Genomic DNA, 57,671 nt, shown 5'->3' with positions numbered 1-57,671 from the left:
CTTGCATTCAATTGTGGATTGGCAGCCCTCAAACAATCTGGTGAGCATCATGACCTCAGTTGCTCGTGTTCCGAAAGGAACATGGATATGGGACAGCAACATCCTGAAACAGGATCAAGATAAAATTATAAGCTTTGCAAGAATAAAAGGGTTAACGGATATTTACCTTCAGGTTGATAGAGATATAGATCCAGCAATATATGAGGGCTTTATTCGAAAAGCGAAGAGCGAAGGAATTCAAGTGGAGGCACTTGAGGGTCGTCCCGAATGGGCCTATAGGTCTAAGCAGGAGGATATTCAAAAATTTATAGCGTGGGTTAAAGCCTATAACGCCGCTGTTGGCCCGGAAGCAAGCTTTTCGGGTTTGCATTTCGATATTGAACCTTATGCGCTAAGTGAATGGACAAAGGACAATAAGACGATTCTTGAAAGCTGGATGGATAATTTAAGACTGATCGAGAAAGAGACCAAAGGGAGCGGATTGAACATTGCGATCGACGTTCCGTTTTGGCTAAATACGATTAATGTACCGGGGAAGGATTACAGTATGAGCGCATGGATGCTGGAGAAGTTCGATTGCCTAGTCATCATGAATTATCGGAATCATGCGTTAGGCAGCAATGGAATTGTGAAGAATGCACAGGCCATACTGAGAGAAGCCTCCACGTTGAAGAAGAAAGTTGTTGTTGCTGTAGAAACGCTCGAAAGCAAAGAGGGGCCGCGGGTCTCATTCTATTCCATGAGCAGCGAAGTGATGGAAAAAGAGTTGCAGTCCGCCCATAATCAATTGGCGCACTACGCAAGCTATGCCGGCTTCGCCATTCACGATTTCAAAAGCTGGAAGGACATGAAATAAGAAGCTGCTTTTTTGCCTCTGGACAGATTATCGGTCCCATCGTCGGAGGCGTGGTGGTCGAACGGTACGGTTTGCAACTCGGCGTGGCATCCAGCGCAATCTTTATGGCGATTGCTGCTGGTTTGTATGGACTACAGAAACGAAAGCTTGAGATCCGTGATTAGCCTATCAGAGGTTGAAATAACATTCAATGACAAGCTAGAGAAATAGAGTTCATTTAGCTAACTGGATACGGTAGTTGAACCATGATAAAGAGGCGGCTGATCAAACGATCAGCTGCCTCTCGTTTTTGGAAAATAATGAACAGCCCCTTATAACCGCAATAGGAAGGATGGGCAACCTTTCATTGACTTAACGAGTCACAGGGACAGAACTTCTCCTACTTCTCAACACGCCAATCTACCTTTTTCAAGATCAATACGATGGAAGTCAGCAAGAAAAGCAAGAGTACAAGCGTGTATGATTCATAATTGGCTGATAATTCCATTATGTATGCAATTTTAGACATTCAAAATTGAAGTGTCCAAAATATTAGACATCGTCCATCCAAGCTAATTTCACAGTTTCAGCCGTTTGAGCTTATTGTAGAGCGTAGCCCGAGAAATGCCGAGCTGCTTAGCCAGCGTGTACTTGTTCCCGTTGACCGCTTCAAGCGCCTCACGCATTAGGTTCCGCTCGTATTCGTCAAGCCTAGCCTGGTAAGTAGCACCGTTGATGGGTCCGGTACTTGGACCAACATCCTCTCCCGGCTGCGGACTCTTATCGCCGGAATAAATATGGTCTGGCAAATATTCGCGCCGAATCTCTCCTTCGGTAGAGAAGATGACGAGGCGCTCAATGGTGTTGCGCAGCTCGCGGATGTTGCCAGGCCAATCGTAATGAAGCAAATCCTCGAATACCTCCGGCGTAAACGAATGAATATGGCGGCCATAAACGAGCGAGAATTCGTGAAGAAAGGACTGTGTCAGCTCGTAAATATCTTCTTTGCGGTCGCGTAAGGGGGGAACCTCCAACGTTACGACGTTTAGCCGGTAATATAGGTCCTCGCGAAAGCTGCCGTCATCAATCATCCGCTTCAAATCACGGTTTGTGGCCGCGATAATCCGGCAGTCGGCCTGCAGCAACTTCGTGCCGCCGACCGGGAAGTAACTCCGCTCTTGGAGCACGCGCAGCAGCTTGACCTGAAGATCAAGAGGCATTTCCCCGATCTCGTCAAGGAATAGGGTGCCGCCGCGGGCCAGTTCGATCTTTCCTTTCTTCCCTTTCGGGTCTGCACCTGAGAAAGCGCCCCGTTCGTAGCCAAATAATTCGCTCTCGAACAGTGCGGCTGGTATGGCTCCGCAATTGATTGCAATGAAGGGGGCGTTCATCGACTCGCGGGACTCGTGGATCGCCTTCGCGAATAATTCTTTTCCGGTACCGCTCTCACCCAGGATAAGCACCGTCGCTTTCGTCGAACTGATCTTCTTGATTGTTTCGATACTGTGTTTAATCGCGCGGCTCGTTCCCTTGATATGCTGAAATGGGTCTGCCGCAGGGTTCAGCAGGGCCACTTCTTTCTGAAGATGATGGACCTTGCTTGTCATCTGCAGCAGCTCTTGATGCAGCCGCATTTGGGTGGTCAGGTCTGATTCCGCCGCAACGGCGCCAATAATCCGATCCTCGAGAGTAACCGGATTCGAATTAATTAGGACGAACAGGTCGTGCCGCGGCCGATGCTGCATTTTATGGGCGGGCTGGCCGGTTTCGAGCGTGCGAAGAGACTGCAGACGATCGACGGGAAAGAAATCCGAAGCAGGCTTGCCGATGATATCGTCTTTCGGAATGGAGAATATATGCTCCGCACCTGATGTCCAGACGGCTACACATCCTTCCTCGTCAATCAGCGTAATGGCAACGTCCGGGTCCAAGGTATCCAGCGTTGTTGCAAAATAAGCCTCCAGCACCCGGTGAGCCTGCACCACCGCATCCATAACATCCTGTGCGGAAAGGTAACCGAGAGCCTTGCCGTCGTTAAGAACGATCGCCAATGAACAAGAGTTGAAGGCAGCAGAGACTTTCGTTAACGGATCATCTGTGTTTACCGTCTTGACGTTGATCAAGATATCTTGAACATTCAGAATGGTTTCGGCGGCCGATACAGGCAGCAGTGCATATTGACCGGACTCATCCCTGACAAAAACAGGGGTAAACTCGGCAGCCATCCGCGCACCCCGGATGGCTACAAGGTCGGTCAGATCTACAATTATGCAGTCCGTGCGGATGAAATGCTCCACGACCGGCAATTGATGCTTCATTCGATTGCCCCCTATTTTATGGGAAATGTAAATGCTTACAATCTTGTATTAGGGCCATTATACCGGGCCTGTTTTCCAGTGTAAATCATTTGAACATATTTTTGACGACCATCCATAGATTAGCAGGCTTTTCTGCCAGCCGTCGGGTGTAGTACGGGTACCACATGCTGCCGTAAGGCATATAGCAGCGGATTCGGTAGCCTTCCTTCGCCAATTGCGCCTGGTCGTTCATTCGCAGGCCGTACAACATCTGGAATTCGTAGGCATCGTTCGGGATGCCGTTCTTAAGAGCATATCCCTTGACCCAATCGATGATGCGATCATCATGCGAGGCAATGGCGGTATACACGCCTTGGTCAAGGTGCATTTGAATGAGGGCTTTGAAGTTATCGATGACTTCGCTCATTTGCTGATAGGCAACGGATGCCGGCTCCTTGTACGCTCCTTTTACGAGACGGAGGTTTACACCAGCTTCAATCAATCGCTTCACATCTTCTCGTGAACGCAGCAAGTAGGCTTGAATCACAGTCCCGACATTGGTTAATCCCTCCCCGTGAAGGCGAAGAACGATATCGATTGTCGCTTGTGTAAAGGGGGAATCCTCCATATCAATCCGTACGAAATTGTTATCTTGTTCAGCCTGGATGACGATGTCCCGAATGTTGCTATAGCATGCTTCCGGATCAATGGCCAAGCCCATCTGCGTTGGCTTCAGCGATACGTTGGAGTTCACCTTCCGCATGGCGATCCCATAAATTAAGCGTATATATTCCTCTCTGTAGCCTGCAGCTTCCGATAACTGTGTGATTCCCTCCCCCAGATGATCCAATGTGACGATGATCCCTTTCTCGTTCAACCTCTCAATTTCATCCAACGCTTCCTCCAAGCTGTTACCTGCAATGAATTTAGCTGCTAATTTACGGCCGTACCGAAGGGCAAGATTCTCGACCAGTTTATTGCCGGAAACTGATAATAATACTTTTCGATAGAGTTCAGTACTATCCACGGTTGATTTCTCCTTTCAGGCTGTCATTGCTCGTGCAATGAATCTTTACCAGGTTAAACTGCAAGCAAAAATCGTTCCAGACGAAAGAAACAAGCACAGTTGGCACGATAATTGCTTATTATCCAAGAGGACCGGTGGAATAGGGTTTGACGCTTCCAGCCAAATCACACGAAAAAGGGTGGGTAATAATTATGAGAACTGAATTCAGGAACGAGTCGTTTGTTAACTTTAAGGATGAGCGTAACAATGCGGAATATGACCGCGTACTTGAGCAGACGGAAGCAGGACTTGGCAAAGAGTATGCGTTAATCATCGGAGGTGAGCGCATCATGACTGAGCACAAAGCCGTCTCCATTAACCCTGCGAATAAAGCTCAGGTGGTCGGTATCGTATCTCAGGCGAATGTACAATATGCGGAGCAGGCAATGCAGGCGGCTGCAGCTGCCTTTGAGACTTGGAAGCGGACTGATCCGAATGAGCGTGCACGTTATTTATTCCGGGCAGCAGCTATTTTGCGCCGGCGCAGACATGAATTTTCCGCCTTGATGACATTTGAGGCAGGGAAGACCCGGGTAGAAGCGGATGTTGAAACGGCGGAGGCGATCGATTTCCTGGAGTTCTATGGACGCGAGATACAGCGGCTTAGCCAGCCGCAGCCATTAACGGTTAGCCAGGAAGAAGAGAATGAGCTGTATTATCTGCCTTTAGGCGTCGGTGTCATCATTCCGCCATGGAACTTTCCATTGGCCATTATGGCAGGCATGACGATGGCTGCCGTTGTATCCGGGAATACCGTCGTCCTTAAACCGGCCAGTCCAACACCTGTCATCGCTGCCAAATTTATGGCACTGCTCGAAGAGGTGGGGTTGCCGTCAGGCGTCGTCAACTTCGTTCCTGGACCGGGTGGAGAGGTCGGCGATTACCTTGTTGACCACCCACTGACCCGTTTCGTCAGCTTTACAGGCTCCCGCGATGTTGGACTCCGCATCAATGAACGGGCGGCCAAGACGCAACCTGGGCAAAAATGGATCAAACGTGTCATTGCGGAAATGGGCGGCAAAGATGCGATCATCGTTGATCAGGATGCAGACCTCGATCTGGCGGTGGACGCCATAACGCTGTCCGCCTTCGGTTTCTCCGGGCAGAAGTGTTCGGCTTGTTCCAGGGCTATCGTCCATGAGAAAGTCTACGACATCGTGCTGCAACGTGTAGTGGAGCAGGCAAGTCAGCTGGTAATGGGTGTCCCGGCAGCCGCCGCAACCGATGTAGGTCCTGTTATTGATGAAAAGGCATACCACAAAATTCAGGAGTATATCGAAATCGGAAAACAGGAAGGACGCTTGGTCCTTGGTGGCGGCACAGGAGATCCGAACGGATTCTTCATCGAACCGACGATTTTCGCGGATGTAGACCCGAATGCCCGGATTTCGCGGGAAGAAATATTCGGTCCGGTAGTTACATTCACGAAGGCGCAAACCTTTGATGAGGCGGTGGCGTATGCCAACAATACGGATTATGGCTTGACCGGTGCCGTCATTTCTCGTAGCGGGCCGAATCTGGAGAAGGCAAGACGCGAACTTTTCGTTGGCAATCTGTATTTCAATCGCAAATGCACTGGCGCCTTGGTCGGAACGCATCCTTTCGGCGGATTTAATATGTCAGGCACGGATTCAAAAGCCGGCGGTCGGGATTATTTGCTGTTGTTTACGCAGGCAAAGCTGGTAGCTGAGCGCTTCTAACAGGATGAACATCAGATCGCTCAACATATATAGTCTAAAATATTAGACACGAAATCATGATGTTCATTTCGAATGTTTTTGAGTATAGTCAAGAGGGAACAGTATATTCATTGAAGAGAGCCTGCGGGAGGAGGAGAATCTGTTGCTGGGCTATCAATTAGTGCAAGACCAAAGCACGAAGCTGGCAATAACTCCTGAACTGAAGCAATCGATTCATATATTAACCATGTCTGCCGAAGACCTGATCCGGTATTTACAGGAGCAGGAAGCTGAAAACCCGGTCCTTGAACTCGAATTCAGACGGGATTACGACGCTTATGGCTACAGGAGCAGGGCCACAATCAGCAATGGGTACGAGATGGATCCATTAGGGAACGCAAGGCAGTCGCAGGACACGTTGGAGTCAAGGCTTAGGAGCCAACTGCGTATGCTCCCCCTGCCAAGGGAGGTATACCGAATTGCGGCATTTATGGCGGGGAATCTAAGTGATGACGGATATCTGGATATCCCGATCACCGAAATCAGACGGAAGCTTGGCGTATCAGAAGAGCTTATTCGGACCGCGCATGAGGCATTGCAATCGTTAGAGCCTGCCGGTGTCGGCTGCAGAGATTTGCGGGAATGCCTGCTGTTGCAGATTATTAGAGATCCGGCGGCCGTTCCGTATGCCTATGAAGTCGCAGAACGGTATATGTCGGAGCTGGCATACGGGAAGCTGGAGAAGATCGCAATGGCTTTGAACATACCCATGGAGACGGCAAGGACGGCATCGGAATATATTCGCGGATTGAATCCTCGTCCGGGGCTGGCGTATGCCTCGTTAGAGCCAGAGTATATCGTTCCGGATGCGATCGTCGAAAACTATGAGGGTGGCTTCATAGTTTCGATCCATCCGGAAAATCTCCCCAAGCTCTCCATTAACAACTCCTCCCGAGAATGGGTTAAGTTGCGGGGATCAGCCGAAGCCACTTCGTATTTGAGCAGCTGCGTCCGATCTGCCCGTTGGCTGGTTCGGAGCTTGGAGAAGAGGAACCGGACAATGATGAGGGTTGTCAATGCCATTATGGAGGAGCAGCGACAGTTTCTGGTTGAAGGAATCAAGGGAATTGCACCGATGAAGATGAATACGATATCCACCAAACTGGATCTACATGAATCGACCGTTAGCCGGGCGGTGAACGGTAAATTCGTACTTACGCCGCATGGTGTGCTCCCTCTGAAATATTTTTTCTCCGCTAGACTATCGACGACGGGCGGTAGCGGTGTATCCTCCCGGAGTGTTAAAGCCCGAATCAAGGAGCTTATCGACGCCGAAAATAAAAACATTCCCTATTCGGACCAGCATATGGCGGATATGCTGCGAGCGGAGGGAATCCGGCTGTCTCGAAGAACGGTTGCGAAGTATCGGGAACAAATGCAGATTATGCCCTCCTCGTTCCGCAAGCGTAGATAGAAAAGGGTGTCTCGGATAGCTTTCCGAGACACCCTTTCTTGGGTGCGCCCAGCATGGGCGATAACTTGGAGATGAAAGTCCGCGTATAGCCGTATGCGCGATATTACAGCGTTCGATTACAAACGAAAAGCTCTTATAGGCAGGATACTATGACTTTCCTGCGCGGTACGAGCGCCTGCGTAAGTTGCACTTAAGCGATTGAACCGCCGTATACCGAACTTACGTACGGTGGTGTGGAAGGAAGGCTACTCAACTAATGGGTAGCCTTCCATTTGATTTTCAATCCTCCTGAGGGGTGCGTCATTTTCCTTCAGTCGGCTGTTGTATCGGCATCATTCTGCTCTCGTGTCAGCGAACTTGCAAACGATCCGATTCCCTTCATCATAATGTCAAGCGACTCCATTAAATGGTAGAGGATTACCGGAGGAACGGTGTCGTCATCAGGCATCCCGGCTTCCTCTGCGAGGTTGATGATATGGTCATATCCAATAACCTGCATACAGATCTGATGCAAAAATCCGGCCGATTCATAGTAAATGCGGTTCGGCGGATTCATATCCTGCTCACTCATAAAGGCGTTCCGAATATCGCAGCATAGCTTGAACAGATTAACAGCCAATGTTTTCAGAACCGATGAAAGGTCTGCATAGGCGCTTTTGCTGCCGGAAGTAGAATCTTGGTAGTGACTTGCTGCAAAATAATCAGTACGGGTAATCTGTCTTAAGTAAGAGACGGTTCTCTCCGTTAATTCGCAATATGAATGGGGCATGGCAGCATCCGGTGCGGAATCGATACGGATTCTCTTTAATCGGGAGGCGGCTTCCGTGAGCGGCGTCGCATCGAGCTGCAGCTGCTTCGCGGATTCCCTGAAAGAACGGATCAGTCGTGTCGACACCATCATAACAGAATCCGCGGAATCGGCCGGACGTTGTCCCTCGAGAAGTTCTTTTGCCATCCATAATCGATACTTTAATCCCTCGATGGCTGTGATTAACTTGTGCGAAAGTTGATGGGCGGCGACATTTAGCGTAGTCAAAATGATCCAATCGGCTGTATGAGGGCCGTTCACGTGAATGTCTGGATCAACCACCGCATAGTTTCCTTTATCCTCAAGCATCAGCTCCAGTGCCCGGTTGGCAAGCACCTCGTTCATATTCACATTCAGGATATTGCTTGAAGAACCATGGATATAATCTGTAATAAATTGCTCCGAATGCTTTCCATCCATGATTTCATCCGTCGCCTTCATAATGAGATTTCCGATTCGCTCCGGCACGATGCTTTGATCTATGCCTGCACGTACGGCTGCACTTTTGACGGAAGCCAAAGCCTTAATAAATTCGCTATGGACGCGAGCGTTCACAGTGGGATATTCTCCGGCAGCGCGCATCGTCTCCACGCCGTAGTATGCATGGGAGGGCACGTTGACCTCTCCGTTCTTATCCCGCTCAATTCTTAACATCATCATCTCATCCCTTTCGAAAATGTTGTGTCGTCATTTCCTTATGGGGATACACGCAATTTTCGTGCCATCAAGATGGGATTTTCCGAGATATGGGCTCTTTGGATGAACAATTCATTCATCAAGACGAGTCCTTCTCTGAAACGTTAATCTTTGGCTGAAGAAGTCAGAGACGTAGAATACCGTGACTAGTGGTGATTTTTCCATAGTTTAGGCGCTAAAGATATCGTTGCTCCCCTTGTAATGTTGGTCTCGATGTTTCCAGAAAGTTCTTATTGGAACTTAGAAAAGAAATTTGGAAGATTATTTACATACATTCTGTACGTATGTTAAAATCAATCTACTTATGAAGAAGAAGTGAGAGAGTAGGGAGTCATAATGAGTGTGTATATACCTTATAGCGACCGCTGCATGACTTATTTTCAAAATTGGATAAAGGACCCTAACTCACATGTTAGAAGATTAGTAAGTGAAGGAACGCGACCACGGCTACCATGGGCTAAAAAGATTCCTCCATTAAAAAATGATGTACAAAATAATTTGAGTTTGCTAGAAAAATTAATGTGTGATAGCTCTCGCTATGTTCAAAAGTCAGTAGCCAACCATATTAATGATTTAACAAAAGATAACCCCGAAGCAGTCCTCACATGGATACAGAAGCATATATCAGATAATCATGGTACTAACCCTAAAATCATTAAACATGGATTAAGAACTTTAATAAAATCAAAGGATGAACATGCATTGGAGTTATCCCGTCAAGTGGAGCAAGGAGTGTAGGCGGACTTTAGCAGGGACATCTGGATGCAATGGTTGGAGACAGAAATAATGATGCCCCTGACATTGTGTTAATGGCAAATGATTTAGAAGAGACCTTATACGGTGAAGTTAAGCCTTAAAGCGATACGTACAAAATGCGAGGGTCTGGAGGGCGCGGTAGAGTCGGTGTGAAAAAGGGACCCCATCCAACATCGGACGGGTCCCTGCTTCATTTCTTACGTCTTGGCGGTTCCGTTAATCTTCTCGAAGTACGGGGCCAGCTTGGAGGCAAGTTGCTCAAACTGCTGCTGTTCTTCTTGGGTCAGCATCTCCTCATGACTGACTCCTTTTTCATCGGTCATCTTCAGCTTTAATTGCACCACCTGCTTGGTCAGCTCCATACACTCCTTGAATTCGTCTTCCGTGAGCTTGCCTTTTGCGGCTTGCAGCATTCCCTCAATCTCTTGATACTCTTCAGGTGATACGCCGTGTTGTTCAATGTCTTCAACAGTTCCGAATATTTCATCGGCTAGATAGGAAGAAGAAAATACAGCAGACGGAATCAGGATTGCTACTGCGATAATACCTGCGAGCATGCGTTTTTTCATGTGAGATCCACCTCTCTTTTCGTTAACATAGTGTTGATAGGACTGCCTTACACGTCCATACAAATCGGGTGGGCAGTGCATCGAATTGGCCACCTGGCGAAGCTCTTCACGCAATTCCTTGTCAATGGACATACGCGTCTCCTCCCGTCATTTCGAATCGTTTCCGGAGTTCTTTCATTGCCAGATGATGCCTGGATTTCACTGTGCCAACGGGGATCTGCAGAATGTCTGCGATTTCTTCCAGAGTATAGTCGTGAAAATAGCGAAGGATGACGACCACACGTAGTTTGTACGACAACTGACGGACAAGGTTGAACAGCTCATGTTGCAATTCAGTTTGCAATGTCCGTCCAGTCAAACTGTTCGCAAATCATCTGGCGGTTACGTTCAAAGATGCGAAGTCGGCGCCAGGCCTTTCTTTTCCAATCCTGGACAAGACGGACCGTGATTCCGTGCAACCAAAACCGGAACGGCCGGTTCGGGTCGTACTTGTGAATCGACCGCTACATGCGCATATAAACTTCATTCACGATATCCTCAATGTCTTGTTTGTTATAGACGAGAAAAGCAACCGTTCGATAGACGTCTTGGTGTGTCGCCTGATAGACAAGCTGAAAGGCCGACTCGTCGCCAAGCGTCGCTTTTTCAAGCCAGGCAAGTAACTCTTTATCATTCATGGGGGCCCCTCCTGAACATGTTACAACCCTTAATTCGCTCCCTTCGCGCAAAAGGTTCAGTAAGCGAATAAACTTTTTTGACGATACCCGCCATTATAGGAACTTCTTCGGTGTATCAGCCATGTTTTATATCAGGATTAATTAACCTCCTAGAAGTGAAATTATAGGCAATTAAAATGAGATTAACAGGTATTCCGGCGAAGGAGGTCATGGACGAGCTTGGTTTCAGGAATGTAACTCAACTCAAAGTTTGATCTTATTTAAGGTAAAGGATGGTAGTTCATATAAAGCGTTATTAACATTAATTGGGACTTATGAATATTGACCTTTTGTGAAAAAATAACAAAGGGTTCCAGGGCTAAGCATGCTGTTAGATTTCATCGCTTCATCTGATCATTAACTTTCACTAATGTTAGATAGATAAAATGGAAAAGGTGATTCATATGGATAACAACATCAATCTGAAAGTGATGTCCTACAGCATACGGCACGGAAAAGGATTAGATGGGAAAGCAAGTTTGAGCCGCATAGCGGAAGTGATCACAAAAGCCCAACCGGATATTGTTGCATTGCAAGGGGTGGACCGTTTTATGCCCCGAAGCGGCTTTCGAGATCAGCTGAAAAGGCTGGCTAAACTGCTCGGGATGCAGGCTTGTTTCTCTCCTAGCGTTAATCTCATTATCTTTCAATATGGAAACGCTATTTTAAGCCGCTATCCGATAATTTCAAAAGAAATTCAGTATATTGGCGGGTCTAAAGAGAGAAGAAGCATCTTAATGGTAAAACTGCAAATTAATGAAGACGTGGTTACAGTAGTAAATACGCATTTGGGGGTACATATGAGGGAACGGATAAAACAGAATCCAATTCTTTGGAGTGTTTTAGAGAAACTGGAACAACCGACGATCCTGGCCGGGGACTTTAATATGGAGATGGACGATCCTTTCATGAAACGGTTGAACTCCCGATGGAAAAAAGTCACGCTTCAGAACAACCTGCCTACCATGGAAAATGGTAAGGAGATCGATCACATCTTTGTAAACATGCCGACAGAACTGGCCACAGCCAGGGTTATTCCTTACGACGCTTCGGATCATTATCCGGTCATTGCAGAACTTCGCTGGCAGTAACATATGATCTTTATGGAGAATATAAGGGGCGGTAATCGCCAGACGATTTTATAAATCCATGCAACAAAGAAATTGGGATGATCTGTCATAAAGACTTTGTGTTTTATCCACGAAGAAATGAACCTCATCCATGTATAGAAGGTTGTATCGGAAATAGAAAAGGGACTGCTTGGGGCTGGACAATGCAGGTAGCGAATCATAGGAAAAATGCTCGTTGGACGATGCCATCTAGTAATTAAAATTACTGAATAGACCGATGAAGTTCCCTGAACGGAATCTTAGTCGGTCTTATTTTCTGCAAGGGGACTTGATTTTCTGTAAATAAAGATATATGATTGACCCATCAATTATTGACGAGTCAATGAATTGAAGGAGGTATTTATCATCTCTACATGTCATACAGAAGACCTGCTGTACTTGCTAATGCATTTAAACAAGCATATAGCGACCCGGTTTGAACGATGTGCTGGAGTTAGTCCCAATCGGCTCGAACTCCTATGCAAACTGACGGGTGGCGAAATTAGCCAATCGGATCTGCAGAAGGCAGTGTCTATTGATCCTGCTGCGGTGACCCGTCATGTTCAGCAGTTGGAAGCGGAAGGAATACTTCTGCGAACTAGATGTGAGAGCGATAACCGGATTACGTTAGTTCAGCTAACCGAAGAAGGCAAGAGAAAAGTAGCGATGTTTAAAGCGGAGAAAGATCGATTTATGGAGGAACTGCAGGCAGAGCTCACGGAATCAGAACGACTTGCGTTTGTTCAAGTGCTGCAGAAGCTGAACAGCCAGATTCAACAGATGAAAGAATCTAGTAAGACCAATTAACTTATAGAGATTAAAGGAGAGAATATCATGACTGTAACATCCCTAAACAATAATTATAAAGAATTAATTACTTCTCGTCGCTCTGTGCGTGTGTACGATCCAGCGGTCAAAATCAGCCGTGAGGAAATGACTGAGATTTTGGAAGAAGCAACTTTGGCACCATCTTCCGTTAATCTTCAGCCTTGGAGATTTCTTGTCGTTGATAGCCCAGAAGGTAAAGCGACGCTTGAAGAGCTTGCACCAGGTAACAAAACACAAGTTACAACTTCCTCTGCAGTCATTGCCGTTTTCGGAGATATGAACGCATTTGATAATGCTGACGAAATTATGGGTACTGCTGTGGAAAGAGGCTATTTGCCGCAAGAGATTAAAGATCAACTGATGGCTAACTATACTGATCTTTTTGCACGTATACCAGCACAAGCTTTTCGCGAAATGATTCTTATTGATAGCGGCTTGGTATCCATGCAGCTCATGCTTTCTGCTCGTGCCCGTGGATATGATACAAACCCGATTGGCGGATATGACAAATCCCGAATTGCGGAAGCATTTGGTATGGAAAAGGAACGTTATGTACCGGTTATGCTCATATCTGTAGGTAAAGCTGCTAAAGAGGCACGTAGAACAACTCGTCTGCCTATTGACCGCATTGCGGAGTGGAAGTGAGGTTATGACTATGATTATTATTCATGCAGAAATGAAAGTAAACCGTGAAGTAGAAGCAGAATTTCTGGAGTCCATACAAGAACTTATTGCGTCATCCCGCGCGGAGGCAGGGAATGTGTCGTATAAACTCCTGAAGGATACAGATCAGGATGGCACATATTTGATGGTTGAACAATGGAAAGATGAAGAAGCAGTAGGGGCTCACAATGCAAGCAGCCATTTTCAGGCGTTCGTAGCTAATGCTCCAAAATACTTGACAGCTCCGTTACAGGTTCAAGCTTTTACAGGTCAGCCTATTAGAAAATAATTAAAGATCTAAAGTCAAAAAAAGGTCGATCCCTGAGGATTGACCTTTTTTTGCGCCAGTTATGATCGAAGAGATATTCCTATAACCGGACGGTTTGTTTATAATTATCTTTTCCTTTTACACTTACTGGATAACAACCTAAACTTGAAGTACAGCCACTAGAATGAGCGATACGAACAACATATGCCATGATTAGTATCCCCAATGCGTAGTCAAAGAGGACGTATGAAACAAGGAGGTTATTTGATGGTTAATGTTTTTGCCGTAGCTGATATCATGGTCAAACATATTAAGACCCATTACCCCCAAGATGTTGCGATTGTCGGATATTACGGGTCATATTTACAGGGTAGGGCGACTGAGCGATCGGATTTAGACTTTTTCTTCATACCGGCCTCTCCTAGAGGAAAACAAGTGGAATTACAGTTTATAATCGACGGTATTAGTTTTGATTTCTGGCCTATCTGCTGGGATCGTGCTGAAAGAATGGCAACATCTGAAGATTGGAGCACGACCATTATTGCGGAGTGTGAACTATTGTATGTCCGTTCAGAAGAAGATCTAGCGAAATTCATGAAACTTCGCGAGACCATATCTTCCATGGAGGAGCCATTCAACACACTAACATTGGTCAACAGAGCAGAAGTTGTAGTGCGTGATTGTTTTACTAGCTTGATGAAGTTCCGACTTGCCGGAGACTCCATGGATTTGTCCTTTTGTCGAACACAGGCACAAGAAATTTCCGCTCACATTTTTAGATCTCTTGCATTGATAAACCAAAGATACTATACACGTAGTTGGGGACATTATCGTGAGCAAGTCAGAAATCTACCAATGAAGCCAGAACAACTGGATCTTTACCTTGACACCATAATGTTTAGCCATTCTAAAGATGAAATCAAGTCTGCTTGCGAGAAACTGACTTTAGACACACTTAATCTAATTTCAGAACGAAGAAACAAGCTCAAAGGATTACGTTCATACCAAGATTGGATGAAGGGATACTACGAAGAGGAAAGAGGAATGCTTAACAAACTCCTAACCGCTTGCGAAAAAGGTCACTATGAAACCGCGTTTTTCGTTGCTATAGGTGTTCAAGATGGATTGGCTCGTATACTGTACGCAACCGAAAAAGGACACTGGCCTGGCATTTTCAATTTGGGCGAGTATCGGGAATTTTATCATCGCTTCGGGTATCCAGATCTCACTGCGTTGCTGGATCCCAAAGATCTCGAACCGTTGCGAATAGCAGTTTTACAGCTTATAGAAAAATTAGAGAATCATCTTAGAACAGAAGGTGTATCATTGAACCAGTTCGACTCTGTCACTGAATTCGAATCATTTTATATAAACAGAGTATGAGTACATGTCGATAACACGGGTCACGATTATAGGTGTCCAGAAGTGAGAAACGGAGAGTGTATAGACGTGACAGTACAATTTCGGCCATATAGGGATGAGAGCGATTACATGGCGCTTCGCAAGGTGATCACCCAAAAGTTTGCCGACCCGAAGCGCCGGTTTTACCCGAGTCTTGGAGATTTTGACTACAACCGCGCCTTCGGCGGTGATAAGATCCTTCAGAGTCTGACAATCTGCGAAATCGAAGACGGAACGATCATCGGCGCGATCTGGCCGGGGCATTATCGAATTGTTTATTGTTTTACCGGGCCTGAATACGTTCACCTGGAAGATGAAATGTTCGCCTGGGTTGAAAGACACTACTGCGGTCTGTCGCTTGAAGATCGGAGTGGACTGGAAGTTTATATTTGGGGGTATGTCGAGGATCATCCCCGAGTAGAGACGCTGAAGGCAAGGGGATACGAGCAGCATACATGGTACATGTATTCCGGGGTAATCGATTTGGAAACTGCGAATCACGAGCCTCATTTTCCCGAGGGGTTCAAGGTTTGTCCGATTAAGACGGGTAATATTGAGCAAAAAGTTATGATCATGAGCGGTTCAGCTGGATTGACTGCGCCGGATATGAATATTTACCGCCGTTTGATGTCCTGTCCAACGTACAGTCAGGATTTCGACTTGGTTATACTAGACGAGGCGAATACAGTCGTCGGCTTTGCAAATATCTGGCTCGACAGCGAGAACAACATCGCGATTATCGAACCGTTCGGAACGGCTCCCACGCATCGAAGAAGGGGATTGGCGACAAACCTCTTATACGAGTGTATGCGCCGCTTGAAAGAAGTCGGCGTCAGTAAGCTCTACATTAATCATGGGGGAATGTGGACGCTTGAACGTGAACCGGATGACGCGATGCGCGTCTACACGAGGGTTGGCTTTCAAGAACTTGGAAATATGTTTGTATGGTGTAAGTCATTCTCATGAACTCTTAATAAACAGTTTCAGGAAAGATGCGGACATACAGAAATGGGTTATTTGCTTTCACTTCGTTTGAAAGTTGCCTGTGATCTTTTAACTCATACCGGTATGAAGCTTGATGAAATTGCGCGCGCTACCGATTTGAGTATGACACTTACTTTATCAAGCAGTTTACGGTTAAAAAAGGCATATCACCTATAGGAACATCACTCGCAAGTTCGCCACGGCCCAATAGATTCATATTTGATTGGCTTAGTCGGAGAGCCATCCAACTCAATTGACAGAGACCAGCTTAACAATTAATGTATGGGAGGATACAAGGTCATTTTATAATTGGAGGATATTTATGAATCAACGTTTTCGGATTACGAGATCCATGCAACCAAACTCAAGTGGTCAAGAGATTTCATTGGAAGAATGCCAAGCTTATTTTTCATCCAAAGCTGATTTTACTTATCAGACAGTGCTGAGTGTGAAAGGGGAGGAAAGCACTATGTCTATAGATGGGGATTTCTTTATGTGGAAACAGGGAGAAACCCTTATTCCATTCAGACACTATATGGGGGAGTTGTATGTAGCTGTTTCCCATCAAGAAATCGTATCCCTCATGATCGAAATTGCAACTGATTTTCGGGCAGATATCGTGGAAGGGTAATGTCTTTATTGCCGATTAGATGATATCTAACCAGATGAAAAGCGTCCCAATACAAACGACACAATAGTAAGGCTCTAATTCAGCCTCTGTGATTTTTCATACCAACACAATACCGACCCAGTTTTGGGTCGGTAGCATGTGAAGCGATGTGTTTTGCGGAAGTTAGTTGCCCCGAATTTGGCTCCACATGGACACCATGTCGATCCAGCCCCGATGCTCGGCGATCTTGCCGTCCACAACGCGATATTGACGGTAAAGCGTGACATCGATCGTATTGCCCGTGGGCGTGGTTCCAAAGAACATGCCTTGATGTGTGCCTTTCACAGTCATTCTCACGAGCACCTTATCCCCTTGGCCGATGATCTCTTCCACGGTGTAGCGTTTATCGGGAAATGCCTCCAAGATCGTTGCAGCGAATTTTTTCAGGCCTTCCTTGGATTGATAAGAGAGCTCTTGATAATCGTCGGTCAGAAATCGATCCACAGACTCCAATTGACTCTGATTCCAAAATGCCTCGATAAATTGAGTTACCGTCTCCACATTGGTTTGTTCCATCGTATTCATACTTAAACATCTCCTTATGAATGGGTTATTAGAATTGACTTAACGACGAAATGCCGTTCTTCATAGGCGGTTATTGAGCTTGGATTTGAGGCAAAAGCGTGGCCGTATCGAACCAGCCGCTGTGATCAGCGATGTTCCCGTCGATGACGTGAAATTCGCGGAACTGTGTTGCCTTCACGGTTCTGCCTGTAGGTGCATTTCCTGCAAAATGACCAACATGCACGGCCGTCATGAAGATTCTAGCGATGACCTTCTCACCTTGGGCCAGAATTTCCTCCACGGTAAACCGCCGATCCGTAAATGCCTCAACGATTTGCGGTGCAAAGAATTGATCGGTCTTCTCCAACATGCTCTGATTCGTAATGTCCTCGATAAACGCGATCACCACTGCTACATTTCTTTGTTCCATCGTTTTCATACAAAACATCTCCTTTTTTATGGTTGTAGAAATCGGTTATATAGGGGCAAACCTTTTTAGATTTTATCCACGAACAGGGACAATGGAATACAATCGGCTAACGCTTTGAATCTCGCATCGCAAGGATGAAGATGATCGCCGAAATCATAGTCGGGAAGCAGTTGTTCAGGACGCTGCGGATCAGCCAGCGCATTGTTAAAGTCCATAATGCCGTCAAATACTTCGTTGGTTCGGATCCATCGATTTACTTCTTGCCGGGTGAGTTCCTTTTCATTGGAGTAGTAAGGGGCGCCGCCAAATGGTGGGAGCGTGCCAGCAAAAATGCGAAGTCCTTTCTCATGTACTTTGGCTGCCAATTCCTTCATTCCACCAATAATCTGATCCGCGGTCGCGTTTCCGAGTCCGATATCATTTATACCTTCGAGAAAGATTACATCGGTAATTCCAGAATGTGAAAATATATCACGATCCAGCCGGGAAAGTGCGCTCTGTCCACCTATTGGCAAACCGACCTCAGGACCATTTTTCAAAATTTGATTGCCAACGATTCCTGCATTGAGCACGGAGATCGGAGAGGCTGGATTTTCTCGATGAAGTCGTTCAAAGAAAATATCCGGCCAACGATGGTTAGCATCTTGAGTAGAGGTACTCCCTTCTGTAATGGAATCACCAAAGGCGGCAATGACTCGAAAATGCTCATCTTGTGATAAAACCTCCATACCCGAAAGCCAGTAGTATGAATGAATCTTCTTTCAAAAAAATCCGCGTTGCTATCGTCGGTATGGTTTCCTTCGGCAACATAAGTGGACCTAGGAGGCGAAAAATGCCAAGTTGAGGTTGGGGTCGACTCAGGAACATAAACGCTGACGGTTACGTCAACATGTTCCTTTACTTGGAGATCGAAAGGATTCGTATATATTTCTTCTCCTGCAGGGATAACGATGGTGAATTGGCCATTCAAGGTAACTTGCCGACCGGTTCCGGGAACGACTTCCCCGTTTTTTGCGGATAAAGCTGCAGTCACTGTGCCGAATACCGCAGGCTTGGAACCGTAAAGATTGGAAAACTTAAGCCGGATCTTGGAGCCAAAGGCATGCGGATGTATAATCATTCGAATGGTTTGGTCCTTGAATCGGACTTCGGCAAATTTCCCATCAAAGTACGTTTGACTTGCAAACCAAGATCCCATCCAATGTCTGTCAGAATCCTTCTGTTCATTCATTATCAAGAAGAAACATCTCCTTCGGGATTAGGTTACCATTTGGTAACCTAATGGTGATAAGAAAAACGTCTATCGACGTACTTTCAAAGAAGACAGACCGTTGTTAGCTGTAGTTTTTCTTGCGAGATAAGGATGTTAAACCGCGGAAGTTAATACTTTCTGATCTCTTAAAAAAGGCTTGTGCTGTTAGTTTGCTACCGCAGCTTCTGTTGCTGTAAGCTTACGGGTGAGATCCACGAAACTGCCCACCGCATCTCGAATCCTGTCTCTCATTCCCTCATCTAACGGTGCGCCGTCGGGACCGAATGTATTCGATCCATATCCGATCGAAATCCACTGCGAACAGTTAATACCGTGCAAATTACGTACAATAGTCTGCAAATGCGAGAGCGAGCTTACTCCGAGCGGACCACCTGCGGAACTTACGGAAAGCACTGCCTTGCCCGCAACCTGGCTTCCGGTAATATAGTCCAAGGCATTTTTAAGAACTCCTGATACTGAGCCATGGTATTCCGGGGTAGCAAGGACCAAACCGTCCCCATCTGCAATTGCCTCCAAGACCTGCTTAACATTGGGATGAAAATCCCAGTTATCAGGTGAAAAAAGCGGCAGCTGCAGCTCCGATAAATTGACAAAGGTGACCGGAATTTGCTGGGCTTTCAAAATGCTTTCAATGTACTTGAGAAGGTACGTGCTTGTTGCATTTGCGCGGTTGCTTCCCGCAATCACCGTTATTTTCATCTTCAACATCACCTTTCATTTTTAAAAAGTTGGTTGTGGGCAGATGGATTTGTATGTCGCCGGCTGACAAACAGATCCGTTTGTGATAAAATGTGACCATTAGGTAACTTGTTGTGTTTTTATAATACGTTACCAAATAGTAACGTGTCAAGAGATTCAAACGAATTTATTTCAAATCGACAGAAAGGCGGTGTTTCGATTGGAGAATGACACATTCAAAGCACTTGCGGATCCCAGCCGCCGTAAGCTTTTGGACCTGCTTCACGCTTCAGACGGACGGACGCTGAATGATCTCTGTGCGCCACTAGACATGTCCCGGTTCGGCGTTATGAAGCATCTGAATATTTTGGAGGAAGCCGGGCTCATTACCACGAGAAAAGTTGGACGGGAAAAGTTGCACTATTTGAATTCGGTGCCCATACGCCAAATTTATGAGCGATGGGTGAGTAAATACGCCGAACCATGGGCGGCCCAGTTAACATCTCTTCAAAAAGAAATGGAGCGTGATACGAATATGGATAAGAAACCTCGGAATATAAACCAGATAGCGATTAAAGCAAAGCCTGAACAAGTGTGGCAAGCTCTCACGGATCCGACCAAAACGTCGAAGTTTTGGTTCAACTGCGCCATCCGAACCACCTGGGAAATCGAATCTTCATTCGAACTATGGAACGGGGAAGAGAAGAAAGCGGAAGGAATCATTCTGGAACTTGATCCTCCGAATAAGCTCGTGATGAGTTGGCGTTTTAGTTCGTTTCCGGGCACGGAGGGTGACCCCCCGTCGCGCATTACGTGGGAGATCGGTTCGCATGCCGAACTTCATGGCGTGACGCTCGTAACCGTTATACATGATGAATTCGAACAGGCGATGAGCACTGCAAAAATTCTTGAGAATGGGTTGCCGATTGTACTTTCAGGTATGAAGACGTTGCTTGAAACCGGAGAGACGCTCGCTGACCACTAAACATCCAGCATACTATTGGCTTACTGTGTTTTCTGATGAAAAACCGAATGGTTATGATGCGGAGGGTATGCCATCATAAGTACAGAGTTTCTCATGATGTTAAATCTGGATAGCTGGCCTATTGAAACAGAAAAGAAAACAAGATCATCAAGCGTGTCAAAACCGAGGAGGAAGCTCGACGTATCAATCATTTTTTCGATAGAACGGTTATCGATCTCAAAAAATTTGATGATCCAAATCTACATTTTTATGTTGGTGAAGAGAACGGGCATCCTGCATCATGGGGACGTTATTTACTATTAGATAAAACGGTATGTTTTTTAAGCGATGTATTTACTTCGAAAATTCATAGGGGTAAAGGAACTTTGCCGAAGAATGCTTATTGATGCCAAGCAGGAAGGCGCTGTCAAGTGTGTACTTGCTTCTAGTCAAATGGGGTATCCTTTATATCTAAGATTGGGTTATCGAGATGTACCACTTTTCTAAATTCGCCATCTACAAAGGGAGCGAAGATTAGTGACGATTTTTCCTCGCAGGATAGATCGGCTAAATCTGACAAAAAGCGAGCGATGATTTTCCTGTGGAAGATCGATCGTTCGCTTTTGTTTAGGGTTAAAAAAACGGAAAACAAACCGTGATGATATTATTAGGCAATGATTCAACATGATCAGGCTATCGGTATTGAGATAAAGTAATACATAATAGAGGGGCAAACATGCGGTAATGGAGTGAGACTGATGTTAGATGTAGTGGATAAGAACAATTCAATTTACCCATAATCATCAAAAAATGGAGGGTGTAATTATGCAAAAAGTAGTTTTGAACAATGGCATTGAGATGCCTATACTCGGATTTGGTGTTTTTCAGATTGCAGATGACAATGAATGTGAACAAAGCGTTTATGACGCTATTATGGCAGGCTATCGACTGATTGATACAGCTGCCTCTTATCTCAATGAAGAAGCCGTTGGCAGAGCGATCAAACGAAGTGGCGTGGCAAGAGAGGAATTATTTATCACTACGAAACTTTGGGTTCAGGATACAGGTTATGAGCGCACCAAAAAAGCATTTGATAAATCACTGGAAAGATTGCAATTGGATTATTTGGATTTGTATTTAATTCACCAACCATTTGGAGATGTGTATGGCTCTTGGCGCGCTATGGAGGAATTGTATCGTGAAGGTAAGGTTCGCGCAATCGGTGTCAGTAACTTCCAACCGGATCGCTTGATCGATTTGATGATTCATAATGAAGTCGTTCCTGCCGTAAACCAGGTTGAAACACACCCATTCAACCAGCAAATCGAAAATGCAAAATTCATGAAAGAGAACCATGTTCAGATTGAGTCATGGGCGCCTTTTGCTGAAGGAAAAAATAACTTGTTCCAGAACGAGATGCTGGCATCCATAGCTGAAAAGCATAATAAATCCGTTGCTCAGGTGGTCTTACGTTGGCTAACACAAAGAGGTATCGTGGTAATTCCGAAATCTGTTCGTAAAGATAGAATTATCGAAAACTTCAATATTTTTGATTTTGAACTAAGCCAAGAGGATATGGAGCTGATTACTACTTTAGATACGAAACAGAGCCTGTTCTTTTCACATAACGATCCCGAAATGGTGAAATGGATCGGTACCCGTAAACTTGATATCTAATACGTCTCTACCAGTCAGACAGGTCAGCAAATTGCTTAAGGGAGGTTAACGTTGTACACAAGAGTTAAAAAACTGTTTGCAATCAAAGGATATCGATTATTTGTCATATGTGTTCTATTGGTCGGCACCGGAATCTCGATTACGCTGCCATACTTAGCACTCTATTGCACAAAAGAATTGGGAATGAGTGCAGGAGCCCTTGGCGTTTTTACAGCCGTGAGTTCATTAAGCGGCGTGGCGGCGAACACGTTCATTGGTAAATATTCGGATCGCAAGCAGGACCGGAAATTCATTATTATTTTAGCAACGATTTCTTCCGCATTGGGCTATACTTCCTATTTATTGTTTGATAACTTCTTGATTTTGCTGATTATCGTTAGCTTTTTTAGTGGTTTAGGGGCTGCTGCCATGCCGCAAATATATGCTTATGCTCAGGAATCGGCAAATGAAAGCAACTCTGATGATAAGACATTTGCGATGTCTACCTTACGTACACTTGTATCTCTCGGATTTTTGATAGGACCTTTATTCGGAACAATGATCTTAGAATTTGTTGGGTACAAGGGACTCTTTCTGGGGACTTCCGCCATTTTTCTTATAATCGCATCTCTTGTGCTTCTATTTCTGCCTAAAAAAAGAGCGGTTCAAAAGAAGAAACCCGATAGTGCTGGCTCAACATCAGACAAAGGTAAGCGAATCTGGTATCCATTGATTGCCTTCATCTTTCTATTTGCGGTTAATGCGATTAACGGGATCGTCACACCTTTGTTTATTGTAAACGAGATTCATGGTACGTATACCGATGTCGGATTGGTTGTTAGTATTTGTGCTGGTTTGGAGATGCCCATTATGTTTGCGCTAGGCGCCTTGGGCAGAAAGTTATCGAACCATTCATTGATGATCAGCGCCTGTTTTATTGCAATAATTTACAATATTATTTTAAGTGTTTCTACCGATTCCTGGCAGATTATTGCAGCACAGCTTTTGCAGGCAGTGTTTGTAGCTATTGTTATGGGCAATGGACTAAGTTATTTCACGGAACTGCTTCCGAACTCCCCGGGAATGTCCACAACGATCTATTACAACGGGTCCATTATTGGTAGGTTAGTGGGGAATTTAGGAGGAGGTATCATTGCTCAGTTTGCAGGGTTTCGTGTTGTTTATTGGGTATGTCTGGCCATTGTCATTGCCTCGTTCCTTATCCTATGGAGTATAAGACCCCATAAGAATACAGGACTAGCTACTTAAGGTTTAAATAATTCATCGGGACAGCTTGGCTCGAAATGCTCCTTCCTTAAAAATCAGATAGACACATAAAAAACGGCAACCATATTCATGGCTGCCGTTTTTTATGTGGAACGATATTACTATGACAACAGGCTGTCGGCCCGCGATTAGGTAGGGGATTCATGCGTTTATCGTTTCATCGTAGTTCTCCCGCAGGCGCTTTATATCTTCTTTGGGTGGAAAACCAAACATACGAGAGTATTCACGGCTGAATTGCGATGGACTTTCGTAACCAACCCGGAATGCAACATCAGCGGCATCTGTGGACTCAGATAATAACAATTGCCGTGCTTTTTGTAATCTCAGTTGTTTTTGGAATTGAATTGGGCTCATCGCGGTTACCTCTTTAAAGTGGCGATGAAGCGAAGAGACACTCATATTTGCTATTTCCGCAAGTTCCTCAATCCGAAGAGAGTGATCATAGTTATTCATGATCTGCTCGATAACGTCTTTGATAAGATGGGTAGAACTTCTTTCTATTGCGATTTGTTCCAGTGAACCCCCATGCGGGCCTTGCAAAACCCTATAAAGAATTTCCTTCGTATATAGAGGAGCAAGTGCCGGTATATCGTTCGGGTTATCCAGCAAACGAGCTAACCTGATTAGCGCATCTAACATCGGTGACTCGATTGGGCTCACAAACATACCACGCTTAGCATTTTCATTTTTTCCGACTTGAATTTTAAAATCATGTATAACTTCTAAGATCTGACTGGGAGTGAATTCAAGATGCAGAGCCAAATACGGAACCTCGGGAGAAGCTTCCGTCACTTGCCCCGAAACAGGCAGATCCACCGATACAACAAGGTAATTACTAGGACCGTACCTGAAGCGCTCCTGTGTCAGAAATACCTCCTTCGCACCTTGAACAATAATACATATGCGAGGCTTATATATGCTGTGAGTTAATTCGGTAGTTTGGGAGCGGCGAAGAAAAAATAAAGACGGGATCGCAGTAACATGAGCACCATCCTGTCCTGAATATGTCTCTATGATTGTGGCGAGCTCCATCTGATTTTTATAGATTGAATCCGTCATATAATCCTCCTTGTTTTTTCATCTTTGCCAATTCTATTCTAATGCATGCTTTCCGGTTGTGGAAATGGGTGTAAGATTATCAGGCAATCATTTGATATGAATGGGATATCGGTTTCTTTCTCAACTGTTGCATAATAAGGATGCGTATAAATATAACCGCTTAAAGTAATAATGTTCCAAATAAGGAAAGAAAAATCATATACGAAGAATTGGAGGGAGCCGCTTTCATGAGAACTATCAATTAATACAAAAAGGAGAACCTTGTGAAGGCGCACGAGTAACCTGGATAAACCCTTCATATTATTAGACTCAAAGAAATTTCGAAAATCATCACTCATCTTTCATTCTATGCTGGGTGGCCTAAAGCTTGGTCAGCATTTAGGATTGCCAAATAAATTTATAACGATTAACAGAAAGGAGAGATTAAATATGTCACACGGAGAATTAAGCAATAGCACAATTTTTCCATTGGGAGAAAAAGTGGAAGCAAACTTTATTGGGGATGCTTACTTGCATATGGTGTTTACTGATCCAACCCCTCTCAATGCATCCATCGGGAATGTAACTTTTGCTCCGGGAGCTCGTAATAACTGGCACTCTCATAGAGTTGGGCAAGTATTGTTAGTCACAGGTGGTGAGGGTTGGTATCAAGAAGAAGGAGAACCAGCTCAATTACTCAAAAAGGGGGATGTTGTTAATATCCCGCCGAATGTAAAACATTGGCATGGTGCAACAAAAGACAGTTGGTTTGTACACTTAGCAATGACACCAGGAGAAACGGTTTGGTTGGAACCTGTAGAGGATGAATGGTTTAATAAATTATAAAACAATAACGCATCGAGTCATTTGATTCGATGCGTGTCGGACGACAAGAACATGAACACTTTGAGAGTCGCATTTTTGCGGCTTTTTTCATTTTAGGTATAATCGATAGCTCATTATTCATGCATTCTGCGGTCATTGCCTATTTCAGCTTTTACCAATATTCAAAAGGAGTTAATTTAATTTGATTTGATTTGATTTCGATATTCGAGAGGACTCATGTCATAAATCTCTTTAAAAGCAGCCCCGAATTTACTCTGACTTTTGTATCCCACTGCCAAAGCAATATCCCCGATGCTTTTTTGAGTCTTATGTAACATAGAAGCAGCCTGCCTGATACGATACTCTTTCATGTATGCCGCGATGGAAACACCGTATACTCCTTTAAAAGTAGTCTTTAGTACAGTAGGACTGATACAGTATTGCTGAGCTAGTTCCTCAATCGTAAATCTTCGTTCAAAATCTTCTGTCATTTTCTTTTGAATCTGTTTGATAATATCAACTTGCTGTCGGGCATAAATCGTCTTTTGTGTCTCACTGGCTATATCAAAGTAATAAAGATATATTAACATTTCTAGTACTTTAAGCCGGAAATAAGTGGTTCTGGCCTCGATAGGAACCGAGTACATACCGCAGAAGATATGCTGAATCTCTTCCTTGGCCTGTATAAAAAAGCACTCATCGTTTACAAAAAAACGAGTAGCCATTCCTTGAACATCAATGGGAAGATCGGGCAAATAATCTGATAGCTGTTCTGCTAACTTTTCCAAATCAATCGTAATGTTTATCCCTGTATAGTAGCCCAATGGAAGTTCAATGCAATCACTGTGGTTGCTCATTGTGTTCATGAACAAATCACCTTCGCCTATATATTGCAGGCACCCGTCCTTCATTTTACACTCGGCTCGTCCTTCCTGACAGTGATTTAGTTCCAGAATGTTACGTTTGGAGTGAAGTGTTGGTATAAAACGGCTCGCATGAAAGTTTAAAATAATCACTTCAACACCAGGCATTACAGCATACTCCGAGGCAGTACCTTGCCCATCCTTAGGATCCAGCTGGTAAACAATGTGGTCATGGTTCCGTGCTACAATCGTGCCTGTATTAAAATGTGAAAAAGCAGATGCTCCCATAGGTTGGTTTCCCCTCTGAATTTTATTTCTATTTCCCATCTTAATATATACGAATTCGAATAGACAATTTTCTAGACTCTTGGGTTTCAATTGAGAACCAATAGGTAGGATGAGTTCGTTTACACACAGTATCGCTAAAAATTATTCCAAACCGTCGAACTTTTAGCCCAAACAGATTCACTTTCCAAATTTTATTGAAAAAAATGTTGGAGAGAGTATACTTTTAATCAATCAAACGTTCATTTGATTGATGTATCGTTTGAATGTTATCAAAAAGTTCGATATTTGAAGGGAGTAGTTTTTTTATGAAAAAAACTTATAAACTGAGTAATCTGGATTGTGCGAATTGTGCAGCGAAGATCGAAAATGGTATTCGCAAGCTGGCTGATGTGACCGAGGTTAAAGTTAACTTTATGGGGCAGAGGATGATTCTGGAGGCTCCGGATGATAAATTTAACGCCGTTCTTGAGGAATCCAAGAAGGTTATAAAAAAACTTGAACCGGATGTATCCATTGAGGCTTAAGCGATAGATGCAAGTTCCTCGATTGGGTCAATAAAGATTGAACATGGTTAGCCACATTCAAATTGCGCTATTTGAGTCAGCAGTGGTTGTGATGATACAGCCGCTGCTTTTTCAAATAGGAGGAGGATAGAGACATGTCAAAAAAGGAAATAAAACAGTTGGTGCGTATCCTTATTGCATCTGTTGGTTTCGTAGCGGCACTACTGCTAAAGTTAGAGGGCATCGCTGAATTTCTGCTATATCTCGCCACATATCTCATCGTTGGAGGAGACATCATCTGGAAAGCGGTAAGAAATATTTCTCGAGGACAGGTCTTCGACGAGAACTTCTTGATGTCAGTGGCCACGATCGGGGCATTCTGTCTTGGCGAGTATTCGGAAGGTATCGCTGTTATGCTGTTTTATCAGGTCGGCGAACTGTTTCAATCCTATGCCGTTTCCAAATCCCGCAGGTCCATATCCGAACTGATGGATATTCGTCCCGACTATGCCAATGTGCTAAGAAATGGGGAATTGATACAGGTCGACCCGGAAGAAGTACAACTTAATGAAATCGTTGTGGTGAAGCCTGGAGAGCGAATCCCTCTGGACGGTGTTGTTACAGACGGTTTCTCCGCAATCGATACATCAGCTCTTACGGGAGAGTCTGTTCCGCGGGAAGTACATGCCGGAGAAAATGTGATTAGCGGCTGCATCAACCAAACCGGTAAATTGACCATTCAAGTGAACAAAGAATATGGCCAGTCCACGGTAGCGAAAATACTGGAGCTAGTTGAGAATTCTTCCGACAAAAAGAGCAAGAGTGAAAACTTTATCACAAAATTCGCTCGATACTATACCCCGATCGTTGTTTTCGCGGCGGTCATTTTGGCCGTCATTCCACCGCTTATCACGGGTCAGTCTTTTGGTATGTGGATTGAACGAGCGCTGACCTTCCTTGTCATTTCCTGTCCCTGTGCTTTGGTTATTTCGGTACCGCTCAGCTTTTTTGGCGGAATCGGCGGGGCATCCAAATCCGGCGTTTTAGTGAAGGGAAGCAACTATCTTGAGGCGATGGCCAAAACAGAGATGGTCGTGTTTGATAAAACCGGTACACTGACAAAAGGCAGCTTCGCGGTCAGTGAGATGCATTCCGACAAAATGACAGGTCAGGAACTATTGGAATTGGCAGCATATGCGGAGGATTACTCCAACCATCCTATCGCACAGAGTATCAAGAAGGCATTCGGTAGAAGCATTGATTCCTCTCGCATCAAAGATATCGAAGAAATCGCCGGTCATGGTGTGAAATCTGTGATCGATGGCAAGGTCGTGTTGGCAGGCAACGCCAAGCTCATGAAACGTGAACGCATCTCCTACAAAGAAAAGAATCTTGTAGGTACCGTAGTTCATCTCGCTGTAAACAATGAGTATATGGGATATATCCTTATTGAGGATGAAATTAAGGAGGATGCTGCGCGCGCTATCGCAGCTTTGAGATCGGCAGGAATCAAGCAGACCGTTATGCTGACCGGCGATGCCGATGCCGTAGGGAAAAAGGTTGCCGCAACGCTCAAACTAGACAAAGCTTATACTGAGCTGTTGCCCGCGGATAAAGTTGAACGAATGGAAGAATTAATGAAGGAGAAAAGCGCTCACGGAAAACTGGCTTTTGTCGGTGACGGCATCAATGACGCACCTGTTCTTGCTCGCGCCGATATCGGCATAGCCATGGGCGGCCTGGGTTCCGATGCGGCGATTGAAGCTGCGGATGTTGTGATCATGACCGATGAGCCATCCAAAATCGCCACCGTGATGAAGATAAGCAAAAAGACACTCCGTATCGTCAAACAAAACATCATTTTTGCTCTGGGTGTCAAAGGAATTGTACTGGTTCTGGGAGCACTTGGCGTCACAACCATGTGGGGGGCAGTATTTGCTGATGTTGGGGTATCCGTCATTGCAATTATCAACGCAATCCGGGCACTCAACGTGAAAAAACTCAATACGCAAAAAACAGTAGCCCGGGAGCAAGGGGAGAGAGCGCTGGTTTAATGTTCAGGGGGGTGTTACCGGATAGATTCTGTGAGTAACACGCCTCCTTTTTTATCGATTGAGGTTGTGATCTGCAAGTCCTTTCTTCGGACAAGTCATTTGAAAAAAATCATCGATCATTTGGTGAACCAGACGTGCTCTTTCATTGTCAGCGAGTGAATAATAAACTTCTTTCCCCGCACGTCTGCTTTTGATCAGTCCGTGAAGTTTCAGCAATTTCAAGTGATGAGAAACGGAAGCGGCACTTATGCCAAGAGCGGCTGAAATATTGTTCCCGCACTCCTCGCAATGACAGAGCAACCAAAGGATTCGCAAACGTGTGCCGTCGCAAAGCTGTTGAAAGACGGTGGCTCCGTCCAGAAAATATTCCACATCAGGCATTTGCTTTAAAGCATGGCTTAAATCTTGTCCGTGGTCGTGAAGTATTTCCTTGTCTTTTTTCATGGACACTCCTTCAAATAAGTAGTCATTTGATGAAACGATCAGTATGCTCATTCTATTTTAGCCTATGCATTACTTGATATCTAGTCAAGGAATCCCGGGACTTTTGCTTTCCATGACCGGTATATTCACTGTATATTCTCAAAATTATAGTTGACAATGAGAATCATTATCAACTATTATGTTAACTAGTAAACAAAATATGATCAACCCATATGAAAAGGAGTGGCGATGAAATGACAGTGAGTCTGCGAATAGAACAATTGAAGGCGGCAGTTGAAGGTAAGGAAATCTTGAAAGGTCTGAGCCTTGCGGTAAATGGCGGAGAAATTCATGTCGTGATGGGACCGAATGGAACAGGGAAGAGTACATTGGCCTCCGCTTTGATGGGGCACCCCAAGTACGAAGTAACAGAGGGAAGGGTTACGCTGAACGGAGAAGATCTGCTGGAGATGGAAGTGGATGAAAGGGCACGGGCAGGATTGTTTCTGGCCATGCAATATCCGAGTGAAATCACGGGGGTCATGAATTCCGATTTCATGCGTAGTGCGATCAATGCAAAACGTGAAGAAGGCCAGGAGATCTCGTTGATCAAATTAGTGCGCATGATGGAAGCAAGCATGCAGACGCTGGAGATGAACCCTGAGTTTATGCATCGTTACTTGAACGAGGGCTTTTCCGGGGGGGAGAAAAAGCGAAATGAAATTTTGCAAATGATGATGCTCGAGCCGTCATTGGTCATTCTGGATGAAATCGACTCCGGTCTGGACATTGATGCCCTGCGCATCGTTGCTGAAGGGGTTAACGCTTTGCGCAGTGCAGACCGAGGATTCTTAATTATCACGCACTATCAGCGGCTGCTTAATTATATCAAGCCTGACTTTGTACATGTGATGATGCAAGGAACCATCGTAAAGTCTGGAGGGCCGGAATTAGCGGAGCGGTTAGAGGCAGACGGATATGAGTGGATCAAAGAAGAGCTGGGTATTACAGAGGAAGCTGTGACGCCGGATGAAGAAGAGTCGTTTCAAATTCCGATGCAAACCAAGTCACCGCGTATCTGAAAGGGGAGAGCCGTAACATGACAATGAACAGTGCAGAGAACCAGCTATCAGGGCAACTTCAATATGAAGCAGAACCGGATTGGCTGACCATGTTGAGGAAGAGAGGCTTGGATGCCGTCAGCACACTGCAGCTGCCCAAGCTGGAAAAGACGAATCTGCAGCGGTGGCCATTACAGCAGCAAGGCATTTACCGTAAGCCGGAGCCGGTGATGTCTCTCGATGAATTGCCGGAATCCATCAGGAAATGGGTGTACTCGGACAATGTGCTGGTACAGCGGAATTCGGGCCCATTAATTAAGTGCTTGTCAAAAGGACTTCAGAAGCAAGGAATTATTCTGACCGATCTGGAAACAGCAGCAAGGCAGTATCCGGAACTTGTAAAGCCTTATTTCATGCAAGCCGTGCAGACTGATGAGAATCTACTTACTGCCCAGCATGCCGCGCACTGGAGCGGCGGAGCCTTTATTTACATTCCTGAGGGGGTTCATGTAGAGACCCCGCTGCAGACGCTATTTTTTGTAGACGAATCCGATACGCTCTTTATGCCGCACGTTTTAGTGGTAGCCGAGAAGCGTAGTTCCGTAACGCTGGTGGAGAATACCATGTCCTCATTAGATAAGAGTGTAGCGGTAAATCAAGCCGTTATGGAAGTATTCGTTGGCGAAGGTGCAACAGTCAATGTCGTGTCATTGCACCAACTGGAAAGAGACGTAATCGACCTGACTTATCGGCGCGCAATCGTTGAACAAGACGGAAGTGTGAACTGGTTGAATGGCGAAATGAATTGGGGCAAGTCGATGAGCGATACGGCGGCGAAGGGGCTCGTTCGGATATAAAGTCAATCTTGGTGGGATCCGGCAATCAGACCATGAATATTACAGCCCGGACGGTCCATTTTGGCAAGAATTCGCCAAGCGATATGGTAATCAGAGCAGTGATGAGAGAGCAGTCAACCGCCATATTGAACGGGATCACCAAAATTGAGAAGGGCGCAAGCGGGGCGAACGGACAGCAGACAGAAAAAATATTGATGCTGCATCCCGACGCGCGCGGCGACGCCAATCCGATTCTGTTGATTGATGAAGACGATGTGAAAGCCGGACACGCCGCCAGCGTCGGACAAGTCAATCCGGAACAGTTGTACTATATGATGTCCAGAGGCATTAGCCGCGTAGAGGCCGAGCGGCTAATCGTGTATGGTTTCCTCGCTCCCGTCGTGGCCGAAGTACCGCTGGAAGGTGTAGCCACTCAGATGCAAGCGCTAGTGGAACATAAGCTGGGGCAAATCAAGGAACTAGATCAAGCAAGCATATCTGAATAAGGAGGATGACAACATATGGCCAAGGAATTGGTGGAACTGGGAGAATATCAATATGGCTTCAGAGATACGCATCAAGCGGTGTTTCAATCCGGCAAGGGACTAACGCGTGAGATCGTTGCCACTATATCGGAGATGAAGGGAGAACCCGGCTGGATGCTCGACTTTCGTCTGAAGTCACTGGAACTGTTCCAAAGTATGCCGATGCCTGAATGGGGCGGCGATCTGCGAACACTGGATTTTAATGATATCCAATATTATGTCAAGCCTTCCGAGAAGCAGGGAAAGACCTGGGAGGAAGTGCCGATTGAGATTAAGCAAACCTTTGATAAGCTTGGTATACCGGAAGCGGAACAGAAGTATCTTGCCGGTGTGTCGGCCCAGTATGAATCCGAAGTCGTGTATCACAGCATCCAGAAAGAGCTAGAGGAGCAAGGGGTCATCTTCACAGACACGGATACGGCACTGCGCGAGCATCCGGATCTGCTGCGCCAATATTTCGGCACCATTATTCCGCCGAGCGATAACAAATTTGCCGCACTTAACAGCGCTGTATGGTCCGGAGGAAGCTTTGTATATGTTCCAAAAGGGATAAAATGCGAGGTCCCATTGCAAGCTTACTTCCGCATCAATTCGGAGAACATGGGACAATTCGAAAGGACGCTCATTATTACGGAAGAGGACAGCTTTGTGCATTATGTAGAAGGCTGTACGGCACCGATTTACAGCACGAACTCGCTACATAGCGCCGTTGTGGAAATCATCTGTAAGCGAAATTCCCGTGCGCGATATACAACCATTCAAAATTGGGCGCCCAATATTTACAACATGGTGACAAAGCGGGCTGTAGCCGAAGAAAACGCAACAATGGAATGGGTGGACGGCAATATTGGTTCCAAACTGACGATGAAATACCCTTCCGTAGTGTTAAAAGGTCGTGGAGCCAAAGGTTCGGTGCTCTCGATTGCGGTCGCCGGCAAAGGGCAGCATCAAGATGCCGGGGCCAAAATGATTCACCTGGCCCCGGATACGACCTCGACCATCATATCAAAATCGATCAGCAAGCACGGAGGTAAAGTCACGTACCGCGGTCTGGCTTCCTTCGGACGCAAAGCTACAGGAGCCAAATCGAACATCAAATGCGACACGCTCATTCTCGATAATGAGTCCACGTCGGATACGATCCCTTATAACGAGATCATGAACGACAATGTTACGCTTGAGCACGAGGCGACCGTCTCCAAGGTATCCGAGGACCAGCTCTTTTACTTGATGAGCCGAGGCCTTTCCGAAGACGAAGCGACGCAGATGATCGTGATGGGCTTCATCGAGCCGTTTACGAAAGAACTGCCTATGGAATATGCGGTTGAAATGAATAGGCTCATCAAGCTGGAGATGGAAGGTAGTATAGGGTAAGCCCTATCAATTGTCCAGAATTATGGGGTTGGCAACCGAGTTCATCAGGAAGGATGGGAGAGACATGCATAAATTGGTTTTGATTAGACATGGAGAAAGTCTGTGGAACAAAGCGAATTTATTTACAGGCTGGATGGATGTAAACTTGTCGGATAAAGGCATTCATGAGGCTTTACATGCCGGCAAATTACTTAAGGAAGAACAGTTCGTATTTGATGTAGCCTATACCTCATATTTGAAGCGAGCGATTAAAACATTAGATTATGTGCTGGAAGAAATGGATTTGCTGTGGATCCCTGTATACAAAACATGGCAGCTTAATGAGCGCCATTATGGTGCGCTTCAAGGTTTAAGCAAAACCACCACCGCTGAGAAATATGGAGAAGAGCAGGTTCAATTATGGCGTAGAAGCTATGATGTGCTGCCTCCTGCTTTGACAAAGGACGATGCCCGTTATCCAAGATACGATATTAAATATCGCGACATGGATGACGAGCTTATCCCGTTAACGGAAAGCCTCAAGGAAACGGTTGTTCGGGTTAGGGATTATTGGGATAAGGAAATTGCACCGCAGATCAAAGCGGGTAAAAATGTCATTATCGCTGCACATGGCAATAGTCTACGGGCATTAATCATGTTTCTGGAAAATCTCAGTTCAAAAGAGATTATTGATTTGAACGTCCCAACGGGTATTCCGCTTGTATATAATCTTGATGACCGACTACATCCGGTTCAGAGATATTACCTAGGAAGCGAGAAACATATCGAAAGTAAGATCAAGCAGGTTGCCGAGCCAGACAGGATTATGGAATAAGGGCATGAATAGGATTGAAACTGTCGCTAATGCGTTTGGATTTATTATTTTAGTTAACTAGTAAACAATGTAAGTGGAGGGGCGGTGGAACCTGCTATGAAAAAAACGAATTTAATGAACACGCTAGAGCAACAAACTCAGAAGCCCCTAAAGCTTATACCATTAATTGTAGCGATTTTCATGGGAAACTTCCTTTCGTTGTTGAATAGCAATACGATTAATATAGCTTTACCGGTCTTGCAAAAAGAATTTGCAACCGACTTAAGTGTTGTGCAATGGACACTGACCGGCTTCATGTTGGCGCTCGGGACCTTCGCGCCTACAGCTGGCTATTTCGGCCAACGCTTCAGTTACAAGCGATTGTATATTTTCGCCTTGCTCGGCATGACGGTTGCTTCCGTACTGTGCGCCTTGTCTTGGAACGCGTCGATGCTGATCGCCTTCCGCATGGTTCAGGGCGCGTTCTGCGGTATTATAGTGCCGGCGTCGATGACCATGATATTTCAAATCATCCCCAGGCACCAGCAGTCTGTCGCCATGAGCATCTGGATCGCAGCTTCGATCGTGGCGCCAGCCATTGGACCGACTTACGCAGGTTGGCTTATCCAGCACGGCTCCTGGAAGTGGCTCTTCTGGACCAATGTGCCGCTCGGCCTGCTTGCGATCGTTGTTGCCGTTTTCTTCATTCCTTACTATCGTCTGAAAGTACCGAAGGGTTTCGATGTATGGGGGCTTCTGACGGTCATCGCCGCAAGTTCGCTGCTGTTGATCACGTTGTCGCAAGGCTCCGGTTGGGGATGGGGATCGGCCAGTACGCTGCTTTGTCTGGGAGGCGGGCTATTGGCGCTAGCACTGTTTCTTTGGCGCGAGATGTCAATCGACACGCCGCTTCTACAGCTCAGAGTATTTCTGAATCGGCGATTCACGTCAACGGTGATATTGCTGTGTATCGTGATGATCAACTTTTTTTCGGGAATGCTCCTCGTTCCCGTCTTCCTGCAAAATGTTCAGGGACATTCGCCACTTGATTCGGGGATGATTCTGTTACCAGCTACATGTGTCATGGCGATTATGTCCTTGGTTGTCGGTCGGTTGTACAAAGTGGTTGGCCCCATGCCGCTACTGCTTGTTGGCGTACTGTTAATGGCCGCAGGGAATTTGCCGCTAGCGTGGCTGAAAATCGACAGCTCATCTGCATATACGCTCTTGTGGATGACGGTCCGCAGTCTAGGTCTGGCCCTGGTGCTGATGCCGGCGACGACGGCCGGGATGGAGGAGATTTCCCGCGAATATATCGGACACGCCTCCTCCATTCAGAACTGGCTGCGGAATGTATTCGTATCGTTCGGTGTGGCTCTTTTCACCACGCTGCTATCTTCACGTACGGCTGACCACGCCGCAAGGCTGACTGATGGGGAAGTCGGACCGCGCTTGGCCCACCTGTCCACAACGATGGGCATCAACGATTTGCACATCTTATCAACGCTTATTGTATTGCTAGCCCTACCATTTGTTTTTGCAATTCGCAAAGCGCGGCAGAAGGAACGGGGAACCGACGGAACCTAGAGCGATCCCGTGCGTTAACCATCTCGTATCTTTGGTAGAGGAACGTTGCTCCCTGGTATCGGAACATGATACGATTGTTTCTCGGTTAAGTATAATTTATTGTGTTACGAAAGGTGCGAGATGATGAATACATTGGAGACGATCAAATGGCTGGTCCATGATCAGGTTGTTCATTTTGTGCATCTGAGCGAGCAAAGGATCGAATCGGAGCAGGACAAGATTTTTCGTTATGCACAGGAGCAGCAATTGGAGTCGATCCCGCGTCATTTGACTAGCGTGCACGTGATCGACTGCATCGGCAACAACGAGCCGATCAACAATACGGCGCTTGCAGAGAAGATGAACTTGTCCAAGGCCGGCATTACGAAGATCAGTGCGAAGCTGTTGGAGGAAGGTTATATCCATCGCAGGCAACTGAATGATAATAAGAAGGAAGTCTACTTCAGTCTGACGGAGAAGGGCAGACAGGTTTTTGAGCTCCATCAACAGCTTCACAAGCTGGAGGAGGAGAGGTTTATGCAGTTGCTTGAGCCGTTTAAGGAAGCGGAATTACACGTTATTCTGCGATTTCTACAAAGCGTATCCTCGCATTGGGCTAACAAAGAGCCGGAGTAGGCGAGCGGCCTGATGCCTCGTGAATTGGTTATTCAACTTTTGAAAGATGTTTCTAGTCCTCCGAGAGCGCAAATGTCTAATGATACAAACGTGTTCACATTCCTGTCGGACGACAAGAACATGAAATCTTGAAAGTCACATTAAATGTGGCTTTTTTTATTTTCAAGCATATTCTCAACAGACTTTAATCCATATTTAGGTGCTGTTAGGATGCAAAACGACGTGCAAAAGCCACGGAGAAAGATTTTTTTAAAAAAAATTGAATGCTCGAACCGTACGTGAAATACTAAATTTGAATGATATGGAAGACTCAACATTTGGACAAATAGCGTCTTAATTCGGATTAGCGGAATGCCGCAGGTGCCCAAGAAGGTCATCGCGATGAAAAACGGATTCTGAACTTGGGGATTGAACAGAGCGTGGCTTTCGATTTCATCCTATCACGAAGCAAATCGTTCCATTCGAAAACGGGGATGGAAGAACATGAATGAATCGATGAAATCCATCGTAAGCATTGAAGAAACGAAGAAGATATGATGTCCAACATTTGGACAAATGTCGGCCAATTGAAGGCCGACATTGTAATGTTCAAAAGTCGCCCGCATGTTTCTGTTTAGACAGAAACATGCGGAAGTTAGCTATTTACAGAATCTATAACGCTGGCTAAAATGATCTTACTGATGCATCAGTTTGGCAATAAATCCTAGTTATCCTATTTGAATTATGATTTTTCTTAAAAGATGGGTTTTTAAAAAAATACAAAGGTGGTTTCTATGAGAAAACAACGATATTCTGGTTTGTTATGGTTAGGGTTATTGACGCTATTCCTAATACTGTCTGCTTGCTCCTCCGGGTCTGCCAACAACGAGCCGGAGGCATCGCCGCCTTCAACTCCCCAAGCGACTGCCTCCAGTGAGCCCGCTGAGCAGGGGACGGATGGCCATCTACTCGAAGCCCCCTTGGCCGCAACCGATTTAAACAAGCTCCCGGACAGGGCGAAACAGCGAAATGATGCGATTATCGTGACACTGGTGAATCCGAGCGGGGCCTTCACACCATATTTCACCCAAGTGGGCTATGACGGGAACGTCAACTCTGTCCTGTATACTCCGCTTGTCCGCGTCGATACCGACGGTTTGCCGATTCCGGGTCTCGCGGAGAAATGGGACATTTCCGAGGATAAGCTGACTTATACGTATTATCTTTACGAAGGGCTGAAGTACAGCGATGGTTCCCCCATGACAACCGAGGATGTGGAATTTACATGGACCTTGCTTCATGATCCGTTTTATGACGGCCTCAACAGCGTGGTGGAGGCGAAGATCAAAGGTGGTCAAGCCTACAAGGACGGTAAGGCGGATTCCATTGAAGGGATTCAAATTATCGATGATCGAACCATTTCCGTGACGCTGGAAGAGACCAACGCAACGGCGCTGACAGTACTTGGCGGACCGATCTTGTCCAAAACGTACTATGGCAAGGATTATCAGTTCGGCAACCTGGATTATATTAAGAACCTGCACGCCAATCCGATCACGAACGGACCTTACAAGCTGGAGAAGTTCATTCCAGGCCAAGAAGTGCGTTTTGTCGCCAATGAACACTATGTGTTAGGCAAACCGAAGACCGAATACTTCATCTACAAGACGACGGAGGGAGACACTTGGCAGTTTATCGAAACCGGGGAAGTCGACTATGGCAGCTTTTCAGCTACGACAGATAACATCGAGAAACTGAAATCCCTTGGCTTCTTAAACCTGATTCCGTCCACGGCCAGTAACTACGGCTATAATCAATTCAATCTGGAGAGGGTTCAATTGAAAGACAAGCGGGTTCGCCAAGCCTTGACTTACGGTCTGAATCGTCAGCTGATTTACGTGGATTCCAGGCAAGGGGCAGCGTCGATCGCCAACATTCCATCATCTCCGATTCTGTGGTCTTATACCGAGGAAGGCATCAACCCGTATCCGTATGATCCGGAAAAAGCAAAACAATTGCTGGACGAAGCGGGCTGGACGGTCGGCGCAGACGGCATTCGGGAGAAGGACGGGGTCAAGCTCCGTATCAACTATTTGGGATCGAAGAGCCCGAATACCGATATTTTCATTGCCGTCGCCAAAGAGAACTATCAAGAAATCGGGGTTGATTTCGTGCCTGAGCAATTCCCGGATTTCAACACGCTCGTATCCAAGGTCAATAGCGGCGATTATGACATGGCTTCGTTCTCGACGACGATTATCAGCGATCCTTCGCAAGGGGTGGAGCGGTTCATCAAAGGAGAAACGAAGGGCTACGATAATCCACGCATCGAAGAGCTTTACGCCCAGGGTCTTGCGACTGGCGACGTCGAAGAACGTAAAGCGACTTACCACGAAATGTTCAAAATATTGAATGACGAATTGCCGATCATGTTTACCAACTATATGAAATCAGTCATCGCAATCAACGGACGCATCGACGGTTTTGAGTTGAACCCACTCGCGGGTATCGCATACAGCTTGCCGGGTTGGAATTTGCAATAAGCGAGCTGGCAGCTGGAGGGAAGATTAGACGGCTCTATCAAAGAAGACATCTCTTGCCTGAACCCATCAGGCAAGGAGATGACTGATGAAGGAGAGAACATGAGAACCTATTTGCTCCGAAGAAGCTTGTACATGCTCTTGATATTAATTGGCGCGTCCTTGTTAATCTTTATCTTGTATTCCTTAACGCCAGGCGACTATGTCGACAACAACTTGAGTTTGAGCGAGGAGCGCAAGGCGGAACTAAGGGAAATCCACGGGTTGAACAAGCCTGTCATTGAACGATACGTGAACTGGATGGCCAACATTTTCAAAGGCGATTTCGGTTATTCTTTGGCCCAGCAGCGCCCCGTCCTGGACCTGTTTCAGGATTACATATGGAACTCCTTTCTGCTGGCAGTGGTTTCGACGTTCTTCACCTGGTTCATTGCGGTCGTCGTGGGCGTTCTTACGGCCTATAAGCAATACTCGCTGCTGGATACCCTGGTGATGATCGGCATCTTCGCCGCGATGTCGATTCCTTCGTTCTTCATCGGGTTATTCTTGATCAAAGTATTCGCCGTCGATTTAAAGATTCTCCCGCCGGGTGGAATGATCACGACAGGGAGCCGGGCCGAGGGCTGGGACTACGTCGTCGAGGTACTGCACCATATGCTGCTTCCGGCAGCCGTCATGATATTGCTTGGCGTCGGGTCGCTCACCCGTTATTTCCGGAGCAACATGCTGGAGGTGATCCGGCAGGATTATGTCCGCACCGCCCGTGCAAAAGGGTTGAAGGAGAGAACGGTGCTGTTCCGCCACGCATTGAAAAACGCGATGCTGCCCGCGATTACATTGATTGGCTTCGAATTGCCGGGCCTTTTCGGCGGATCCATCATCATTGAGAAGATATTTAATTGGCCAGGCATCGGCCAGTTGTACATGCAATCTTTCACGGTGCGGGATTATCCGCTCCTCATGGGCTTTACCATGTTTTTGGCTATCTTGACGGTCGTCGGGACGCTCATATCCGATATCCTCTACCACACTTCCGATCCCCGGGTCAGGCTTTAAAGAAAGGAGGAACTACCTTTGTCGATTCCAACGACGGCAAGTCAAGCCGGAAAAGCCAGCCGAGGAATGGAGGTTTCAGACTCCTTATGGAAGCAATCCACTCGGAAGCTCAAGAAAAACAAGCTGGCCGTAACTGGCTTCGCCTTCATCGTGTTGATGTTTGTTGCTTGCTTTATCGGTCCCTTGTTCTCGCCATATGCGGATGGCAAAATCAATCCCGCCATGATGCACCAGCCCCCAAGCGGCAAGCATTGGCTGGGAACGGACCTGCTTGGCCGCGATGTGCTGACCCGGCTCTTGCAAGCAGGCCGAATTTCGCTAACGGTCGGCCTTGCGTCCATGGCGTTATCCATGTCGATCGGGACGGTTCTCGGCGTCATTTCGGGTTATTATCGTGGAGTAGTCGATCAGTTGATCATGCGAACCGCCGATTTGTTGTTTACGATTCCGGGTCTTCCGATTCTCTTCATCATGGGGGCGTTGATGTCGGATTGGAAGGTTCCAACCGACTATCGGCTGTATCTGGTCATGCTCATGCTCAGCGTCATCGGCTGGCCCGGCGTGGCGCGGCTCGTCCGCAGCCAAATGCTGACCTTGCGGGAACGGGAGTATATGATAGCTGCCGACGTGCTAGGTCTCAGCGATAAGCGAAAGCTGTTTCGCCATTTGCTGCCCAATGTCTTCCCGCTTCTGATCGTCATTGCCACACTTAGCATCGGAGGAGCGATACTGTCGGAATCGGTGCTCAGCTTCTTCGGGCTCGGGGTCATGCCCCCGACGCCCACTTGGGGAAATATGATCGATGCGGCCAACAACGTCATCGATTTTGAGAAACGGCCCTGGCTATGGATTCCGCCAGGCCTGGCGATTTTTTTGACGGTCATTGCCATCAACATTTTCGGTGACGGATTGCGGGACGTTCTCGATCCTAAACAGAATACAAGCAGGTGAACGGATAATGAATTCATTAATCGAGGTCAATCATTTAAGCACTTATTTCGAATCCGGAACCGGAACGATCAAATCGGTGGACGATATCAGCTTTCGCATCCGCGAAGGCGAAACGGTATGCGTCGTGGGCGAATCCGGCTGCGGCAAGAGCATCACGGCCATGTCGATCATGGGACTGGTCGAAGGGCCGCACGGGAAAGTGGTGAACGGCCGGATCCAATTCGGAGACAAGGATCTTTTAAAGATCAGCAAAGAAGAGATGCGCCGAATTCGGGGCAACGACATCTCGATCATATTCCAAGAACCGATGTCTTCCCTGAACCCGGTCATTACGATCGGAAAGCAAATCATGGAGCCGCTTATGCTCCATCGCCAGATGAACAAAAAACAAGCCTATGCGCGAGCGCTCGAGCTGATCGAGCTGGTTGGCATTTCCCGAGGGGAACAAATCGCGGCTTCCTATTCCCATCAATTGTCGGGAGGCATGCTGCAACGCATCATGATTGCGATTGCAATCTCGTGCGGCCCCAAGCTGTTGATCGCCGACGAACCGACGACGGCATTGGACGTTACCATCCAGGCGCAGGTGCTGGAAACGCTGAGGGAAAGCAAGGAGCAATCCAATATGTCGATCCTGCTGATTACGCACGATCTTGGTGTGGTGGCCGAAATGGCGGATTATGTCATCGTCATGTACGCGGGGAAAATCGTCGAGGAGGGAGACGTCGAGGAAATCTTCGACCGTCCGAAACATCCTTACACGAAGGGATTGCTGAAATCCAAACCGATCCTCGGCGAGCGCTCGGACCAGTTGTACTCCATCCCAGGCCAGGTACCCAATCCGCTTGAACTGATGGAATCCTGCTATTTTCATGATCGCTGTGAAAGCTGCATGGCCATCTGCCGATCCCGGCAGCCGTCACTAAGAGAGGTGGAACCCGGTCACAGAACGGCCTGTTGGTTGTATGAAGAGGAGGCGCGGCATGAGTGAAGCATTGCTGGAAGTACGACATTTAAAAAAATACTTTCCCATTACCGCCGGGCTGCTTAATCGTAACGTCGGTCACGTCAAAGCGGTCGATGATATCAGTTTGACAATTCGGGCTGGAGAAACGTTCGGCCTGGTCGGCGAATCCGGCAGCGGCAAAAGCACGGTTGGGCGCACGATACTCCGGCTTCATGAGAAAACCAGCGGGGACATCCTGTACAAAGGTATCCCGTTTCACGACCTGCCCAAATCGGAGATGCGAAAGCTCAGGCCTAAAATGCAGCTTATCTTTCAGGACCCCTACAGCTCGCTTAACCCGCGTATCCGCATCGGAGACGCTATCGGCGAAGCGCTGCTGGAACACGGTTTGGCCGAAAGAGCCGAGGTTCGTGGTCAGGTGCTGGATGTACTGGAAGCTTGCGGCCTGTCTGCCTATCACTACAATCGGTTTCCGCACGAGTTTTCAGGCGGCCAGCGGCAGCGGATCGGCATTGCCCGCGCTCTGGTACTGAATCCTGATTTCATAATCGCCGATGAGCCGGTATCCGCGCTTGATGTGTCCATCCAGGCACAGATCATCAATTTGTTTCAAAAACTTCAGCATAACCGCGGATTAACCTATTTGTTCATTTCGCATGACTTAAGCGTCGTGGAGCATTTGTGTAATCGCATCGGGGTGATGTATCTCGGTTCCATGATGGAAATGGCTTCGCGTGACGAACTGTTCAGCCGTCCGCTGCATCCATATACCCAAGCATTGCTATCGGCGATCCCTGTCCCGGTACCGAGGCTGAAGCGGGAGAGGATCGTGCTTAAAGGGGACATTCCGAGTCCGGCTCAACCGCCTTCTGGCTGCAAGTTCCATACACGCTGCCCTTATGCCTTGGCGCAGTGTAAGGAAGTCGTGCCCGAGTTCCGCAACGTGGGGGACGATCATTACGTGGCATGTCATCTCGTTTGAAGCGGCACGCCATCTTCGGATCCTTTTGTAACACATTGAGGATATGCCCGGGGGGCGTGTTCGGATTGCGGAAGTTGTAAAATATGAGCGAAATGGCTGCTGGATACCGGCAGCCAGTCAATCATAAGAGGTCAAAGAAGGAGTGCAACTTGTTGTCATATCAATTGGAATTATCATTCAGTCCTGTCAACGAACTGATCAACAGCCTCCATACGTTTCTTTGCAAAAGCTGGCACAAACGGATTGATCTTGGCCCTGCCTGGACTCAGAATGTCCATGCATCCTTGTCTCCCGAATTCGCCGATCAACTGGAACAGACCGGAATCGATTTGGAATGGAAGTTGCTTCATCTTCTGGTCTATGTGTCACCGAACAAGAACCGAGTTGAAGATTTTCTAACGTGGATGCGTAAACTTACGCTGGGCGAGCTCTTTGCCGTGCTGTCTCCATATGTCCAGACGTTTCCCGAAGATTTCGGAACGGTACGCGATCGGCAGCATCGCATGCTGTCCGAATGGAATGCAGTCTATTTTAAACATATAGACCCTGGGATCGTCACGGCTTTGCGTGCCGAAGTGGAAGAGAAGGCGGAATGGGATGAATTTGAAGCTTACGAGAAGGCGGCAGCCTTGACGAACGGGTTTTGTTTCGAGCCGGTGAACGGGCTGGAGAAGCTGGTTCTGATTCCGCATTACCATTTTCAGCCCGGCAATATCTTTTATTCATACGGAAGCCTGACCCTCTGCCATTATGCATCCAGGATCGAGCCGCTTGCCGAGGAAGACGATGAGCCGTCGCTTCATTTATACCGGCTTCTTCGCAGTCTGAGCGAGAAGAGCCGTTTGCGGATTCTGCACTTTTTGCGCAGCGAACCGCGTACTTTTATCGAAGTGGTTCGACATCTTGGCATATCCAAAGGCATAACGCATGACCACATTTTCAATTTGCGCAGTGCGGGACTGCTCAACGTTCATGTCGTTGGAGAGACGGTATCGACCTATAGTTTACGAGTGGAACGAATTCAACAAATCGAGCAGGGGCTGTTCGATTATTTGGGAATGACCCCCAGCCTGTTATCCAATCCCGTCAATGAAATGGAATAATCAAGCAAACGAGTGTTGACCGAATCGGCGGAGACACAGCTTTAAGCAGGGATGAGCTGTTTAGCTGTGTCTTTTTTTCGTTAAAAATATCAAAATTGTAAAGGAGCGAGATACCATGACTACATTAAATGAATATTTAGCACAAAAAAAAGCGGCGGCAGAGGCCCTGCGTTCTCAAGCGGAGCAAGACCCCAAGCCGAATACCTATTCTGCCAAGGTGCAGGCGAAAGGCCGCAGCGGCGTTCGAGAAATACGCATACGCGACTTCCAAATTATCAGCGACAGCCCTGAGAATTATGCCGGATATAGCCTCGGTCCCTCATCACCTGAAATTCAGCTTGGCGTATTAGGCAGCTGCCTGACTCATATTACGTTGATTCAAGCTGCGGAACGGGGTGTATCGCTGGAATCCCTTGAAGTCGAAGTCACGGGGCAATTGCACCCGCTTGCCGGCAAACCGGGATACGAGGACATTCCCATATATCCGCATAATATCGAATATAACATTCACATCGTATCCGAAGAATCCGCCGAAACCATCGCTGAGCTTCATGCAGCGGTTGAGCGCGTATGTCCGATATACAACCTGCTAAAGTATCCGCAATCCATCTCCGGTGGAGTGGTGCATCGCTCGCCTGCTAGCCAGCCAGAAGGTTCTTCCTTATAGAAATGAAGAGATAGATACATCGTCTTGACGAACGGACACACAATTTGGATTGTGTGTCTTTTATGCTATAACAGGGCACAGAATGTTTATAACAAGAGCCATCTGTCTTAGAAAAAACACCTTACAGAAAGCAAACAGATTCTTATTTTATGTTATTTGATTTTTCCGCCTTATTCCTTGGAAAATCAGCATAAACGCCATTAAGAAAAATAAAATATTGACTGAACTTAAAGGCTGTTTTCCTAAAAAATCCTTAATTATAAGATAAGATTGGATAACCAAGATAATGGATGCATATAGAAAATACATATTAGATTTGTCTTTAAATTTCCGGCCAAGTGACTTAATTATCATGGTAAATGCAATGGCATAGATAGTGATTATCCCGACAAGGATAAGAGCTAAGATCGATAAGTTCAAAAAAATCAGCCCCTTCATTTATTATGAATTACATTTTATCACATAAAAAGCAAACCTTGCGTCCGACGATAAGAAATATATATTGACAGTACAACTCTCTTTGGACATACGCGATATGATAGTTCAATAAAGACAAGAAGGAGCGCTAAGGGCAGTTATGCATAATAAAAAGATTTCAAGGATTCATAATACAATTTTCCAAACATGGTAGTATAATGGAGGGAAGTTGTTATTATTTCTTACCGCGTGCCTCTTCTGGCGCGCGGTATAAGGCTGCTGCAAGAGACACGGAGTCCGCGCTAAGCCAACGTGCCCTGTCCATCGGAGGTGGCGTTAGATGAAAGATGTGGAAACAAGCACAAGTAAAAAATACGTTTTATTTTTGCTTATGCTTACGCTGATAGTAGATGCAACATTGCTTTTAGTTAGTCTTAAACAATACTACTTAATCTTTGATACTTCTGGATGGAATAGTTTTGTCGTATTTAATATAGTAGTATTAACTTTAATGTTAGTAATATCAAAAAAGAAGATTATATGGCTTCCTATTGTCATATTATTCTTTTTATTAATAGGTTATCGGATGGCTTTTTTATTTATGGAATGGGAATACGACTATGTGGATTCACCTAAAGGAACGGAAACTTTAATTATAAAGCACCGAGTAGCAACCTTAGGCGAAAGCCATTATTCATATGAATTTTATCAAAAGTCGTTTCCTTTTCTAATGAAAAAACTACCTGAAGAAGATGTAGGAATTACGGTTTATGATCATGATTCACATCCAAATGCAGAGAGAGCATTAGGATTTGATCGTCCTGTATGGCTGAATGAAAAGGAAGTATTCTTTGAATCAAAAGATGGTCAAAAGAAGATTACACTAAACAAATAATGAACAGAGTATTAATTAACAGCCGTTTACGAGATCGGCTGCCTTTGTTCAACTATGGGCAGGATGGTGGTTGGATTCGGATGTTACAGATAAAGAAAGCTTCGGAAGTTATTAAGGGACTGACCCCATTGAGTAGGATCAATCAAAAACACCTTCAAGGGAATGTTTCAATAGAGACAACCTTGGAGGTGTTTTTACATTTTACAAGAGATTAGATTTAATTTAATATTTATACATTAAGGGGTAGTACCAGCCTATTAGCTAGAAGACTTTAGTCAATTTGATGTCCATCCAATGTACCCAATTCTTACCGTCGTTTGACAGCTCCCAACTACCTGTTAAGGTGTTGCTATCTTCACTAAACATTCCTGTAAAACGCTCCGATTTGCCCAAAATTGTCCAGGCACGGTCGATTAGGTTCGCTTGGTATGCACTGAAATTGCCTTGGTTGTCATATGAGTGTGTGGTGTAATTCTGACTGGAAGCATCATAGCCAATGATCTCAATAGCCTTAACCTCTTCTTTCCCCATATGGCCATCAACATGATGAATAAGAAAATGACCCCCGGGCAACCATTCGTAGGTATCTATTGCTTTCAACTGATCAGCTGGCCCAGACGGACTCGCTTTAATCACACCCTCTGTATTCCATTTCCCTACGAAGACATTCAAGCGTGCCATTGCAGGATCTGGTTTAGACGAATTTTGTGAAGTAAGGGCATCATCATTCTCTGGTTCACGGATATTGTTTGTTACCATTTTAATTCTCCTTTCATGCTATGTTTCTTATATCATAGCATGTAACAAATGTTATGATTTCTTATCAATTGCTCATTTAATTACTCAGGGATAACCAAATTACCTATTAACCAGAACTGCCCTTTAGAATGCACAAAAGCGACCATTTTGTAGGAATTTCACATAATCGTGACCACCTGCACATCGCATATCTTCCACCCTAATGCTAAATCGGCGACAATCCTCGGCTAAATGGCCGGGGATTGTTTTATTCTGCAACATAACCCAATGACTCCTTTGGGCGCAGCACCAACCACAAACAAAGAAAGGACATGGAATAAAACGGTTGCGGCTTTCGTAATTTATATATTGAACATATTGAATGAAATGTGGTGATTCGGATGAGCTCTACGGAAAGAATACCTTTGTATCAGAGGGTTCAAGAGTATATACGCGACTTGATAACATCGAAAGTACTGAAGGTTGGAGACCGTATACCAACGGAAAAGGAACTCATGGAGCGTTTCGGCGTAAGCAAGATTACGGTCGTTAATGCCCTGGCCGGTTTGGTTAACGAAAGAATCATAACCAGGATGCCCGGAAAGGGGACTTTTGTAAGCGAGCCTGAATATGAAATGCCGACAACATCTCCTAAAATCGCCGTAAAGCCTATCCATAAAACCAGCGGAGAAATGGGGACGCGGTTGATAGGCCTAATTCTGCCCAGCATTTATGACTATTTTACGATTAGACTTATACAAGGTATTCAGCAAGCGCTAAATGAAAACGATTACCGTTGCGTTATTTATTTATCAGAGGGCAACCTTGATAAGGAAAAAGAGGCTATTAAGACATGTAGTAAAATCGGAGTGGAAGGGTTACTGATTTTCCCGGTTGACGAGGAATTATTCAACGAGGAAATATTAAGCATGAAATTCGCGGGGTTTCCGTTCGTTCTCATCGACCGTTACCTTCCTGGGGTGGAAACTCATTATATAGCATCAGACGGTAGGCTTGGCGCTAACATGGCGGTAAATTACCTGTGGGAGCTGGGGCATCGTGAAATCGCCATATGTTCCGATTCACCCATACAAACCGTCACCGTTCAAGAGCGGATCGATGGATATATGAATGCCTTCAAGGAAAAGGGAGCACTCATAAACCCTGCCCACATCGTGACCGGTTTTGAAATCGGAAGTCTTGAGCAAGCTGAAACACATCCACTGTACCGCTATATCCAAAATCGAATGGCAACGGCCTATATTACGCTAAATGGAAGTCTTGGAGTGAAAATCTATCAGATTGCGCGTCAAGTTGGATTGAAGGTGCCTGAGGACATATCCATCATCAGTTTTGACGATCCGACTTCAATCATCGAAGGATACAGCACCTTCACACATGTTAAACAGTTTGAACGAGACATGGGCTACCGCGCGGCTTACACGCTGGTTGAGGTCATTAACAATGATGACGGGCAACACGGAAAATACTTTAAAACCCTAGTGGAGCCGGAATTGGTGATTGGCGAGACGACGGGAAAAAACGTTTTCTCCACTTCGTGATATCAACACCCGTTTCCCCCTATATAGGTAACCTAATTACGAGTCCGACGCGCTTTCTATTCAAAACCTGACAATGGAAGCGACGGTTCCCCGGGCTCTTCTACTACGTCAACTGCAACTTCCTCTCATGAAATCCTCCCATAATAAGTCCCAAATCCATAAAGAAATCCAGCAGAAGCTCTTCAAACCATTCACAGGTTGCTTTATTTCAATAAACATTTTTATCAAACAATTTCATAAGTATATATTGAATATAATGTATTCTTGCCAAGGAATAAAAACACCTGAATATGGCCGACAGCCATCGATCATGCCCCAAACGACGCATCGTACGCCCAGGGAGCAGTGCACACGATGTACAAAATAAAATTATGGAATGATTCCTACACCATATTGAATATATTTAAATTGTAGAAATGAAACCGCTTGCAATGAAGGAGGGGGAGACAGTCGCTATATACCGTCGAAACATCGAAAATTGGCTCTGTTCCTAAGCTATCGGGAATGGATTCGTAAAAATCCGATACGACGAAGTAGGAGGTGTACGGGGAATGGTACCAAAGGGTGTGGTTATCCACGGATTTGAGCAATTAAAGAAGAACAAGAAACTGAGTAGAATATGGTATTTCAGGCATATATATTTATTTTTGCTTCCTGCTATCATCTGGTTTCTGGTTTTTGCTTACTATCCGATGTACGGCATTTTAATAGCGTTCAAAGATTACAAATTCAATCTGGGAATATTGGGGAGTCCGTGGGCAGGCTTTAAATATTTCGAACAGTTTTTAAACGATTCCAGTTTTTACGATGTACTCCGAAATACGTTATCCATTAGTGCCCTTAAACTTTTTTTCGGATTTCCAGCTCCATTGATCCTAGCCTTAATGCTCAATGCCGTCATGCACAAAAAATTCAAAAGAGTGTTTCAAACGATTTCCTATCTACCACACTTCGTTTCGTGGGTCGTTGTCGTTACCTTGCTTCAAAAAATCCTGTCTCCGAACGTAGGGCTAATCAATGACATTCGGTACCAAATGGGTTTGGATCCAATCTTTTTTATGGGAAAACCGGAATTATTCTATCCATTGGTCATCATTTCCGACATTTGGAAAGGTGTAGGCTGGGGTTCGATCATTTATTTAGCCGCGTTAACGAATATCGATCCGCACTTGTATGAAGCTGCGGAAATCGACGGGGCAGGTCGATGGAGCAAACTGTTTAAGATCACGCTTCCATGCCTTACTCCAACGATCGGCATATTGCTAATATTCTCCCTCAGCGGAATACTGAACGCGGGTTTTGACCAAATCTGGCTGATGCAGTCCCCGGCAACATTAAGCGTTTCGGAGATATTGGACACCTATGTCTTAAAAACAGGCCTCCAACAGGGGCAATTAGCATATTCCACGGCCATTGGTTTATTCAAATCTGCGATTTCGCTGCTGCTCATTGTTGCTGTCAATAATATATCTAGACGTGTGAGTAACGTATCGTTATGGTAATAAGCTCAAGATGAGGAGGTGTGTGTATGGATGCGAGAAGGCTGACGCCAGCAGATAAAATGTATATGACGCTTAACTATTCGGTGCTGCTTTTATTCTGCGCTACAGCACTCTATCCATTTATCTATTTTCTAGCCCTTTCTTTCAATGACGGCTACGATGCGATGAAGGGTGGAATCTATTTTTTTCCTAGAGTGTTTACATTAGAAAACTATGCTAAAGCTTTTAGCAATTCATTGATCTTAAATTCGTTTTATATTTCCATTACCCGAACCCTTGTGGTAACGGTTGCCTCCGTATTTTTGACGGCCTTATTAGCCTACGCACTTTCGCGGAAAGGTTTGCCTGGAAGAAAATATATTGTATTCTTCTTTTTCTTTACCACCTTGTTCAGCGGAGGACTTATTCCGACTTTTATCCTGTTCCGGCAATTACACATCCTGGATACGTTTTGGGTGTTGGTGTTGCCTTCCCTATATAGTTTTTTCAATGCGATTATCATGAAAACCTTCTTCGACGGGATTCCTGAAGGTCTGTCGGAATCGGCCCGAATAGACGGAGCAAGCGAGCTGTCGGTATTTGCGAGAATCATACTGCCTCTTTCGATGCCGGTGCTTGCTACCATTGCCTTGTTTGTCGGGGTGGGCGTGTGGAATGACTGGTTTACCGGTCAATTTTTCATACAGAATGAAAAACTGCAGCCTGCAGCTACGTTCCTTAATAAGATGATCAGCGAAGCGTCTTTCCAGTCAATGACGTCGTCGTCGGGAAATAGCGGATCCGCAATTCAAAACATGACTGAGACTCAGATGGAGCTGCGAGGAGTAACGCCGGAAGCCTTGAGGATGACTTTCGTCATTATTATAACGACCCCGATCATCTGTGTGTATCCATTTCTTCAGAAATATTTTGTGAAAGGCGTACTGGTAGGTTCTCTTAAGGAGTAGTTGGTATGAAGGGCAAGTGCCTTTTATATAAAAACTTCCAATGGAAGGGGATTGTAGTATGAGGAGGAACAGGCGTAGGAGTATTTTTGGCATGACACTAATCGCTTTACTACTTTTCGTGACAATGACGGCATGCACGGGAACAAGCAAAGAAGAGGGCGCAGACACGGTTGACACGGGTCCGAATGAGTCAGGTACTGAAGAAATGAAGCCGGTAACCTTGACTTTCCTGAGTGCTTGGAACGGTGGCGGTGCCGGTTTCCCACAGGATCAGAAGAATAATCCCGTAGCCGAAAAAATTAGGGAAAAAACCGGGGTAACGTTAAACCTGGAATCCATCACAACAAGCGAAGCAGAAAAACTAAACACCATATTTGCTTCCGGTACGGTTCCGGATATTGTTAACGCACCTTTCTGGTCTACTACAGGAGGAGAAGGACAAGTCATCAAGAAAGCGGCCATGGAAGGACAGCTTCTGGATTTAACCCCTTATCTCGATAAATACCCGAATATTAAAAGACTTGTGACTACCGGGATTGCGAAGGATTTTGCCGAGTTCGATCTCAATAGTCCCGAATTTGAAGGCAAGACTTATCTCATTCCAACGGAGACCCCGGACGGAACCCCCGAGAGCATTCATAATTGGAATTACGGCCTTTTTGCCAGGGGAGATATCCTGAAAGCTTTAAATGTAAAAGCGGAGGATATTGATACGCAAGAAGAACTATATGAACTATTGGTCAAGATAAGAGATGGCGGTTTCAAGGATATTGGCGGGAAGCCGGTCATCCCGGCCGGAACCATGTGGAATGGATGGGATTACGGCCAATTCCTTGCGGGGTGGACGGATTACACAATTTCGGACTTCCGTGAAGTGGATGGAAAACTGATCCACTGGACGCAATCCGAGGATCATGAAGCTAGGTTGTTATACATGAGAAAGTTATTAACGGAAGGTTTGTTTGATCTTGAAGCCTTCAACAATACGAGCACAACAGCGAATGAAAAGCTTACGACGGGCAAGATTGCCATCTTCGGAGCCCAACCTATGTTAGCGGATTTACAAAAAACGCTGTATAAGACGAATCCGGAAATGCAATATGAACTACTCGGACCGATGAAGAATAAGAGCGGAGACATTCGAACGCAAGTGGAAAAACCCGGCCGTTCCGGTTTCCCTGCCCTTTTCTTAAGCGCGAACATCAAAGATCCCGATGCGGCATTGCGGTACATTGATTATGTCAACAGCGAAGAAGGCCGATTGCTTGCGTATTTCGGGATCGAAGGAACGCACTACACCATGGAAAACGGGCTACCCCAATGGATTCCTGATGTGAAAAAACAATTCGATGAAAACCCGGATCTGAAAAGAGACGCAGGGCTCAATTATCTTCCAGGAAGGTTCATCGGCGCATTCTCCAATGAGGTCACTTGGCCTACGCCCGAGGATCAAAAAACGGAGTGGCAAAAGCTGGAGGAGAGCTTCTCGGAGAGAATGCCGATCAAAATCATTGACAAAGTGAGCGCCAGCTACCTTGCAAGAGAGTGGTCCAAATATCAGGAATATATAAGTAAAACCAGCAGTTTGAATTTCGATGAGGAATTTAAGAAAGCATTTTTTGCGGCGTCAGATGAAGAAGCTCTAAATCTGCTTCACAGTGTTCAAGAAAAATTTAGAGCTGCCGGCGTGGAGGAAATGGCGGAGTTCGTGGCTCAAAAAGCTGCAGAACGAGATGATGTAGGGTTCTAGTGAAGGAAGTTTATCCATGATGGGATGGTGTCACAGCCATCCCAAATCACTTTGATTAAAAGATTACGGAGGGAAGACGAATGTTGAACGTTGCGATGTTAAGTAAGTGGCATGTGCATGCAGATGATTACGCAAGAAGGTTACAATCTCACGGTAACGTTAAACTCACGGCAGTCTGGGACGAACAGCCTGAACGCGGAAGCGAATGGGCTGCCCAATTGGGAACGGATTTTGAAGCGGATTTGGACACTCTGCTGCAACGGGAAGACATCGATGGCGTCGTGGTGGATGCCCCTACAAGCATGCACGCAGACGTCATGATAGCTGCCGCTGAGGCCGGCAAACACATCTTTACCGAGAAAGCCATGGCTCTAACCGGAGAAGAATGCAATCGGATATCTGCAGCGGTACGCAAAGCAGGCGTCAAGTTCTGCATTTCATTTCCCGCTCGCACAAGGCCGCACCAATTGTTCGCTAAGCAACTGATCGATGACCATGTATTAGGGGACATTACGCTTTTGCGCATTCGTAACGGCCACGACGGTGCTTTGAATAATTGGCTCCCAGATTACTGGTATGATGAGGAACAAACAGGGGGCGGAGCCATGATGGATTTGGGCTGTCATCCAATGTACATCGCCAGTTGGCTGCTCGGTAAGCCCAAAAGAATCACATCCATGTTTCATTATTTCACCAATCGTGCAGTCGAAGATAATGCGCAGTGCTCCATTGAGTTCGTAAACAACGCGGTCGCACTGGTCGAAACAAGCCTTGTTACGTACAGAACCCCTTCTGCCCTTGAGATTTACGGTACGGAGGGCACCTTAATGATCTCAGATGATACCGTTAGAGTCATCTCGAAGAAGCTCGATTACCCTTTTTCCGGATGGATCTCACCCACTCAACTCCCTAAAGAGCAGCCGCTTCCGATCATCCAATGGGCAGATGCATTGATTCATGACAAGCCAATGCCCTTTGGATTGGAGGACGGGACGAAATTGACGGAGCTATTGGAAGCGGCATACATCGCTCATAAGGAAAACCGAACGGTGGAGTTCAAATAACGCGGGGGAGGGAATACGATGAGAACCGTAAAAGTAGGGATCATCGGTTGCGGAATGATTGCGGGCGGGAAACATATGCCGTGTTTGTCCAAGTTAGATAACGTACAGATGGTGGCCTTCTGCGACTTGAAGCCGGAAAGAGCCGAGGAAGCCGCCAAAAAATACGGCACGCAAGGCGCAAAGGTGTTTACAAATTACAAGGATCTGCTTGCCATGGAAGATATTGAGGTTGTACATGTGCTAACACCGAACAGCTCCCACGCGACGATTTCCATTGATGCTCTCGAATGCGGCAAGCATGTCATGTGCGAAAAGCCAATGGCCGTCACAGGTGCGGAGGCCAAAGCGATGTACGAAGCCCACTTGCGAACAGGCAAGAAGCTAACGGTCGGGTATCAGAATCGTTCCAACGCCAAAAGCCAGCTGTTAAAAAAGATGATCGCCGATGGGGAACTTGGAGATATCTATTTTGCAAAAGCTGTCGCTACCCGAAGACGAGGCGTACCTACATGGGGCGTATTTCTAGATAAAGAGAAACAGGGGGGCGGTCCTATGATCGATATTGGAACCCACTCCCTTGATCTGATCCTATGGTTGATGGATAACTATGAACCGGAAAGTGTCGTCGGCAGTGTCTTCCATAAACTGAAGCATACGGAAAATGCGGCGAACGAATGGGGGGCCTGGGATCCAAACGAATTCGAGGTAGAAGATTCGGCGTTCGGGTATGTGAAGTTTAAAAATGGAGCTACGGTTATCATTGAAACCAGCTGGGCCCTTAACATTGCGGAAGGTGGCGGCAACCTGCTGTGCGGAACGAAGGGAGGAGCAGATTTTGCTAAAAATGAACTGCGGATCAATGGCGAGAGGGACGGGAGCTTGTTCCTGAATAAAATTGAGGTGAATCCGAATGCAAGAGAACTTTTCAGGGGAGAAGAAATGACCGATTTCGAGTATGAAGCCAAACAATGGATTCACAGTATCGTGAACGATACCGAACCCTTGGTTAAACCGAGGGAAGCTATGATTGTTTCACAAATATTAGAAGCCGTGTATATATCCGCAGATACAGGCAAAACCGTTTATTTTGATTAGGAATAAGGACGTGAAATAAAGAGTGCTTTTCCGTGGTCATTTCCCCTCATGGTAGACAGTGAAAAAAAAGTCCATGGTATCATGGATTCAACACTGTTCGACCAGAGGGGATTATTCTGTTTCCGAAGTATTACGATCCTACCAAGTAACTTAATTATCATGGTAAATGCAACGGCATAGATGGTGATTATCCCAACAAGGATAAGAGCTAAGATCGATAAATTCATAAAATCAGCCCCTTCATTTGTAATGATTTACATTTTACTATATAAAAACAAATCTTGTGTCTGACGACAAGCACATGGCCCAGTGAAGGTCGCTAGTTTAGCGGCTTTTTTGTTTTACCGGTTAGACGATATCTAATCACTTTCCAATCCCGATTTCATTAAGATAGTTGGCAGGAAGAGGTAATAAATGAATAAATCTATAGTCCACCTTTCATCGTTGTCTTCTTTTCCAATATGATGATTATGTATTGCGTTAAAGGATGGTGATTTTATGTTAGTAGGAGAATTCAAGCATCATATTATTCACAGGGATAACTGCAAGTGGAAAATCGACCGTAGCATAGTTGCTTTCTGAACAATTCGATAAAATCGTTCCATGTACATGGAGGCGACATGGATACGTAAAAGAACAGTAAAACCATTACTTCAAGTATGTTTTGATAAATTTGCCGTTGAGTTTATATATGCCTTAACCATTCACCTTAAAAAAAACGATTGGAGGACTTCAAAATGAGAGAAATAACAGCCGAAACTTTGACACCGATCTTAAGCAACATGCTCGGTACAACCATAATCTCCACCGATTTCCAAACCAAACCATTACATGGTGGTACAGTGGGGAATGTCCAGCTTGTAACGGGCAATGCCAAAACCACTGACGGCGGGACGTTGCCCTATAAAATCGTTTTAAAGACGCAGGAAAAATTTGAACGCTACGGCGATCCCGATTCCTGGCGCAGGGAATACGATTTTTATAAATCCAATTTCGGTGCTTTGTTTACTGAATCATTCCGTTGGCCTGAATGTTATCACTCGGAGATGAACGAAGAAGAAAACGAAACGCAGATATGGATGGAATATATCGACGGCATATCGGGTTTAGACTTGACCGGCGATATGTATGAACGCGTAGCCGAAGAATTAGGGCGGTTCCAAGGCAAGTTATATACTGAACAGCCAATTATTTTACAGAACTTGAAAAACCTGAGCAAAGTGGATTATATGAAGAACTTCTATCTTCGCTACCGGTCATGGAATAAAGTGTACGATTACATACGCTCCGACGATTGCGAAATCCCGAAACATCTATGTAACATGCTCATCGACATTGATGAAAACGCAGACGAAATTTTCAACCGTATTGAAAAGCTTCCCATCGTGCTGTGTCACAGGGATTTTTGGGTAACAAACATATTCTATTCAGACGGTAAAACCATACTCATCGACTGGGATACCACGGGATGGGGCTATTTAGGTGAAGATATGGCAAGTCTTATCGCGGACGAAGCCGATATTGAAAACATGGTTGCATACTACCATAGATGTATCCCGGCGTATTACAAGGGCTTTTCAGAATATGCGGATATTTCACACATAGAGGATAACTGCGTTTATGAGTTGATTCTACTTATGTTCGGATACAGGCTTGTAGAGTGGTTTATGGACGCAGGATCGGGAAATGAATTCCAAGAAACCGATGATGAAAGAACGCTGCACATCCATACCCTGCAAAAGATTTTTGAGATAAGGAATGAACAATAACAATTGGAGGTATCATGAATCTATTAGACTACGGCTTTCTACCGCAAAATTATTCAACAGGCACAGAGGGGACTTATGCAAGAGTTACCGCTGTGCATAAAGGGAGCTACAGCCTTATTACCGATTATGGTGAATGCTCCGCAAAATTAAAATCGAGTGTTTATTTCAACAACTGTACTGAGGAATTCCCCACTACTGGAGACTTTGTAGAAATTCAATACAACACAGAAGGTGAAAGCCTTATTATAAAAACGTTAAAACGCAAATCCAAATTTGCGAGAAATGACTTATCCGGTCATGGGTCTGAATATGTCAAAACAATTAAAGAGCAGACGGTTGCTGCTAATTTCGACTATGTATTCATCATGCAATCCCTTAACCACGATTTGAATCTAAAGCGATTAGAACGCTATTTAACTCTATCATGGCAGTCGGGCGCAATTCCAGTTGTGGTGCTGACGAAAGCAGATTTAATAGAAGACTACTCTGCACAACTTGCTTCAGTCAAACAAATTGCGATTGGCGTAGATGTTCACGGGATCAGTGCAAAAACGGGCTTTGGCATTGACGGACTTGCAGACTATCTTAAAAAAGGAAAGACCGTTGTTTTTCTCGGATCGTCGGGTGTGGGAAAATCCAGTCTTGTGAATGCTTTGGCTGGCAAGAAGGTGATGTCTGTCAAAGAAATTCGAGAAGAAGATAGCAAAGGTAGACACACCACCACGCATCGTCAGTTGATTAGATTGGACAGCGGCGTGATGGTTATTGATACCCCTGGTATGCGTGAGCTTGGAATGTGGAATGTGTCAGAAGGCTTGAGAGAGAGCTTTTCTGATGTAAAGCAGTTTTTAGGACGATGTAAATTTTCAGATTGTAAGCATCAAAACGAGCCTAGTTGTGCAATAAAAATGGCGATCGAGAACGGAAACCTTGCCTATGAACGGTGGGAAAGCTATCTAACTCTTAAAAAGGAAGCTGCGTTTGTTGATGATAAAGCTACTTATTTACGCAGTAAAGACCATCAGCAAGTAACTATGAAAGTATGGGAAAGGCAGAAGAGTAAGGAGACTCGTCGTACTAACGATTAACATTGATTTACTGATAAGCATATGAACTATAATTCAGCTAAAATCCTAAAGAGAGTCCACATTAAGTTGGGCTCTCTTAGTAGCATTAAACGGGCCGAAAATACACATTTCAGCCGAGTCTGTAAAATAAATTGTGTAAACTCCCAAATCTATTAAAATGGAAGTAATAGAAAGGTTGGGGAG

General features: G+C 45.7%; 48 protein-coding genes and 4 pseudogenes (1 of these 52 running past the window's edge). 39 read left to right on the top strand and 13 right to left on the bottom strand.

Annotation, left to right across the window (positions count from 1 at the left end; translation table 11 throughout):
• Nucleotides 1-856 carry the 3' portion of a copper amine oxidase N-terminal domain-containing protein gene (locus tag CRG97_RS16805; RefSeq protein ID WP_098745331.1) on the top strand. It extends 371 nt beyond the left edge of the window, so 856 of the gene's 1,227 nt are visible here — the last part of the coding sequence; the start codon falls outside the window, past its left edge; it ends in the stop codon at nucleotides 854-856.
• 557 nt (nucleotides 857-1,413) lie between these two features.
• On the opposite strand, the gene CRG97_RS16795 is transcribed toward CRG97_RS16805, so the two are convergent.
• Together CRG97_RS16795 and CRG97_RS16790 are read right to left on the bottom strand one after the other, a co-directional pair.
• On the bottom strand, nucleotides 1,414-3,153 hold the full coding sequence (locus CRG97_RS16795) for a sigma-54 interaction domain-containing protein (protein WP_098745329.1): 1,740 nt from the start codon (nucleotides 3,151-3,153) through the stop codon (nucleotides 1,414-1,416).
• An 85-nt stretch (nucleotides 3,154-3,238) separates the two neighbouring features.
• The gene (locus CRG97_RS16790) at nucleotides 3,239-4,159 is read right to left on the bottom strand and encodes a proline dehydrogenase family protein (RefSeq protein ID WP_098745327.1); all 921 of its coding nucleotides are present in this window, start codon (nucleotides 4,157-4,159) and stop codon (nucleotides 3,239-3,241) included.
• A 191-nt stretch (nucleotides 4,160-4,350) separates the two neighbouring features.
• Between CRG97_RS16790 and pruA the strand changes: the two genes are divergently transcribed.
• Nucleotides 4,351-5,898, top strand: coding sequence for an L-glutamate gamma-semialdehyde dehydrogenase (gene pruA / locus CRG97_RS16785; protein ID WP_098745324.1), 1,548 nt, complete (start codon nucleotides 4,351-4,353; stop codon nucleotides 5,896-5,898).
• 142 nt (nucleotides 5,899-6,040) lie between these two features.
• Nucleotides 6,041-7,351, top strand: a complete 1,311-nt coding sequence (gene rpoN / locus CRG97_RS16780; RefSeq protein ID WP_237566456.1) for an RNA polymerase factor sigma-54 — start codon at nucleotides 6,041-6,043, stop codon at nucleotides 7,349-7,351.
• A gap of 310 nt (nucleotides 7,352-7,661) precedes the next feature.
• On the opposite strand, the gene CRG97_RS16775 is transcribed toward rpoN, so the two are convergent.
• Complete coding sequence (locus CRG97_RS16775) at nucleotides 7,662-8,819, bottom strand: lyase family protein (protein ID WP_098745319.1); 1,158 nt, start codon at nucleotides 8,817-8,819, stop codon at nucleotides 7,662-7,664.
• Between the two features lie 390 nt (nucleotides 8,820-9,209).
• On the opposite strand from CRG97_RS16775, the pseudogene CRG97_RS16770 reads away from it, so the two are divergent.
• Nucleotides 9,210-9,593: pseudogene (locus CRG97_RS16770) on the top strand (DNA alkylation repair protein); the annotation flags it as partial.
• Between the two features lie 215 nt (nucleotides 9,594-9,808).
• Here CRG97_RS16770 and CRG97_RS16765 read toward each other — a convergent pair.
• Both CRG97_RS16765 and CRG97_RS16760 read right to left on the bottom strand, forming a co-directional pair.
• Nucleotides 9,809-10,312: a DUF3600 domain-containing protein gene (locus tag CRG97_RS16765; protein ID WP_098745314.1), complete on the bottom strand. Its 504-nt coding sequence runs from the start codon at nucleotides 10,310-10,312 to the stop codon at nucleotides 9,809-9,811.
• Nucleotides 10,302-10,857 (bottom strand): annotated as a pseudogene (locus tag CRG97_RS16760) (sigma-70 family RNA polymerase sigma factor). Before CRG97_RS16760 ends, CRG97_RS16765 begins: the two are co-directional and overlap by 11 nt.
• 443 nt (nucleotides 10,858-11,300) lie before the next feature.
• Here CRG97_RS16760 and CRG97_RS16755 point away from each other — a divergent pair.
• From CRG97_RS16755 to CRG97_RS16720, 7 genes are all read left to right on the top strand, one after another.
• Complete coding sequence (locus CRG97_RS16755; RefSeq protein ID WP_161952947.1) at nucleotides 11,301-11,987, top strand: endonuclease/exonuclease/phosphatase family protein; 687 nt, start codon at nucleotides 11,301-11,303, stop codon at nucleotides 11,985-11,987.
• Nucleotides 11,988-12,410: 423 nt separating this feature from the next.
• A complete protein-coding gene (locus CRG97_RS16750; protein WP_237566503.1) occupies nucleotides 12,411-12,812 on the top strand; it encodes a MarR family winged helix-turn-helix transcriptional regulator in 402 nt (133 codons plus the stop codon).
• Between the two features lie 27 nt (nucleotides 12,813-12,839).
• A complete protein-coding gene (locus CRG97_RS16745; RefSeq protein WP_098745306.1) occupies nucleotides 12,840-13,478 on the top strand; it encodes a nitroreductase family protein in 639 nt (212 codons plus the stop codon).
• 10 nt (nucleotides 13,479-13,488) lie between these two features.
• Complete coding sequence (locus CRG97_RS16740) at nucleotides 13,489-13,785, top strand: putative quinol monooxygenase (protein ID WP_098745303.1); 297 nt, start codon at nucleotides 13,489-13,491, stop codon at nucleotides 13,783-13,785.
• A 246-nt stretch (nucleotides 13,786-14,031) separates the two neighbouring features.
• Nucleotides 14,032-15,147: a hypothetical protein gene (locus tag CRG97_RS16735; RefSeq protein WP_098745300.1), complete on the top strand. Its 1,116-nt coding sequence runs from the start codon at nucleotides 14,032-14,034 to the stop codon at nucleotides 15,145-15,147.
• Nucleotides 15,148-15,213: 66 nt separating this feature from the next.
• Nucleotides 15,214-16,131, top strand: coding sequence for a GNAT family N-acetyltransferase (locus CRG97_RS16730; protein ID WP_098745297.1), 918 nt, complete (start codon nucleotides 15,214-15,216; stop codon nucleotides 16,129-16,131).
• Between the two features lie 340 nt (nucleotides 16,132-16,471).
• Nucleotides 16,472-16,780, top strand: a complete 309-nt coding sequence (locus CRG97_RS16720; RefSeq protein ID WP_098745295.1) for a hypothetical protein — start codon at nucleotides 16,472-16,474, stop codon at nucleotides 16,778-16,780.
• A 162-nt stretch (nucleotides 16,781-16,942) separates the two neighbouring features.
• On the opposite strand, the gene CRG97_RS16715 is transcribed toward CRG97_RS16720, so the two are convergent.
• From CRG97_RS16715 to CRG97_RS16700, 4 genes are all read right to left on the bottom strand, one after another.
• Nucleotides 16,943-17,344: an ester cyclase gene (locus CRG97_RS16715; protein WP_098745292.1), complete on the bottom strand. Its 402-nt coding sequence runs from the start codon at nucleotides 17,342-17,344 to the stop codon at nucleotides 16,943-16,945.
• Nucleotides 17,345-17,414: 70 nt separating this feature from the next.
• Nucleotides 17,415-17,762: an ester cyclase gene (locus CRG97_RS16710; protein ID WP_098745289.1), complete on the bottom strand. Its 348-nt coding sequence runs from the start codon at nucleotides 17,760-17,762 to the stop codon at nucleotides 17,415-17,417.
• Between the two features lie 56 nt (nucleotides 17,763-17,818).
• Entirely contained in the window at nucleotides 17,819-18,481 is a 663-nt protein-coding gene (locus CRG97_RS33700; RefSeq protein WP_237566455.1) for an SGNH/GDSL hydrolase family protein, read from the bottom strand.
• 689 nt (nucleotides 18,482-19,170) lie between these two features.
• Nucleotides 19,171-19,725, bottom strand: coding sequence for an NADPH-dependent FMN reductase (locus CRG97_RS16700; protein ID WP_202618948.1), 555 nt, complete (start codon nucleotides 19,723-19,725; stop codon nucleotides 19,171-19,173).
• A 199-nt stretch (nucleotides 19,726-19,924) separates the two neighbouring features.
• Between CRG97_RS16700 and CRG97_RS16695 the strand changes: the two genes are divergently transcribed.
• From CRG97_RS16695 to CRG97_RS16685, 4 genes are all read left to right on the top strand, one after another.
• Nucleotides 19,925-20,689: an ArsR/SmtB family transcription factor gene (locus tag CRG97_RS16695; protein WP_098745284.1), complete on the top strand. Its 765-nt coding sequence runs from the start codon at nucleotides 19,925-19,927 to the stop codon at nucleotides 20,687-20,689.
• A gap of 143 nt (nucleotides 20,690-20,832) precedes the next feature.
• Nucleotides 20,833-21,075, top strand: a complete 243-nt coding sequence (locus tag CRG97_RS34250; RefSeq protein WP_481856210.1) for a GNAT family N-acetyltransferase — start codon at nucleotides 20,833-20,835, stop codon at nucleotides 21,073-21,075.
• 418 nt (nucleotides 21,076-21,493) lie between these two features.
• Nucleotides 21,494-22,345, top strand: a complete 852-nt coding sequence (locus CRG97_RS16690) for an aldo/keto reductase (RefSeq protein WP_098745281.1) — start codon at nucleotides 21,494-21,496, stop codon at nucleotides 22,343-22,345.
• A gap of 51 nt (nucleotides 22,346-22,396) precedes the next feature.
• On the top strand, nucleotides 22,397-23,593 hold the full coding sequence (locus CRG97_RS16685; RefSeq protein ID WP_098745278.1) for a sugar efflux transporter: 1,197 nt from the start codon (nucleotides 22,397-22,399) through the stop codon (nucleotides 23,591-23,593).
• 159 nt (nucleotides 23,594-23,752) lie between these two features.
• On the opposite strand, the gene CRG97_RS16680 is transcribed toward CRG97_RS16685, so the two are convergent.
• Nucleotides 23,753-24,670, bottom strand: coding sequence for an AraC family transcriptional regulator (locus tag CRG97_RS16680; RefSeq protein WP_098745275.1), 918 nt, complete (start codon nucleotides 24,668-24,670; stop codon nucleotides 23,753-23,755).
• A 429-nt stretch (nucleotides 24,671-25,099) separates the two neighbouring features.
• Between CRG97_RS16680 and CRG97_RS16670 the strand changes: the two genes are divergently transcribed.
• On the top strand, nucleotides 25,100-25,495 hold the full coding sequence (locus CRG97_RS16670) for a cupin domain-containing protein (protein ID WP_098745272.1): 396 nt from the start codon (nucleotides 25,100-25,102) through the stop codon (nucleotides 25,493-25,495).
• Between the two features lie 176 nt (nucleotides 25,496-25,671).
• Here CRG97_RS16670 and CRG97_RS16665 read toward each other — a convergent pair whose 3' ends face one another.
• On the bottom strand, nucleotides 25,672-26,625 hold the full coding sequence (locus tag CRG97_RS16665; protein ID WP_161952946.1) for a helix-turn-helix domain-containing protein: 954 nt from the start codon (nucleotides 26,623-26,625) through the stop codon (nucleotides 25,672-25,674).
• A gap of 263 nt (nucleotides 26,626-26,888) precedes the next feature.
• On the opposite strand from CRG97_RS16665, the pseudogene CRG97_RS16655 reads away from it, so the two are divergent.
• Nucleotides 26,889-29,182, top strand: a pseudogene (locus CRG97_RS16655) (heavy metal translocating P-type ATPase).
• Between the two features lie 51 nt (nucleotides 29,183-29,233).
• Here the strand turns inward: CRG97_RS16655 and CRG97_RS16650 are convergent.
• Nucleotides 29,234-29,626, bottom strand: a complete 393-nt coding sequence (locus CRG97_RS16650; RefSeq protein WP_076321439.1) for an ArsR/SmtB family transcription factor — start codon at nucleotides 29,624-29,626, stop codon at nucleotides 29,234-29,236.
• A gap of 233 nt (nucleotides 29,627-29,859) precedes the next feature.
• Between CRG97_RS16650 and sufC the strand changes: the two genes are divergently transcribed.
• From sufC to CRG97_RS16575, 14 genes and pseudogenes are all read left to right on the top strand, one after another.
• A complete protein-coding gene (gene sufC / locus CRG97_RS16645) occupies nucleotides 29,860-30,687 on the top strand; it encodes a Fe-S cluster assembly ATPase SufC (protein WP_098745262.1) in 828 nt (275 codons plus the stop codon).
• A gap of 17 nt (nucleotides 30,688-30,704) precedes the next feature.
• Nucleotides 30,705-32,008: pseudogene (sufD, locus tag CRG97_RS34245) on the top strand (Fe-S cluster assembly protein SufD).
• Nucleotides 32,009-32,023: 15 nt separating this feature from the next.
• Nucleotides 32,024-33,421 (top strand): Fe-S cluster assembly protein SufB, encoded by a 1,398-nt coding sequence (gene sufB, locus CRG97_RS16635; protein ID WP_098745259.1) that lies wholly within the window; start codon nucleotides 32,024-32,026, stop codon nucleotides 33,419-33,421.
• 64 nt (nucleotides 33,422-33,485) lie between these two features.
• On the top strand, nucleotides 33,486-34,235 hold the full coding sequence (gene gpmA, locus CRG97_RS16630) for a 2,3-diphosphoglycerate-dependent phosphoglycerate mutase (protein WP_098745257.1): 750 nt from the start codon (nucleotides 33,486-33,488) through the stop codon (nucleotides 34,233-34,235).
• Nucleotides 34,236-34,331: 96 nt separating this feature from the next.
• Nucleotides 34,332-35,801 (top strand): MDR family MFS transporter, encoded by a 1,470-nt coding sequence (locus CRG97_RS16625; protein WP_237566454.1) that lies wholly within the window; start codon nucleotides 34,332-34,334, stop codon nucleotides 35,799-35,801.
• A 120-nt stretch (nucleotides 35,802-35,921) separates the two neighbouring features.
• Nucleotides 35,922-36,416, top strand: a complete 495-nt coding sequence (locus CRG97_RS16620) for a MarR family transcriptional regulator (protein WP_343225196.1) — start codon at nucleotides 35,922-35,924, stop codon at nucleotides 36,414-36,416.
• A 773-nt stretch (nucleotides 36,417-37,189) separates the two neighbouring features.
• Nucleotides 37,190-38,938, top strand: coding sequence for an ABC transporter substrate-binding protein (locus CRG97_RS16615; RefSeq protein WP_098745252.1), 1,749 nt, complete (start codon nucleotides 37,190-37,192; stop codon nucleotides 38,936-38,938).
• A 99-nt stretch (nucleotides 38,939-39,037) separates the two neighbouring features.
• Nucleotides 39,038-39,991, top strand: a complete 954-nt coding sequence (locus tag CRG97_RS16610; protein WP_098745249.1) for an ABC transporter permease — start codon at nucleotides 39,038-39,040, stop codon at nucleotides 39,989-39,991.
• Between the two features lie 66 nt (nucleotides 39,992-40,057).
• The gene (gene opp4C / locus CRG97_RS16605; RefSeq protein ID WP_237566502.1) at nucleotides 40,058-40,942 is read left to right on the top strand and encodes an oligopeptide ABC transporter permease; all 885 of its coding nucleotides are present in this window, start codon (nucleotides 40,058-40,060) and stop codon (nucleotides 40,940-40,942) included.
• 7 nt (nucleotides 40,943-40,949) lie between these two features.
• Nucleotides 40,950-41,933 (top strand): ABC transporter ATP-binding protein, encoded by a 984-nt coding sequence (locus CRG97_RS16600; protein WP_098745243.1) that lies wholly within the window; start codon nucleotides 40,950-40,952, stop codon nucleotides 41,931-41,933.
• A complete protein-coding gene (locus tag CRG97_RS16595) occupies nucleotides 41,926-42,891 on the top strand; it encodes an ABC transporter ATP-binding protein (protein WP_098745240.1) in 966 nt (321 codons plus the stop codon). The genes CRG97_RS16600 and CRG97_RS16595 overlap by 8 nt, the downstream gene beginning before the upstream one ends.
• 152 nt (nucleotides 42,892-43,043) lie before the next feature.
• Nucleotides 43,044-43,994 carry an ArsR/SmtB family transcription factor gene (locus CRG97_RS16590; RefSeq protein ID WP_098745237.1) on the top strand — a complete coding sequence of 317 codons (951 nt, stop codon included), beginning with the start codon at nucleotides 43,044-43,046 and terminating at the stop codon, nucleotides 43,992-43,994.
• Between the two features lie 115 nt (nucleotides 43,995-44,109).
• Nucleotides 44,110-44,661: an OsmC family protein gene (locus CRG97_RS16585; RefSeq protein ID WP_098745234.1), complete on the top strand. Its 552-nt coding sequence runs from the start codon at nucleotides 44,110-44,112 to the stop codon at nucleotides 44,659-44,661.
• Between the two features lie 757 nt (nucleotides 44,662-45,418).
• A complete protein-coding gene (locus CRG97_RS16575; RefSeq protein WP_098745228.1) occupies nucleotides 45,419-45,973 on the top strand; it encodes a hypothetical protein in 555 nt (184 codons plus the stop codon).
• Nucleotides 45,974-46,234: 261 nt separating this feature from the next.
• Here the strand turns inward: CRG97_RS16575 and CRG97_RS16570 are convergent, their stop codons facing one another.
• Nucleotides 46,235-46,732 (bottom strand): DUF1579 family protein, encoded by a 498-nt coding sequence (locus CRG97_RS16570; protein WP_098745226.1) that lies wholly within the window; start codon nucleotides 46,730-46,732, stop codon nucleotides 46,235-46,237.
• A gap of 380 nt (nucleotides 46,733-47,112) precedes the next feature.
• On the opposite strand from CRG97_RS16570, the gene CRG97_RS16565 reads away from it, so the two are divergent.
• From CRG97_RS16565 to rsgA, 8 genes are all read left to right on the top strand, one after another.
• Entirely contained in the window at nucleotides 47,113-48,273 is a 1,161-nt protein-coding gene (locus tag CRG97_RS16565; RefSeq protein WP_098745223.1) for a GntR family transcriptional regulator, read from the top strand.
• A 551-nt stretch (nucleotides 48,274-48,824) separates the two neighbouring features.
• The gene (locus CRG97_RS16560) at nucleotides 48,825-49,775 is read left to right on the top strand and encodes an ABC transporter permease (protein ID WP_098745220.1); all 951 of its coding nucleotides are present in this window, start codon (nucleotides 48,825-48,827) and stop codon (nucleotides 49,773-49,775) included.
• Nucleotides 49,776-49,801: 26 nt separating this feature from the next.
• The gene (locus CRG97_RS16555) at nucleotides 49,802-50,722 is read left to right on the top strand and encodes a carbohydrate ABC transporter permease (RefSeq protein WP_098745217.1); all 921 of its coding nucleotides are present in this window, start codon (nucleotides 49,802-49,804) and stop codon (nucleotides 50,720-50,722) included.
• Between the two features lie 91 nt (nucleotides 50,723-50,813).
• Entirely contained in the window at nucleotides 50,814-52,472 is a 1,659-nt protein-coding gene (locus tag CRG97_RS16550; protein WP_098745215.1) for an extracellular solute-binding protein, read from the top strand.
• An 80-nt stretch (nucleotides 52,473-52,552) separates the two neighbouring features.
• On the top strand, nucleotides 52,553-53,536 hold the full coding sequence (locus CRG97_RS16545; protein WP_098745213.1) for a Gfo/Idh/MocA family protein: 984 nt from the start codon (nucleotides 52,553-52,555) through the stop codon (nucleotides 53,534-53,536).
• An 18-nt stretch (nucleotides 53,537-53,554) separates the two neighbouring features.
• A complete protein-coding gene (locus tag CRG97_RS16540; RefSeq protein ID WP_098745210.1) occupies nucleotides 53,555-54,631 on the top strand; it encodes a Gfo/Idh/MocA family protein in 1,077 nt (358 codons plus the stop codon).
• A 737-nt stretch (nucleotides 54,632-55,368) separates the two neighbouring features.
• On the top strand, nucleotides 55,369-56,400 hold the full coding sequence (locus tag CRG97_RS16530; protein ID WP_098745205.1) for a phosphotransferase: 1,032 nt from the start codon (nucleotides 55,369-55,371) through the stop codon (nucleotides 56,398-56,400).
• Between the two features lie 14 nt (nucleotides 56,401-56,414).
• On the top strand, nucleotides 56,415-57,488 hold the full coding sequence (rsgA, locus tag CRG97_RS16525) for a ribosome small subunit-dependent GTPase A (RefSeq protein WP_098745202.1): 1,074 nt from the start codon (nucleotides 56,415-56,417) through the stop codon (nucleotides 57,486-57,488).
• The last annotated feature ends 183 nt before the right edge of the window (nucleotides 57,489-57,671 follow it).

It is taken from the genome of Paenibacillus sp. EZ-K15 (genome assembly GCF_002573715.1).
Taxonomy (GTDB): domain Bacteria; phylum Bacillota; class Bacilli; order Paenibacillales; family Paenibacillaceae; genus Paenibacillus_AQ.
This window is presented reverse-complemented; position numbering and strand designations above follow the sequence as displayed.

Excerpts from the sequence above, each read along its gene's own strand:
- CRG97_RS16795 (WP_098745329.1), bottom strand. The coding sequence starts at position 3,153 with ATGAAGCATCAATTGCCGGTCGTGGAGCATTTCATCCGCACGGACTGC.
- pruA (WP_098745324.1), top strand. The coding sequence starts at position 4,351 with ATGAGAACTGAATTCAGGAACGAGTCGTTTGTTAACTTTAAGGATGAG.
- CRG97_RS16775 (WP_098745319.1), bottom strand. The coding sequence starts at position 8,819 with ATGATGATGTTAAGAATTGAGCGGGATAAGAACGGAGAGGTCAACGTG.
- CRG97_RS16765 (WP_098745314.1), bottom strand. The coding sequence starts at position 10,312 with ATGTCCATTGACAAGGAATTGCGTGAAGAGCTTCGCCAGGTGGCCAAT.
- CRG97_RS16755 (WP_161952947.1), top strand. The coding sequence starts at position 11,301 with ATGGATAACAACATCAATCTGAAAGTGATGTCCTACAGCATACGGCAC.
- CRG97_RS16750 (WP_237566503.1), top strand. The coding sequence starts at position 12,411 with ATGCATTTAAACAAGCATATAGCGACCCGGTTTGAACGATGTGCTGGA.
- CRG97_RS16745 (WP_098745306.1), top strand. The coding sequence starts at position 12,840 with ATGACTGTAACATCCCTAAACAATAATTATAAAGAATTAATTACTTCT.
- CRG97_RS16740 (WP_098745303.1), top strand. The coding sequence starts at position 13,489 with ATGATTATTATTCATGCAGAAATGAAAGTAAACCGTGAAGTAGAAGCA.
- CRG97_RS16735 (WP_098745300.1), top strand. The coding sequence starts at position 14,032 with ATGGTTAATGTTTTTGCCGTAGCTGATATCATGGTCAAACATATTAAG.
- CRG97_RS16720 (WP_098745295.1), top strand. The coding sequence starts at position 16,472 with ATGAATCAACGTTTTCGGATTACGAGATCCATGCAACCAAACTCAAGT.
- CRG97_RS16715 (WP_098745292.1), bottom strand. The coding sequence starts at position 17,344 with ATGAATACGATGGAACAAACCAATGTGGAGACGGTAACTCAATTTATC.
- CRG97_RS16710 (WP_098745289.1), bottom strand. The coding sequence starts at position 17,762 with ATGAAAACGATGGAACAAAGAAATGTAGCAGTGGTGATCGCGTTTATC.
- CRG97_RS33700 (WP_237566455.1), bottom strand. The coding sequence starts at position 18,481 with ATGGAGGTTTTATCACAAGATGAGCATTTTCGAGTCATTGCCGCCTTT.
- CRG97_RS16700 (WP_202618948.1), bottom strand. The coding sequence starts at position 19,725 with ATGAAAATAACGGTGATTGCGGGAAGCAACCGCGCAAATGCAACAAGC.
- CRG97_RS16690 (WP_098745281.1), top strand. The coding sequence starts at position 21,494 with ATGCAAAAAGTAGTTTTGAACAATGGCATTGAGATGCCTATACTCGGA.
- CRG97_RS16680 (WP_098745275.1), bottom strand. The coding sequence starts at position 24,670 with ATGACGGATTCAATCTATAAAAATCAGATGGAGCTCGCCACAATCATA.
- CRG97_RS16670 (WP_098745272.1), top strand. The coding sequence starts at position 25,100 with ATGTCACACGGAGAATTAAGCAATAGCACAATTTTTCCATTGGGAGAA.
- CRG97_RS16665 (WP_161952946.1), bottom strand. The coding sequence starts at position 26,625 with ATGGGAGCATCTGCTTTTTCACATTTTAATACAGGCACGATTGTAGCA.
- CRG97_RS16650 (WP_076321439.1), bottom strand. The coding sequence starts at position 29,626 with ATGAAAAAAGACAAGGAAATACTTCACGACCACGGACAAGATTTAAGC.
- sufC (WP_098745262.1), top strand. The coding sequence starts at position 29,860 with ATGACAGTGAGTCTGCGAATAGAACAATTGAAGGCGGCAGTTGAAGGT.
- sufB (WP_098745259.1), top strand. The coding sequence starts at position 32,024 with ATGGCCAAGGAATTGGTGGAACTGGGAGAATATCAATATGGCTTCAGA.
- gpmA (WP_098745257.1), top strand. The coding sequence starts at position 33,486 with ATGCATAAATTGGTTTTGATTAGACATGGAGAAAGTCTGTGGAACAAA.
- CRG97_RS16625 (WP_237566454.1), top strand. The coding sequence starts at position 34,332 with ATGAAAAAAACGAATTTAATGAACACGCTAGAGCAACAAACTCAGAAG.
- CRG97_RS16620 (WP_343225196.1), top strand. The coding sequence starts at position 35,922 with ATGATGAATACATTGGAGACGATCAAATGGCTGGTCCATGATCAGGTT.
- CRG97_RS16615 (WP_098745252.1), top strand. The coding sequence starts at position 37,190 with ATGAGAAAACAACGATATTCTGGTTTGTTATGGTTAGGGTTATTGACG.
- CRG97_RS16610 (WP_098745249.1), top strand. The coding sequence starts at position 39,038 with ATGAGAACCTATTTGCTCCGAAGAAGCTTGTACATGCTCTTGATATTA.
- opp4C (WP_237566502.1), top strand. The coding sequence starts at position 40,058 with ATGGAGGTTTCAGACTCCTTATGGAAGCAATCCACTCGGAAGCTCAAG.
- CRG97_RS16600 (WP_098745243.1), top strand. The coding sequence starts at position 40,950 with ATGAATTCATTAATCGAGGTCAATCATTTAAGCACTTATTTCGAATCC.
- CRG97_RS16595 (WP_098745240.1), top strand. The coding sequence starts at position 41,926 with ATGAGTGAAGCATTGCTGGAAGTACGACATTTAAAAAAATACTTTCCC.
- CRG97_RS16585 (WP_098745234.1), top strand. The coding sequence starts at position 44,110 with ATGACTACATTAAATGAATATTTAGCACAAAAAAAAGCGGCGGCAGAG.
- CRG97_RS16575 (WP_098745228.1), top strand. The coding sequence starts at position 45,419 with ATGAAAGATGTGGAAACAAGCACAAGTAAAAAATACGTTTTATTTTTG.
- CRG97_RS16570 (WP_098745226.1), bottom strand. The coding sequence starts at position 46,732 with ATGGTAACAAACAATATCCGTGAACCAGAGAATGATGATGCCCTTACT.
- CRG97_RS16565 (WP_098745223.1), top strand. The coding sequence starts at position 47,113 with ATGAGCTCTACGGAAAGAATACCTTTGTATCAGAGGGTTCAAGAGTAT.
- CRG97_RS16560 (WP_098745220.1), top strand. The coding sequence starts at position 48,825 with ATGGTACCAAAGGGTGTGGTTATCCACGGATTTGAGCAATTAAAGAAG.
- CRG97_RS16555 (WP_098745217.1), top strand. The coding sequence starts at position 49,802 with ATGGATGCGAGAAGGCTGACGCCAGCAGATAAAATGTATATGACGCTT.
- CRG97_RS16550 (WP_098745215.1), top strand. The coding sequence starts at position 50,814 with ATGACACTAATCGCTTTACTACTTTTCGTGACAATGACGGCATGCACG.
- CRG97_RS16545 (WP_098745213.1), top strand. The coding sequence starts at position 52,553 with ATGTTGAACGTTGCGATGTTAAGTAAGTGGCATGTGCATGCAGATGAT.
- CRG97_RS16540 (WP_098745210.1), top strand. The coding sequence starts at position 53,555 with ATGAGAACCGTAAAAGTAGGGATCATCGGTTGCGGAATGATTGCGGGC.
- CRG97_RS16530 (WP_098745205.1), top strand. The coding sequence starts at position 55,369 with ATGAGAGAAATAACAGCCGAAACTTTGACACCGATCTTAAGCAACATG.
- rsgA (WP_098745202.1), top strand. The coding sequence starts at position 56,415 with ATGAATCTATTAGACTACGGCTTTCTACCGCAAAATTATTCAACAGGC.